49 protein-coding genes, 1 tRNA gene, 1 pseudogene and 1 riboswitch (1 of these 52 cut by a window edge) are annotated in these 55,878 nt (G+C 64.4%); of the genes and pseudogenes, 25 read left to right on the top strand and 26 right to left on the bottom strand.

Annotated features, from left to right (window positions below; genetic code table 11):
* Positions 1–225: 225 nt before the first annotated feature.
* From BJF92_RS06465 to BJF92_RS06460, 3 genes are all read right to left on the bottom strand, one after another.
* Positions 226–996: a cytochrome c biogenesis CcdA family protein gene (locus BJF92_RS06465; RefSeq protein ID WP_075633912.1), complete on the bottom strand. Its 771-nt coding sequence runs from the start codon at positions 994–996 to the stop codon at positions 226–228.
* A 402-nt stretch (positions 997–1,398) separates the two neighbouring features.
* On the bottom strand, positions 1,399–1,575 hold the full coding sequence (locus BJF92_RS25515) for a hypothetical protein (protein ID WP_158032204.1): 177 nt from the start codon (positions 1,573–1,575) through the stop codon (positions 1,399–1,401).
* 302 nt (positions 1,576–1,877) lie between these two features.
* Positions 1,878–2,930, bottom strand: coding sequence for a L,D-transpeptidase family protein (locus BJF92_RS06460; protein WP_075633911.1), 1,053 nt, complete (start codon positions 2,928–2,930; stop codon positions 1,878–1,880).
* A 259-nt stretch (positions 2,931–3,189) separates the two neighbouring features.
* On the opposite strand from BJF92_RS06460, the gene BJF92_RS06455 reads away from it, so the two are divergent.
* From BJF92_RS06455 to gcvP, 5 genes are all read left to right on the top strand, one after another.
* The gene (locus BJF92_RS06455; RefSeq protein ID WP_075633910.1) at positions 3,190–4,311 is read left to right on the top strand and encodes a mechanosensitive ion channel family protein; all 1,122 of its coding nucleotides are present in this window, start codon (positions 3,190–3,192) and stop codon (positions 4,309–4,311) included.
* 278 nt (positions 4,312–4,589) lie between these two features.
* Complete coding sequence (locus tag BJF92_RS06450; protein WP_075633909.1) at positions 4,590–4,955, top strand: hypothetical protein; 366 nt, start codon at positions 4,590–4,592, stop codon at positions 4,953–4,955.
* A 216-nt stretch (positions 4,956–5,171) separates the two neighbouring features.
* Positions 5,172–5,275: riboswitch (glycine riboswitch) on the top strand.
* A gap of 158 nt (positions 5,276–5,433) precedes the next feature.
* Positions 5,434–6,573: a glycine cleavage system aminomethyltransferase GcvT gene (gcvT, locus tag BJF92_RS06445; protein WP_075633908.1), complete on the top strand. Its 1,140-nt coding sequence runs from the start codon at positions 5,434–5,436 to the stop codon at positions 6,571–6,573.
* A 150-nt stretch (positions 6,574–6,723) separates the two neighbouring features.
* Positions 6,724–7,086 (top strand): glycine cleavage system protein GcvH, encoded by a 363-nt coding sequence (gcvH, locus tag BJF92_RS06440; protein WP_075633907.1) that lies wholly within the window; start codon positions 6,724–6,726, stop codon positions 7,084–7,086.
* Positions 7,086–9,953: an aminomethyl-transferring glycine dehydrogenase gene (gene gcvP, locus BJF92_RS06435; RefSeq protein WP_075633906.1), complete on the top strand. Its 2,868-nt coding sequence runs from the start codon at positions 7,086–7,088 to the stop codon at positions 9,951–9,953. Before gcvH ends, gcvP begins: the two co-directional genes overlap by 1 nt.
* A gap of 200 nt (positions 9,954–10,153) precedes the next feature.
* Here gcvP and BJF92_RS06430 read toward each other — a convergent pair whose 3' ends face one another.
* The 9 genes from BJF92_RS06430 to BJF92_RS06390 all read right to left on the bottom strand — a co-directional run bounded on the left by BJF92_RS06430 (position 10,154) and on the right by BJF92_RS06390 (position 20,238).
* The gene (locus BJF92_RS06430) at positions 10,154–11,995 is read right to left on the bottom strand and encodes an ATP-binding protein (RefSeq protein WP_158032203.1); all 1,842 of its coding nucleotides are present in this window, start codon (positions 11,993–11,995) and stop codon (positions 10,154–10,156) included.
* 292 nt (positions 11,996–12,287) lie between these two features.
* Positions 12,288–12,680, bottom strand: coding sequence for a Fe-S cluster assembly scaffold SufA (sufA, locus tag BJF92_RS06425; RefSeq protein WP_075633973.1), 393 nt, complete (start codon positions 12,678–12,680; stop codon positions 12,288–12,290).
* A gap of 168 nt (positions 12,681–12,848) precedes the next feature.
* Entirely contained in the window at positions 12,849–13,229 is a 381-nt protein-coding gene (locus BJF92_RS06420; protein ID WP_075633972.1) for an SUF system Fe-S cluster assembly protein, read from the bottom strand.
* Between the two features lie 22 nt (positions 13,230–13,251).
* Positions 13,252–14,499 carry a cysteine desulfurase gene (locus BJF92_RS06415; protein ID WP_075633904.1) on the bottom strand — a complete coding sequence of 416 codons (1,248 nt, stop codon included), beginning with the start codon at positions 14,497–14,499 and terminating at the stop codon, positions 13,252–13,254.
* Positions 14,500–14,724: 225 nt separating this feature from the next.
* The gene (gene sufD / locus BJF92_RS06410) at positions 14,725–15,999 is read right to left on the bottom strand and encodes a Fe-S cluster assembly protein SufD (RefSeq protein ID WP_075633903.1); all 1,275 of its coding nucleotides are present in this window, start codon (positions 15,997–15,999) and stop codon (positions 14,725–14,727) included.
* Positions 16,000–16,009: 10 nt separating this feature from the next.
* Entirely contained in the window at positions 16,010–16,765 is a 756-nt protein-coding gene (sufC, locus tag BJF92_RS06405; RefSeq protein WP_075633902.1) for a Fe-S cluster assembly ATPase SufC, read from the bottom strand.
* Positions 16,766–17,018: 253 nt separating this feature from the next.
* A complete protein-coding gene (locus BJF92_RS06400; RefSeq protein WP_075633901.1) occupies positions 17,019–17,360 on the bottom strand; it encodes a GIY-YIG nuclease family protein in 342 nt (113 codons plus the stop codon).
* A 77-nt stretch (positions 17,361–17,437) separates the two neighbouring features.
* Positions 17,438–18,907 (bottom strand): Fe-S cluster assembly protein SufB, encoded by a 1,470-nt coding sequence (sufB, locus tag BJF92_RS06395; protein ID WP_075633971.1) that lies wholly within the window; start codon positions 18,905–18,907, stop codon positions 17,438–17,440.
* Positions 18,908–19,071: 164 nt separating this feature from the next.
* Complete coding sequence (locus BJF92_RS06390) at positions 19,072–20,238, bottom strand: cysteine desulfurase family protein (RefSeq protein ID WP_075633900.1); 1,167 nt, start codon at positions 20,236–20,238, stop codon at positions 19,072–19,074.
* A gap of 234 nt (positions 20,239–20,472) precedes the next feature.
* On the opposite strand from BJF92_RS06390, the gene BJF92_RS06385 reads away from it, so the two are divergent.
* Both BJF92_RS06385 and BJF92_RS25055 read left to right on the top strand, forming a co-directional pair.
* Positions 20,473–21,150, top strand: a complete 678-nt coding sequence (locus BJF92_RS06385) for an alpha/beta hydrolase (RefSeq protein WP_075633970.1) — start codon at positions 20,473–20,475, stop codon at positions 21,148–21,150.
* Positions 21,151–21,547: 397 nt separating this feature from the next.
* Complete coding sequence (locus tag BJF92_RS25055) at positions 21,548–21,952, top strand: hypothetical protein (protein ID WP_143523935.1); 405 nt, start codon at positions 21,548–21,550, stop codon at positions 21,950–21,952.
* Here BJF92_RS25055 and BJF92_RS06375 read toward each other — a convergent pair.
* The gene (locus BJF92_RS06375; RefSeq protein WP_075633898.1) at positions 21,889–23,016 is read right to left on the bottom strand and encodes an anhydro-N-acetylmuramic acid kinase; all 1,128 of its coding nucleotides are present in this window, start codon (positions 23,014–23,016) and stop codon (positions 21,889–21,891) included. The two genes, BJF92_RS25055 and BJF92_RS06375, sit on opposite strands and share 64 nt — an antisense overlap.
* Positions 23,017–23,208: 192 nt before the next feature.
* Here BJF92_RS06375 and tyrS point away from each other — a divergent pair, with 192 nt between their 5' ends.
* Positions 23,209–24,462 (top strand): tyrosine--tRNA ligase, encoded by a 1,254-nt coding sequence (gene tyrS, locus BJF92_RS06370; RefSeq protein WP_075633897.1) that lies wholly within the window; start codon positions 23,209–23,211, stop codon positions 24,460–24,462.
* An 83-nt stretch (positions 24,463–24,545) separates the two neighbouring features.
* Here tyrS and BJF92_RS06365 read toward each other — a convergent pair whose 3' ends face one another.
* Positions 24,546–27,935: a YhdP family protein gene (locus tag BJF92_RS06365; protein ID WP_075633896.1), complete on the bottom strand. Its 3,390-nt coding sequence runs from the start codon at positions 27,933–27,935 to the stop codon at positions 24,546–24,548.
* On the opposite strand from BJF92_RS06365, the gene BJF92_RS25050 reads away from it, so the two are divergent.
* The 7 genes and pseudogenes from BJF92_RS25050 (at position 27,912) to BJF92_RS25970 (ending at position 34,113) form a co-directional block, all read left to right on the top strand.
* Complete coding sequence (locus BJF92_RS25050; protein ID WP_143523934.1) at positions 27,912–28,148, top strand: hypothetical protein; 237 nt, start codon at positions 27,912–27,914, stop codon at positions 28,146–28,148. The two genes, BJF92_RS06365 and BJF92_RS25050, sit on opposite strands and share 24 nt — an antisense overlap.
* 321 nt (positions 28,149–28,469) lie before the next feature.
* A complete protein-coding gene (locus BJF92_RS06360; protein WP_075633895.1) occupies positions 28,470–28,940 on the top strand; it encodes a peroxiredoxin in 471 nt (156 codons plus the stop codon).
* Positions 28,940–29,785 carry a ferritin-like domain-containing protein gene (locus tag BJF92_RS06355; RefSeq protein ID WP_075633894.1) on the top strand — a complete coding sequence of 282 codons (846 nt, stop codon included), beginning with the start codon at positions 28,940–28,942 and terminating at the stop codon, positions 29,783–29,785. The genes BJF92_RS06360 and BJF92_RS06355 overlap by 1 nt, the downstream gene beginning before the upstream one ends.
* Before the next feature lie 204 nt (positions 29,786–29,989).
* Positions 29,990–31,363, top strand: coding sequence for a M23 family metallopeptidase (locus BJF92_RS06350; protein ID WP_075633893.1), 1,374 nt, complete (start codon positions 29,990–29,992; stop codon positions 31,361–31,363).
* Between the two features lie 249 nt (positions 31,364–31,612).
* Positions 31,613–33,160, top strand: a complete 1,548-nt coding sequence (locus tag BJF92_RS06345) for a DEAD/DEAH box helicase (RefSeq protein ID WP_075633892.1) — start codon at positions 31,613–31,615, stop codon at positions 33,158–33,160.
* A gap of 143 nt (positions 33,161–33,303) precedes the next feature.
* Positions 33,304–33,708, top strand: a pseudogene (locus BJF92_RS25975) (NUDIX domain-containing protein); the annotation flags it as partial.
* Complete coding sequence (locus tag BJF92_RS25970; RefSeq protein WP_245294674.1) at positions 33,697–34,113, top strand: nuclear transport factor 2 family protein; 417 nt, start codon at positions 33,697–33,699, stop codon at positions 34,111–34,113. The pseudogene BJF92_RS25975 and the gene BJF92_RS25970, both read left to right, overlap by 12 nt.
* A 205-nt stretch (positions 34,114–34,318) precedes the next feature.
* On the opposite strand, the gene BJF92_RS06330 is transcribed toward BJF92_RS25970, so the two are convergent.
* The 4 genes from BJF92_RS06330 to BJF92_RS06315 all read right to left on the bottom strand — a co-directional run bounded on the left by BJF92_RS06330 (position 34,319) and on the right by BJF92_RS06315 (position 38,582).
* Positions 34,319–35,842: an ATP-binding protein gene (locus BJF92_RS06330; RefSeq protein ID WP_075633891.1), complete on the bottom strand. Its 1,524-nt coding sequence runs from the start codon at positions 35,840–35,842 to the stop codon at positions 34,319–34,321.
* Positions 35,843–36,100: 258 nt separating this feature from the next.
* Positions 36,101–36,931 carry a glutamate racemase gene (gene murI, locus BJF92_RS06325; RefSeq protein WP_143523932.1) on the bottom strand — a complete coding sequence of 277 codons (831 nt, stop codon included), beginning with the start codon at positions 36,929–36,931 and terminating at the stop codon, positions 36,101–36,103.
* Complete coding sequence (locus BJF92_RS06320; protein ID WP_075633889.1) at positions 36,924–37,787, bottom strand: RNA methyltransferase; 864 nt, start codon at positions 37,785–37,787, stop codon at positions 36,924–36,926. Before BJF92_RS06320 ends, murI begins: the two co-directional genes overlap by 8 nt.
* Before the next feature lie 156 nt (positions 37,788–37,943).
* On the bottom strand, positions 37,944–38,582 hold the full coding sequence (locus BJF92_RS06315) for a hypothetical protein (protein WP_143523931.1): 639 nt from the start codon (positions 38,580–38,582) through the stop codon (positions 37,944–37,946).
* Between the two features lie 212 nt (positions 38,583–38,794).
* On the opposite strand from BJF92_RS06315, the gene BJF92_RS06310 reads away from it, so the two are divergent.
* Positions 38,795–40,009 carry an NADP-dependent isocitrate dehydrogenase gene (locus BJF92_RS06310; RefSeq protein ID WP_075633887.1) on the top strand — a complete coding sequence of 405 codons (1,215 nt, stop codon included), beginning with the start codon at positions 38,795–38,797 and terminating at the stop codon, positions 40,007–40,009.
* Between the two features lie 133 nt (positions 40,010–40,142).
* Positions 40,143–40,763 carry a glutathione S-transferase family protein gene (locus BJF92_RS06305; protein ID WP_075633886.1) on the top strand — a complete coding sequence of 207 codons (621 nt, stop codon included), beginning with the start codon at positions 40,143–40,145 and terminating at the stop codon, positions 40,761–40,763.
* A 135-nt stretch (positions 40,764–40,898) separates the two neighbouring features.
* Here BJF92_RS06305 and BJF92_RS06300 read toward each other — a convergent pair whose 3' ends face one another.
* The 3 genes from BJF92_RS06300 to BJF92_RS06290 all read right to left on the bottom strand — a co-directional run bounded on the left by BJF92_RS06300 (position 40,899) and on the right by BJF92_RS06290 (position 42,830).
* Positions 40,899–41,615: an MgtC/SapB family protein gene (locus BJF92_RS06300; protein ID WP_075633885.1), complete on the bottom strand. Its 717-nt coding sequence runs from the start codon at positions 41,613–41,615 to the stop codon at positions 40,899–40,901.
* 253 nt (positions 41,616–41,868) lie between these two features.
* Entirely contained in the window at positions 41,869–42,627 is a 759-nt protein-coding gene (locus BJF92_RS06295; RefSeq protein ID WP_075633884.1) for a metallophosphoesterase family protein, read from the bottom strand.
* Positions 42,627–42,830, bottom strand: coding sequence for a DUF2842 domain-containing protein (locus BJF92_RS06290; protein WP_075633883.1), 204 nt, complete (start codon positions 42,828–42,830; stop codon positions 42,627–42,629). The genes BJF92_RS06295 and BJF92_RS06290 overlap by 1 nt, the downstream gene beginning before the upstream one ends.
* 325 nt (positions 42,831–43,155) lie before the next feature.
* On the opposite strand from BJF92_RS06290, the gene BJF92_RS06285 reads away from it, so the two are divergent.
* Entirely contained in the window at positions 43,156–44,265 is a 1,110-nt protein-coding gene (locus BJF92_RS06285) for a COX15/CtaA family protein (protein ID WP_078057866.1), read from the top strand.
* Positions 44,266–44,415: 150 nt separating this feature from the next.
* Here BJF92_RS06285 and argC read toward each other — a convergent pair whose 3' ends face one another.
* From argC to rplM, 3 genes are all read right to left on the bottom strand, one after another.
* A complete protein-coding gene (argC, locus tag BJF92_RS06280; protein ID WP_075633882.1) occupies positions 44,416–45,348 on the bottom strand; it encodes an N-acetyl-gamma-glutamyl-phosphate reductase in 933 nt (310 codons plus the stop codon).
* A gap of 244 nt (positions 45,349–45,592) precedes the next feature.
* Entirely contained in the window at positions 45,593–46,066 is a 474-nt protein-coding gene (gene rpsI, locus BJF92_RS06275) for a 30S ribosomal protein S9 (protein WP_075633881.1), read from the bottom strand.
* Between the two features lie 2 nt (positions 46,067–46,068).
* Positions 46,069–46,533, bottom strand: a complete 465-nt coding sequence (gene rplM / locus BJF92_RS06270) for a 50S ribosomal protein L13 (RefSeq protein ID WP_075633880.1) — start codon at positions 46,531–46,533, stop codon at positions 46,069–46,071.
* A gap of 384 nt (positions 46,534–46,917) precedes the next feature.
* Here rplM and BJF92_RS06265 point away from each other — a divergent pair, with 384 nt between their 5' ends.
* The 3 genes from BJF92_RS06265 (at position 46,918) to BJF92_RS06255 (ending at position 47,926) form a co-directional block, all read left to right on the top strand.
* Complete coding sequence (locus tag BJF92_RS06265; protein WP_075633879.1) at positions 46,918–47,355, top strand: VOC family protein; 438 nt, start codon at positions 46,918–46,920, stop codon at positions 47,353–47,355.
* Positions 47,356–47,503: 148 nt separating this feature from the next.
* Positions 47,504–47,809: an ETC complex I subunit gene (locus BJF92_RS06260; RefSeq protein WP_075633878.1), complete on the top strand. Its 306-nt coding sequence runs from the start codon at positions 47,504–47,506 to the stop codon at positions 47,807–47,809.
* Positions 47,810–47,849: 40 nt separating this feature from the next.
* Positions 47,850–47,926 (top strand) — tRNA-Arg (locus tag BJF92_RS06255).
* Between the two features lie 96 nt (positions 47,927–48,022).
* Here the strand turns inward: BJF92_RS06255 and BJF92_RS06250 are convergent.
* On the bottom strand, positions 48,023–49,510 hold the full coding sequence (locus BJF92_RS06250; protein ID WP_143523930.1) for an ImmA/IrrE family metallo-endopeptidase: 1,488 nt from the start codon (positions 49,508–49,510) through the stop codon (positions 48,023–48,025).
* Between the two features lie 70 nt (positions 49,511–49,580).
* Between BJF92_RS06250 and BJF92_RS06245 the strand changes: the two genes are divergently transcribed.
* On the top strand, positions 49,581–50,732 hold the full coding sequence (locus BJF92_RS06245; RefSeq protein WP_075633876.1) for a GNAT family N-acetyltransferase: 1,152 nt from the start codon (positions 49,581–49,583) through the stop codon (positions 50,730–50,732).
* 105 nt (positions 50,733–50,837) lie between these two features.
* On the opposite strand, the gene BJF92_RS06240 is transcribed toward BJF92_RS06245, so the two are convergent.
* Positions 50,838–53,192, bottom strand: a complete 2,355-nt coding sequence (locus BJF92_RS06240; protein ID WP_075633875.1) for an exopolysaccharide transport family protein — start codon at positions 53,190–53,192, stop codon at positions 50,838–50,840.
* A 185-nt stretch (positions 53,193–53,377) separates the two neighbouring features.
* On the opposite strand from BJF92_RS06240, the gene BJF92_RS06235 reads away from it, so the two are divergent.
* From BJF92_RS06235 to BJF92_RS06225, 3 genes are all read left to right on the top strand, one after another.
* Positions 53,378–53,968: a polysaccharide biosynthesis/export family protein gene (locus BJF92_RS06235; RefSeq protein ID WP_075633874.1), complete on the top strand. Its 591-nt coding sequence runs from the start codon at positions 53,378–53,380 to the stop codon at positions 53,966–53,968.
* A 4-nt stretch (positions 53,969–53,972) separates the two neighbouring features.
* Positions 53,973–55,115: a glycosyltransferase family 4 protein gene (locus BJF92_RS06230; protein WP_075633873.1), complete on the top strand. Its 1,143-nt coding sequence runs from the start codon at positions 53,973–53,975 to the stop codon at positions 55,113–55,115.
* 97 nt (positions 55,116–55,212) lie between these two features.
* Positions 55,213–55,878: the 5' end (the start) of an undecaprenyl-phosphate glucose phosphotransferase gene (locus tag BJF92_RS06225; RefSeq protein WP_078057882.1), read on the top strand. It continues 891 nt past the right edge of the window; only the first 666 of its 1,557 coding nucleotides appear in the window; the start codon lies at positions 55,213–55,215; its stop codon lies beyond the right edge, outside the window.

Raw genomic sequence — 55,878 nt, 5'->3', positions numbered from 1 at the left:
TGCGCGCATACCTTCTTCTCAAGCATATGCATCGCTGCAACCGTTATCTTTTGGTTGTGATTTATGAGTCCTGAGCCTAGGGCATCGGTCCGAAAAGTGGGAACCGGTTTTCGGATAAATCCGATGCGGAAACAAAGGCCTAGAGCAGCGAACTGCGTGCCATTTTCAGTCCGATGCTCTAGGTCTTGAAGCATCGGACGGCACGTCGTTTTCAGGCCCATGCCGTCAACCGATCCGCGTCAGGATGGGAAAGGTCTGCTGGAACCAGATCGCCGCAAGGCTGACCCAGCCGAAGACGAAGGCGAGGCCTGCCAGCACCAGCAGCGCGCCGATGACCTTCTCGACCAGGCCGAGATGGCGGCGGAAGCGGGTGAGAAAGCGCATGAAGGCGCCGGAGAAGGCCGCGGCGATCAGGAAGGGAATGGCGAGGCCGAGCGAATAGAAGGCGAGCAGCAACGCGCCGCTGCCGACCGTTTCGCGCACGGCGGCCACCGCCAGGATGGTGCCGAGCACGGGGCCGATGCAGGGTGTCCAGCCGAAGGCGAAGGCCAGCCCCATCAGATAGGCGCCCGACAGCGTCGCCGGCCGGCCGGCGCCCTGGAAGCGGGCCTCGCGCGCGAACAGGCCTATGCGCAGCACACCGAGAAAATTCAGCCCCATGGCGATGATCACCAGTCCGCCCAGCTGCGCCAGAAGGTCGATATGCTGGCGCAGCGCCATGCCGATCGAGGACGCGCCGGCGCCCAGCGCGACGAAGACGGTGGAAAAGCCGAGCGTGAAGCAGAGCGCCGCCAGAAGCACGGCCTTGCGCGCGCCGGCCGCAGGCGAACCGGAAGGGCCGCCCACCGCGACAGGCACAGCCCCCTGCCCGCGAAACTCGTCCACGGTGATGCCGGCCATATAGCAGAGATAGGGCGGCACCAGCGGCAGCACGCAGGGCGACAGGAAGGACAAGGCGCCCGCAACGATCGCGGTCCAGAGAGAGAAGTCGGCCATGGGAGCATGCTTTCAGGCAGTTGACGCAAGAGCGCCGCGGGTGGCGCACGGCGTGATCGCCCGCTTCGCGCCCACGCCGTGATCTCTTTGCCCTTGCAAATGTCCTGCCCGCAAGGCCGCAGATTGTCTCACGCCCCGGCGCGGTCGCGTCGCCTGAAGCAAAACCACGAGGTGAGGGTGCGCTGACGTCCTGTTTCACCCTCGGCGCGCAGCACCGGGTGAAAGCATCCAGAGCCTTGTTTTCCCGTCCGATTCACGGCGAAACACAGGCCCGATAGCTCGGGCCGGCGCTGTGACGTGCATCCCGCTTCACATCGGATCACATCTCGTTTCACCCAAGCCGTTTTCTCTTCGCCGGATCGACCGTCGCTCGCGTGACGGCGCCCCTGCCGAGCAAAGCCTTCAGCTGGCGCGCGTCGAGGCGTCACCGGCGAGGAAAAGCAGGATCATGGCGAAGATGCCGAAGAGAAACCCCAGAATGCCCCAGACGGACGAATCTCTCCCGCGCCGCCTTGCCATATTCGCCGTGAGGAAACCGAACAGCAACGCAAAGGCAAACCAAATAATGATAAGGATCAACTCTCACCCCCTGCTCCGTTTGACGGAGCGAACGACCGACCGAACCGCGTGCATCATCGAGTTCGCGACGCATGAAAGCGCGCACCGAACGCCGTCGACGGCCCCGGCCCCGGGGAAACTCAAAGATTGCAGGTGAGGATAATCATTTCCTATGGTTGTATGCAACCATTTTTAGAATGTTCGGATTCTCTATCGCATAACGCGATCTCGCCGAGATTCTGTCGCTCTTGCGCTTTGTGTTTGCATCGGATTTTCCGAAAATCCGGGTCCCGCTGTTCGCTCCCCGGCGCCAATGCGCCAAATCACTCGCCCGGAAAGGGATCGGCGAGCGCCGCTTCGGGCCGGCTGACCGGATATTTGGTGCCGGAGACCTTCGCGGCCATGGTCTTCGGCCCGGCCTGCTGCAGGATCGCGCGGAAGCTCTTGTGCATGCCGCCATCGACATAGGCGCTCATCGAGGAAGAGACCGGCAGGCCGCCGGCCAGCGCGGTATCGACCTTGCTTTCCTCCGCCTGCAGCCGCGCCGTCAGCGTGGCGTCGAGCAGATCGGTCGCGGGCGGGCAGGCGGCTACGGGGTTTTCCGGCTCACCGCCGGCAAAGTCCTTGTTGAACACATAGCGGCCGCCGCAGGCCGAGACCTTGGGCGGGCGGCGGGTGATGGAAAAGGCATCATAGCCCTCCTTCAGCGTGCGCCAGAAGGGCATGTTGGGATCGCCGCGATGAGCGGCCATGTTGGCGGCGGTCATGCGGAATGGATAGGCCTGAACCTGGAAACTCTTCTGCCCGCTTTCCAGCGCCTTGGCGACGATGGCGTAGATCTCGCCCACGCCCTTGTCGGTCATGGCATAGCAGCCGGAGGACGAGCAGGCGCCATGCACCATCAGCGCCTCGCCGGTATAGCCGAGCGCCTGTTCCAGCCGGTTCGGATAGCCGAGATTGAAGGAGACGTAATATTGCGACTTCGGATTGAGCTGTCCGGCCGACACCGAATAGAAGCCCTCCGGCGCCTGCCGGTCGCCGGCCTTCGTCTTCGGACCCAGTTTTCCTGACCAGCGGCACATCGGATAGGTCTTGAACAGGGCGAAATTGCCTGACCTGTCCGCCTTCCAGATTTCCAGCTCGCTCTCCTGCTTGAAGATGCGCACCAGGACAGGGCTTTCCGGCGTCGTGCCCTTTGCCGCCATCTGGGCCTTCACCTGGCTGGAGAGCTGCGGCGCCTGGGCGACATCCTCCAGCGCCAGACAGCCAGACAGGACGAGGCCGAGCGCAGCCACGGCCGTAAGCCGGCGCAGGGCAGGCAGCAAGGTGCCGGCAGCGGCGGCATGGGGCGAACGAAGCAGAGCGGATCGGAACATGCGGCCTCCTTGACGGCAGGATCGCGGCGAAGTTGTGTCGGCAAAGGCTGGGCGACAGGCGGACCATCCTGACGTTCTGATGCGCCGTTTTGCTGAATCTTTCCTTAACCAAAGGGCCGCCGGCTGTCGCCTCGCAAAGCTGTGATGTCGGCTGCAAAGCTTCTGGCGAGGCTCGTCCTTATGGTCAAGTCCGGCGGCAAGCAAAGCGCTTGCGCGCTACCCCCTTCCCATTATTGCATCGCACCCTAGCCTTTTGTGCATGCGCCAGATCCTGATCCAAATCGAGACGGAACTGAACTGGGTGCCCAGCTGGGTGTTCAGTCTCGTCATCCTCGCGGTCTTCTTCGCGTTCGGGCTCTTCGTCCACCGCGTGACCTATCGCATTCTCACCCGGCTGGTCGCCACGCGCGATCTGTTCTGGCGCTCGCTGGTGCAGCGCACGGAGCGGCCGGCGCGGCTGCTGATTCTCGTGATGGCGCTGGCCTTCGCCGTCACGCTTGCGCCCTTGAGCTATGACCAGGCGAGCGTGCTGCGCCATGGGCTGCTGATTGCTTTCATCGCCGTGGTCGCCTGGATCGCCAAGACGGCGCTGCACATCTGGACGATCGTCTATCTGCGCCGCTACAAGCTCGATGCCGAAGACAATCTGATGGCGCGCAAGCATGTGACGCAATCGCGCATCATGGAGCGGATCGCGTCCCTGATCATCGTCGTCGTCGGCTTCGCGGCCGCGCTGATGACCTTTCCCGCCGTCCAGCAATATGGCGTCAGCCTGCTGGCCTCGGCCGGCGTCGCGGGCATCGTGCTGGGTCTGGCGCTGCAGCCCGTGCTGAAGAACCTGCTCGCCGGCATCCAGCTCGCCATCACCCAGCCGATCCGCATCGACGATGCGCTGCTGGTCGAGGGCGAATGGGGCAAGGTGGAGGAGATAACCTCCACCTATGTCGTGGTGAAGCTGTGGGACTGGCGCCGTCTGGTTCTGCCGCTCAGCTATTTCATCGAGAAGCCCTTCCAGAACTGGACGCGCGAAACCGCCTCGCTGATCGGGACCGTGATGGTCTATCTCGACTATGACGTTCCCGTGGCGGCCATCCGCAGCAAGGCGGAGGAGATCGTCGCTGCCTCGCCGCTGTGGGATCGCGATGTCATCAATGTGGCGGTGACGGACCTGAAGGAGCAGACGATGGAGATCCGCATCCTCTGTTCTGCGCCGAATTCGGGCATGGCCTTCGACCTGCGCTGCGAAATGCGCGAGAAAATGATCGATTTCATCCGCACGCATTATCCGGGCGCCCTGCCCCGCATGCGCACGGAAATCGCGGCGACGGCCGCAGGTACAGGCGCCGGCATTCCCATGGCCGCGGCCGCGGCCGCTTCGTAAATCGCCATGAAAACAGCGCCTTATCCGCATTGTTTCGAATTGTCTTAAAAGCCTGCCCGTCTGACCCCGCCTGTTCGGATGGCGTTGCCGCCCGAGCCTCCCAAGACGGAAAGCCTGGCTATACTGGGCATCCGAGAGAAATTCCGTAAAATTTGCAGCAAATACGGCAGCTATTCTTGAGCCCTCGTTGACGTGCAGTCCGTACAGTCGATTCGTGACCGTGGATAACCCGATTTTTCTTCATCCGGTTCACGTTTCGAAAGGCAGGGCTCAATGTCATGACCCAAGTCGTCACCGTATCGGCGACCACGGCGGCTTACGCCGCCGAGGCGATTAAGCCGAAGGCACGCATGGCCGGCGATCAGCCGGCGGACGAGGCGATCACGCTTCTGCAGACCAGGCCGCCGGGCGAAACCGCCAAGCCGCGCATCGTCGAGCCGAGCGCCAGCAATACCGGCCTGTCCCTGATGCTGATGGAGCGCGGCTGGCAGCTGCAGCAGGAAACCTATGCCCGCGTGCTGCGCCACTATGCCGAGATGATGGAAGACGGCGAGCCCCAGCGCGACGACCAGCCGCCGGCCGAAGACCAACAGGCCGAGGAAGAAGAACAAGCCGCCTTCGATCCGCTCAGCGCCTTCGCCTGATGCTTTGACTGACAGCGCTCTGTCCGCATCGGCCTGCGCTGCCCGATATGCCGATCCTTTCCGTTTCCCTTCCCACTTCCAAAGTCTCATCCTCGCGCTTCTCGTTGCGCCGTCTGCGCCGCCACAGATCCGTCGCGCCTTGTGGGCTGCGACGAAATTTTGTCCAGCAACGACACGGCCCCCTTGCCAAGCGCCCGCGATCGTCTTTATTGGAGAACGACCGCGTTGGGAGAATCCGGTGCCTCGACATTGATCGGGACGCCGGTGCCGAAGGAGCAACCGCCCCGGAAACTCTCAGGCCCAAGGACCAGCGCCGGCCGGTACAATCTGGAGAGAAGCGACCTCACGTGTCGCTCGCCGAAGGGATAACAATCTCAGGCAGAAGGGACAGAGGGGGCTCGAACCAGACGGCGTCACGCGACGCCGCATCGTTGAGCCGGCGCGCGGCCTGTCCGTGCGCTTGACCTGGAGACCGGATGTGGACGATCACGCCAGCCTGAAACAGACCCCGCTTGCCGCGCTGCATCGCGCGCTCGGCGCCCGCATGGTGCCCTTCGCCGGATATGAGATGCCGGTGCAATATCCCGCCGGCGTTCTGAAAGAACATCTCCACACGCGCGCGGCCGCCGGCCTGTTCGACGTGTCGCATATGGGGCAGATCCGCATCCTGCCCGCGAGCGGCAAGGTCGAGGATGCGGCCGCCGCGCTGGAAACGTTGGTTCCGGCCGATATTCTGGGGCTGGGCGTCGGCCGCCAGCGCTATGCCCTGTTCACCAATGCCGCTGGCGGCATTCTGGACGACCTCATGGTCGTCAACCGCGGCGATCATCTCTTCCTCGTCGTCAACGCCGCCAACAAACACGCCGACTTCGCCCATCTCCAGGCAGCCCTGTCCGAGAGCTGTTCGGTGGAGATGCTCGAAGACCGCGCCCTGATCGCGCTGCAGGGCCCGCGCGCCGAGGCCGTGCTGGCCGAGCTCTGGGCCGATGTCACCGCCATGCGCTTCATGGATGTGGCCGAGGCCGCCCTGCACGATATCGACTGCCTGATTTCCCGTTCCGGCTATACCGGCGAGGACGGGTTCGAGATCTCCGTGCCGGCGGCAAGCGCCGAAGACCTCGCCAGGCGCCTGCTCGAACATCCCGACGTGCTGCCGATCGGCCTTGGCGCGCGCGATTCCCTGCGGCTGGAAGCCGGCCTCTGCCTGCATGGCAACGACATCGACCCGACGACCAATCCGGTCGAGGCGGCGCTGACCTGGGCAATCGGCAAGGCCCGCAAGCCGGCCGGCGCGCGCGCCGGCGGTTTCCCCGGCGCCGATGTCGTCTTCGCCGCGCTGGAAGCCGGCCCGAAGCGGCTGCGCGTCGGCCTGGCGCCGGAAGGCAAGGCCCCGGTGCGCGCCGGCGTCACGCTTTTTGCCAGCGAAGACGGGCAGGAGCCGGTCGGCTCCGTCAGCTCGGGCGGCTTCGGCCCCAGCGCCGAGCGGCCCGTGGCCATGGGCTATGTCGACAGCGCCCATGCCAAGCCCGGCACGGCCCTGTTTGCCGAGCTGCGCGGCAAGCGCCTGCCGGTTGCGGTCGCCGCCCTGCCCTTCGTCGCGCCGACCTTCAAGCGCTGAGGCCGTGCGCTTCTGACCTTCGCGGGAACAGACGCGCGGGCCACCCCTTCTTCCAGACCATCCATCCTCCGGCCATCCTCCGGACACACCACCTGGACGCCGCGCTTTTCCGCAATCACGCCGGCCTCCGCCGAACCAAGGAACCGATCCATGCTGAAATTTACCGAAGAGCACGAATGGCTGAAGATCGAAGGCGATGTCGCCACTGTCGGCATCACCCGCCATGCCGCCGACCAGCTCGGCGATCTCGTCTTCGTTGAACTGCCGGAAGAAGGTGCCAGCTTCGAGAAGGGCGCGAGCGCGGCTACGGTCGAATCGGTCAAGGCAGCCTCCGACGTCTATTGTCCGCTGGATGGCGAGATCGTCGGCATCAACCCCGCGATCGTCGAGGATCCGGCGCTGGTCAACAGCGATCCGGAAGGCGATGGCTGGTTCTTCAAGCTGAAGCTCGCCGATCCCTCCGCCGCCAATGCGCTGCTGGACGAGGCCGCCTATAAGGAGCTGATCGCCTGATGAGCGAGGATTTCCGCTTTACCGATTACGAGCCCTATGATTTCGCCAATCGCCGCCATATCGGCCCCTCGCCCGAGGAAATGGCCGAGATGCTGAAGGTGATCGGCTATCCCACGCTCGATGCTCTCATTGACGATACCGTGCCCTCGGGCATTCGCCAGAAGGTGCCGCTGTCCTTCGGCGCGCCGATGACCGAGCGCCAGGCGCTGGACAGACTGCGCGCCACGGCCAACCTCAACAAGCCGTTCGTCTCGCTGATCGGCCAGGGCTATTACGGCACGATCACGCCGCCGGTGATCCAGCGCACCATCCTGGAAAATCCGGCCTGGTACACGGCCTACACGCCCTACCAGCCCGAGATCAGCCAGGGCCGTCTGGAAGCCTTGCTGAACTACCAGACCATGGTCTGCGACCTCACGGGCCTCGACATCGCCAATGCCTCGCTGCTGGACGAGGCGACGGCGGCGGCCGAAGCCATGGCGCTGTGCCAGCGTGTGGCCAAGAACAAGGCCACGGCCTTCTTCGTGGACGCCAACTGCCATCCGCAGACAATCGCGCTTTTGATGACCCGGGCCGAGCCGCTCGGCTGGAGCCTCAAGATCGGCGATCCCTTCGCCGATCTTGACCCGACCGAGGTTTTCGGCGCGCTGGTGCAATATCCCGGCACGCATGGGCATGTGAGCGACTTTTCCGGCCTGGCCGCACGCCTGCGCCAGACCGGCGCGATCCTCGCCGTCGCCACCGATCTGCTGGCCCTTACCGTGCTAAAGTCGCCGGGCGAAATGGGTGCTGATATCGCCATCGGCTCGGCCCAACGCTTTGGCGTGCCGGTCGGCTATGGCGGGCCGCATGCGGCCTTCATGTCAGTCAAGGATGCGCATAAGCGCTCCATGCCCGGCCGCCTTGTCGGCGTCTCTGTCGATTCGCGCGGCAACCGCGCCTTCCGCCTGGCACTGCAGACGCGCGAGCAGCATATCCGCCGCGAAAAGGCGACCTCGAACATCTGCACCGCACAGGTGCTGCTGGCGGTCATGGCCTCGATGTATGCCGTCTTCCATGGGCCGAAGGGCCTGAAGGCGATCGCCCAGCGGGTGCATCTGAAGGCCGTCCAGCTTGCAAAGGGTCTCGAAGCGCTCGGCTATACCATTGCGCCGGACCGCTTCTTCGACACCTTCACGGTCGAGGTCGGCCGCTTCCAGGGCGTCATCCTCAAGGCCGCGCTCGCCGAGGGCATCAACCTGCGCAAGGTCGGTGAGGATCGAATCGGCATCAGCCTGGACGAGCGCTCGCGTCCCGCGACCATCGCATCCGTGCTGCGCGCCTTCGGCGGCGACGGCGCACTGATCGAGGTGGGCGAGAAGGACCATCGCCTGCCGGCCGATCTGCTGCGCACCAGCGATTATCTCACCCATCCGATCTTCCACATGAACCGGGCAGAAAGCGAGATGACCCGCTACATCCGCCGGCTCTCGGACCGCGACCTCGCGCTCGACCGGGCGATGATTCCGCTTGGCTCCTGCACGATGAAGCTCAACGCCACGGCGGAGATGCTGCCGATCACCTGGCCGGAATTTGCCGAGATCCACCCCTTCGCGCCGGCCGATCAGGCGGAAGGCTATCGGGTGATGATCGAGGACCTCTCGGCCAAGCTCTGCCAGATCACCGGCTATGACGCGATTTCCATGCAGCCGAATTCCGGCGCTCAAGGCGAATATGCCGGTCTTCTGACCATCCGCGCCTATCATCAGGCGCGCGGCGAGCATCATCGCGATGTCTGCCTGATCCCGACCTCGGCCCATGGCACCAATCCGGCTTCCGCCCAGATGGTCGGGATGAAGGTGGTCGTGGTCAAGGTGCGCGAGAATGGCGATATCGACATGGAGGACTTCCGCGCCAAGGCCGAGGCCCATGCCGCCAACCTCTCCTGCTGCATGATCACCTATCCCTCGACCCATGGGGTGTTCGAGGAGAATGTGCGCGAGGTCTGCGAGATCGTCCATGCCCATGGCGGGCAGGTCTATCTCGACGGCGCCAATATGAACGCCATGGTCGGCCTCTCCCGTCCCGGCGATATCGGCTCCGATGTCAGCCATCTCAACCTGCACAAGACCTTCTGCATCCCGCATGGCGGCGGCGGGCCGGGCATGGGGCCGATCGGCGTCAAGGCGCATCTGGCGCCCTATCTGCCGGGTCATCCCGAACAGGCCAATTCCACGACGGCCGGCGCCGTCTCGGCCGCGCCCTTCGGCTCGGCCTCGATCCTACCGATCTCCTGGGCCTATTGCCTGATGATGGGTGGCGAAGGCCTGACGCAGGCGACCAAGGTGGCGATCCTCAACGCCAACTACATCGCCGCCCGGCTGAAGGGCGCCTTTGAGACGCTCTATGCCTCGGCCAGGGGCCGCGTGGCGCATGAATGCATCCTCGACACCCGCCCGCTCGCCCAGAGCGCCGGCGTGAGTGTCGACGACATCGCCAAGCGCCTGATCGACTGCGGCTTCCACGCGCCGACCATGAGCTGGCCGGTGGCCGGCACGCTGATGGTGGAACCGACCGAATCGGAGACCAAGGCCGAGATCGACCGCTTCTGCACCGCCATGCTGGCGATCCGCGAGGAAGCGCGGGCGATCGAAGACGGGCGGATGGACAAGGCCAACAACCCGCTGAAGAACGCGCCGCATACGGTGGAGGATCTGGTCGGCGAATGGGACCGCCCCTATTCGCGCGAACAGGCCTGCTATCCGCCGGGCGCCTTCCGGGTGGACAAGTACTGGTCGCCGGTCAATCGCGTCGACAATGTCTATGGCGACCGCAACCTCGTCTGCACCTGCTTGCCGCTGGAAGCCTATGCCGAGGCGGCGGAGTAGACTGCCGAAAAAGATCAGAGGCCTCGCCTGTGGCGAGGCCTCTTGGCGCGCAAGCATCGGGCTGAAAATCGAAGGCGCAGCACGCGACACGACCGCCTGAGCGGGTTTACGCGTCGTTGTGCGACGTGCGCAGATGCCGTGCGAAGATCCTCCAAGCGACCGCGAAAAACGCCCCGGCCTCCCCGCGCAGCGAAGCGGTTCTATCGCCGAGCTGTGGACTTTATCGCCGGCAGGGTCAGGACGAAGCAGGTGCCGCCCTGATAGTCCGTATCGAGTTCGATGGTGCCGCGGTGGCTTTCGGCCACGCGCTGGGCGAGCGCCAGGCCGATGCCGGTTCCCGGATAGACGCTTTCGTCGCGATGGAGCCGCTGGAAAACCTCGAAGATCTTCTGGGCGTAACGCGGCTCGATGCCGATGCCATTGTCCTCGAAGAGGATCCGCACCGTATCCTTGGTCCCTGTCCCGCTGCGAATGCGGATATAGGGGGCCGCGTCCTGGCGGCGGTATTTGACGGCATTGCCGATGATGTTCTGGCAGAGCCGGGCAAGCAGCGCCTGGTCGCCTATCACATCCGGCAGCTCGCCGATCTCGATCACCGCCTCGGCATCGGCGATCGAGCTCGCCAGATTGATCAGCGCCTCCTCCACCGGCTGGCGCAGATTGAGCCGCTCCGGCGTGACGATGGCATCGGCCACGCGCGCATAATCCAGGAGGCTGTCGATCATCTTGCGCATGCGCCGCACCGCCTGGCGCAGGTGATCGGCATAGACCGGCGCCGAGGCATATTCGCCGCGCTGGATGTCCTCGCACATCATTTCCGAAAACATCGACACATGCCGGAGCGGCGCCTTGAGATCGTGCGAGACCGTGCCGGTGAACTGGTTCAACGCATCGTTCTTGCGCTTGAGCTCGCGTGCCTGCTCCTCGATTCGCTGCTGCTGCTCCTTGAGCATGCTGATATCGCGTCCGATCGCGACATATTCCAGCAGGTGGTCGTCCTCGAATGCGGCGATAGAGGACCAGAAGATCCAGATTTCCTCGCCATTGATGCTCTTCATCCGGTCTTCGTAACGGGTGATGGGCTGTGTCGGCGTCAGCGCGGTCAGCGCCAGCCACAAGGGATCGTCCTCGCCCCCCTTCAGAAACTCCTGAACCCTGTGCCCGAGATAAGCCTCCGCGCTGCTGCCTCGGAACCGCGTGAAATTCTCGTTGACGAACGTGATGGTGCCATCGGGCGCGAAGCGCAGGAGGAAATCCGGAATATGCTCGATCAGCGTCTTGCACTCGAAGCGCTGCCGTTCCAGAGCGATCTCCGCCTCGCGCAGCTCCGTCACATCGGCGCGGATGCCAACCACCGCGCCGCTTGGCGTGCGGATGTTTTCGACCCGCATCCAGCGCCCATCGCCGAACGGCATGATGCGGGTGCGCAGGGTCGGCTCGCGAAATTCCTGCATGTACCGGTCGATGATGATTTCGATCATCGCCTCATCCACACCTGCCGGCGCGCCGCCCAGATGAAGCCAGTCGCCGATCAGCTCGCGCACCGACAGGCCCGGCCTTGGCGTCAGGCCGGCGATCTCGCAGAGACGCTCATAGGCCTCGTTGAAAGCGAGCAGCTTTTCCTGCTCGTCATAGATTGCCACGCCCTCCGTGATGGCCTGCAACGCCGCCCACACAATATGCGCGCTGCGCAGATCGAAGGGCGAAGTGCCCGACTCGACATCGCGGAATACGTACAGGCTGGCTCCATCGGCAAGGGCATGCCGACGATGACGGCACACGGCCGAGCTGCCATCCGGGCGCAGCAGCCGGACACTGTCGCTTTTTTCGTCCGGCGAGATGACGAAATGTTCCAGGGGGCGAGCGGTGAGGCTTTCAGTCGCAAACAGGCAGCGGGCAGCGGCATTGGCGGATCGTACGCGTCCATCCGCGCCGACGATCAGAATAGGGTCGGGATTATCGGCATAGAGCGCCTGCATGAGATCCGACGGATCGATCGCATCCGCGAGCCTGCCTGCCCTCGGTTCTCCTGCGCCCGCCACGATCATTCCCTCCTGCACCGACACACCAGTCCAGCCGTGCCCCTGGCGGCAGCCCGACAGATCCTCCCAGCACCATCCAGAGCGGGGCGCTGTCATTCCATGCCGTTCAGCCTCCCCGCTCAGGCGGCATCGGGCCATAGCAGTTACGCCTCACCTGCACCCCCCTCGCCAAGGCGCCAGGGCTGACGATCGCGGCGGTCGTTCGAAAGCGGCGTGAGTGCTCATCTTGATCTGCCATCGCAGCCGATGGCTCGCCCGACCCGCGAGACAAGTCAATCAGCCGGAGACAAGGTCAGGAAGCGCGCACCACCGCTTCGCCGCGCGCGGCCAAAGCCGCGAGATCCGCCGGTTTCAACTCGACCGACTCGCCGCAGCCGCAGGCCGAGGTCTGGTTGGGATTGCTGAAGGTGAAGCCGGAACGCAGCGTCGTCGTTTCGAAATCCATGCGCGTGCCCAGCAGGTAGAGCACCGCCTCCGGCGCCACATAGACGCGCGCGCCCTGATGCTCGATCAGATCGTCCTTCGGCTGCACCTCGGTCACCAGATCGATCGCATATTCCATGCCGGCGCAACCACCCTTGCGGATCGACACGCGAATGCCTTTCGCCGGCTCGCCCGAATTATCCACGATCTTACGAACGCGCGCTGCCGCCGCATCCGTCATGCTCATGACTGCAAAAGCCATTTTCATCATCCCTGCTCGCCGCCGAGGTCAAGTTTCGGCGCCTGCTATACAAATAGATGTAAATCGCGCGCGGGCGCTAATCAAGGCGCATCACCAGACTTGGCGATGTGCGCCCGGCCGCGCGTCTCCTGGCGGACAATCGATGAAGCGGTCCCCGTGAGGGCGGGCTCAATACCAGCCGATCGCCACCTGGGCCTCTTCCGACATGCGGTCCGGCGTCCATGGCGGATCGAAGGTCATGGTGACCTCGACGCCCGAGACACCTTCGACCGCTCCGACGGCATTCTCGACCCATCCCGGCATTTCGCCAGCGACAGGGCAGCCAGGCGCCGTCAGCGTCATGGCGATCTTGACCGTGCGGTCGTCCTCGATGTCGATCTTGTAGATCAGGCCGAGTTCGAAGATGTCGGCCGGGATCTCCGGGTCATAGACGGTCTTCAGCGCCGCCACGATGTCGTCCGACAGGCGCGCCAGTTCGTCGGCGGGAATGGCGGAATGCACCAGATTGGCGCGCACATCCGGCTTTTCGTCGGGCTTGTCGTCGGTCATCTCGAGAGCCATCGAAATCTCCTCAGGAAAAGAAGCGGCGCGCCATGTCGAGCGCATCGGCGAGCGCGTCCACTTCCGCGCGGGTATTGTAGAGCCCGAACGATGCCCGGCATGTGGACGTGACACCGAAGCGTGTCAAGAGCGGCTGGGCACAATGGGTGCCAGCGCGCACGGCCACACCGGCCCGGTCGATAACAGTCGAAATGTCATGGGCATGCACGCCGTCGATCGCCAGCGAGAAGATCGCGCCCTTGCCCGGCGCCTGGCCGATGATGCGCAGCGCATTGATCGCCGAGAGCCGCTCGCTGGCATAGGCGGTCAGGTCCGCCTCATGCGCGGCGATGGCCGCGCGGCCGAGGCTTTCCATATAGTTCAGCGCCACCCCAAGGCCGATCGCCTGCACGATCGGCGGCGTGCCGGCCTCGAACCGGTGCGGCGGATCGTTGTAGGTGACATTGTCGAGCGTGACGTCGAGGATCATGTCGCCGCCGCCGAGGAAGGGGCGCATGGCCATCAGCCGGTCGCGCTTGCCATAGAGCACGCCGATGCCGGAGGGGCCGTAAAGCTTGTGGCCGGTCATCACATACCAGTCGCAATCAATGTCGCGCACATCGACCGGCATGTGAACGGCGCCCTGGCTGCCATCGACCAGCACAGGGATGCCGCGCTCGCGGGCGATGCGGCAGATCTCCTTGACCGGAACCACCGTGCCCAGTGCATTCGACATATGGGTGATGGCAATCAGCTTGGTGCGCTCGGTGAGGCACGCCTCGAAATCGGCAAGATGGAAAGCGCCGTCGTCATCGACAGGTGCCCAGACCAGCTTGGCGCCCTGCCGCTCGCGCAGGAAATGCCAGGGCACGATGTTGGAGTGATGCTCCAGGATCGACAGGACGATCTCGTCGCCCTCGCCGATATTGGGCATCGCCCAGCCATAGGCGACCGTGTTGATCGCCTCGGTGGAGGACTTGGTGAAGATCACCTCGTCCAGCGAGCCAGCATTGAGGAAGCGTCGCACGGTTTCGCGCGCGCCCTCATAGGCTTCGGTCGCGGCATTGGAGAGGAAATGCAGGCCGCGATGCACGTTGGCATATTCGTTGGAATAGGCGTGGGTGACCGCGTCGATCACCGCCTGCGGCTTCTGTGCGGAGGCGCCATTGTCCAGATAGACCAGCGGCTTGCCATGGACGGTGCGCGACAGGATCGGAAAATCGCGCCTGACGGCCTCGACATCGTAGGCCGGAGCAAGCTTCTGCGAAGAAATCGTCATAGTGGATGAACTCCCTGAGCGATGGCGCAGGCCCTGCGCGGCGCCTGTCCGGCCTCGCCCGTCTCCGGGCGGATATTGTTGCTGGCGGGCGGCGCCCTCTCAACTGGCTCAAGATCCGCCAGCCCCGTCAGCCACGTTGCCGGGCAAGACAGACCGGCAAATCCCAGGCCTTTGACCGTCGGCGCCATGGCAGGGTCAAACGTGACCATGCCATGGCGAGAACCGTCAGGCGTGGCTGTCCAGCCAGCCTTCGATGATACCCTCGAGCGCGGCGACGAGCGCTTCGTCCTCCAGCTCCTCGACCACCTCGTCGACGAAGGCGTTGATCAGCATCTGGCGTGCGCGCTTTTCCGGAATGCCACGGGCCTGAAGATAGTAGAGATGCGTCGGGTTGAGGTCGATCACCGTCGCGCCATGGCCGCACTGCACGTCGTCGGCGAAGATTTCCAGCTCCGGCTTGGCCGAGAAATCGGCCTCGTCGGACAGAAGCAGCGTGTTGCACGCCATCTTCGCATCGGTCTTCTGCGCGTCCTGCGCCACGCGGATCTGGCCCTGGAACACGCCGCGCGCCCGGTCGAACACCACGTTGCGGATGATCTCCGTCGAGGTCGTGTTCGGCACGTCATGGCCGAGCGTAAAGGTCAGGTCCGTATGGCTCTCGCCGCCCATCAGATTGACGGCCCGCAGCTTGAAATCCGAGCCCTCACCATTGACGACGCCATGCACTTCCTGGCGCACCAGCTTGCCGCCGGCATTGATAACGAACAGGCGGAACTGTGCATCCGCGCCCAGCTCGAAATTCAGCTGGCCGAGATGGGTATCGGCGGCGCCCTGTTCCTGCACCAGGATCCAGGTGACATCGGCGCCATCCTCGATAATCAGGTCGCTGACGCTGCTGACCAGCGCACCCGTCTCGCTTTGCGACAGATGGCGCTCGATCACGGTGGCCCTGGAGCGCATGCCGAAGGTGACCGGGAAGCGCAGATGGCTCTGGCCGGCGCCCTGGACGATCTGCAGCTCCAGCGGCTGGGCGAGAGCGCTGTCGTCGGCAAGCGAAATCTCCAGCCCGTCGCGCACGAAGCTGCCGTTCAGCTGACCGATGGCATCGTCATTGCCGCGCGCGGCGAGATCCCCGGCGGCCGTGCCGCTGAGCAGCGACTGTGCATAGGTCGTGACCGTCAGTCCCTCGGGCGCATTCGATCCATCGGCATGACCGCCGACCACGCGCAGGACGGCGGAGCCGGCCACCAGCGGCTCGACGCCGCGGGCAAAGGCCGTCGCGTCGAAGGCGGGAATGCTGCGCAGGAGCGCGCGCAGGTCGGTGTAATGCCAGGCCTCGACGCGGCGCGTCGGCAGGCCCGAAGCCTTCAGCTCGGAGATCAGCGTGTCGCGCGCCGAGAGCACGGCACCATCGCCCGGCAGATCACCGAGCTGCTGGGTATAGGCGTCCATCAGCGCGGTCTCGGCCGCTGTCATGGGGGAAGCGGTGTGAGCGGTCATGCGTCGCTCCTCAGGCCGCTGCGCCGATGATGTCGGCATAGCCATTGGCTTCCAGTTCATGCGCCAGTTCCTTCGGACCGGACTTGATCACCTGGCCCTTGTAAAGAACATGGACGGTATCCGGCACGATATAGTCGAGCAGGCGCTGGTAGTGGGTGATGACGATCACGGCGCGATCGGGCGAGCGCAGCGCATTGACGCCATCGGCAACGATCTTCAGCGCGTCGATGTCGAGGCCGGAATCGGTCTCATCCAGCACGCAGAGCTTGGGCTGGAGCAGCGCCATCTGCAGCACTTCCGCACGCTTCTTCTCACCACCGGAGAAGCCAACGTTCAGCGGACGCTTCAGCATGTCGGGCGCGATCTTCAGCTCGGCGGCGGCTTCCTTCACGCGGCGCATGAAGTCAGGCGTGGAAAGCTCTTCCTCGCCACGATATTTCCGCTGCTCGTTCATGGCCACCTTGAGGAACTGCATGGTGGCGACGCCGGGAATTTCGACCGGATACTGGAAGGCCAGGAAGATCCCCTTGGCGGCGCGCTCCGAAGCGTCCAGCTCAAGAATGCTCTCGCCATTGTAAAGGATGTCGCCCTCGGTGACCTCGTAATCCTCGCGGCCCGACAGGATGTAGGACAGGGTCGACTTGCCCGACCCGTTCGGCCCCATGATCGCGGCCACTTCCCCGGCCTTCACGGTGAGGTTCAGGCCACGAATGATCTCGGTGCCATCCTCGGCGATGCGGGCGTGCAGGTTCTTGATCTCAAGCATGTTCAGTTCCTGTTCATAGGGCGGGTCAAGGCCGCCGGCGGTCGTTTGTGCACCGGGTCCGGTGCTGTCATTTGTCCGGGCAAGACGCTGACTGTCGGATGCATCCCCACAGCCACCGTGCCCTTTGCGGTTCGGCAGTAGATCCTCGGGACAAGCCCGAGGATGACGAAGCTAACTCTGACGCCTCTGCCAATTTCGCGAAGTGCTTTCCCATTCCGTCATCCTCGGGCTTGTCCCGAGGATCTGCTGCGGTTCAATTATAATCGTTCCAGCGCGTCGTATTCCGATGCGGCATGTAGGGGTTGTCGATCCTGTCGATCTCTTCATAGAGATCAAGCCAAGTCGGATTAAGCTCCTCGATCAGTCTGATCTTCCATTCCCGGCGATATCGCTTGAGCGACTTCTCGCATTGTATGGCAAGAACGATGTTGGGGTGGCGCTCAAACCAGATGAGGTTCTTTGCTTGGTACTTCGACGTAAACCCCTCACGCACTTCATTACGATGTTCCCAAATGCGTCCCTGCAGATCGCTGGTCACACCGGTGTAGATGACGCCGCGCGGCTTGTCTGACATCATGTAGACAAAGCCGCACATTGTCCTGCCTTTGGCTCAGCAGATCCTCGGGACAAGCCCGAGGATGACGGCGTGAGACTTGGCAGTCGGAGCTCCCATCAGCCCACAGACCCCTCAAGCGAGATCCCGATCAGCTTCTGCGCTTCCACCGCAAATTCCATCGGCAGTTCCTGGATCACTTCCTTGACGAAGCCGTTGACGATCAGGGCGATCGCCGCTTCCTCGGGAATGCCGCGCTGCAGGCAGTAGAACAGCTGATCCTCGGAGATCTTCGAGGTGGTCGCCTCGTGCTCGAACTGAGCGGTGGCGTTCTTGGCCTCGATATAGGGCACGGTGTGCGCGCCGCAGCGGTCGCCAATCAGGAGCGAGTCGCACTGGGTGAAGTTGCGCGCATTGGTGGCCTTGCGGTGGGCCGAGACCTGGCCGCGATAGGTGTTCTGCGAGACGCCGGCGGCGATGCCCTTGGAGATGATGCGGCTCGATGTGTTTTTGCCGAGATGGATCATCTTGGTGCCCGAGTCGATCTGCTGATGGCCGTTGGAGACGGCGATCGAGTAGAACTCGCCGCGGCTGTCGTCGCCGCGCAGGATGCAGCTCGGATATTTCCAGGTGATGGCGGAGCCGGTTTCGACCTGAGTCCAGGAGATCTTCGAGCGGTGGCCGCGGCAATCGCCGCGCTTTGTTACGAAGTTGTAGATGCCGCCCTTGCCTTCCTTGTCGCCCGGATACCAGTTCTGGACGGTGGAATATTTGATCTCGGCATCGTCAAGCGCCACCAGCTCGACCACGGCGGCATGCAGCTGGTTCTCGTCGCGCTGCGGCGCGGTGCAGCCTTCGAGATAGGAGACATAGGCCCCTTCCTCGGCGATGATCAGCGTGCGCTCGAACTGCCCGGTGTTCTTCTCGTTGATACGGAAATAGGTCGACAGCTCCATCGGGCAGCGGACGCCCTTGGGCACGAAGACGAAGGACCCGTCGGTGAAGACGGCCGAGTTCAGTGTGGCGTAATAATTGTCGGTCGTGGGCACGACCGAGCCCAGATATTGGCGCACGAGATCGGGATATTCGCGAATGGCTTCCGAGATCGACATGAAGATCACGCCGGCCTTCTTCAGCTCTTCCTTGAAGGTGGTGACGACCGAGACCGAGTCGAACACGGCGTCCACCGCGATCTTCGAGGTCTTCACGCCGGCCAGGATCTCTTGCTCGCGCAGCGGAATGCCGAGCTTCTCATAGATCTTGAGGATCTCCGGATCGACCTCGTCGATCGACTTCGGACCGCTCTGGCTCTTCGGCGCGGCATAATAATGCAGGTCGTTGAAGTCGATCTTCGGATAGTCCACGCGGGCCCAGCTGGGCTCCTCCATGGTCAACCAGCGCTTGTAGGCGTCCAGCCGCCATTCCAGCATCCAGTCCGGCTCCTGCTTCTTGGCGGAGATGAAACGGATGATCTCTTCGGACAGGCCCTTGGGCGCCTTGTCCATCTCGATGGCGGATTCGAAACCGTATTTGTACTGGTCGACGTCGATCAGGCGCACCTGGTCGATCGTTTCCTGCACAGCAGCCATGGCTTTCTCCATCTGCCGGCGCTTTTTGCCGGGCTTGCTTTATCAATCGTCTGTCGTCTGTTGGCGCCTATGTAAGGGGCGCCGTGTCGATTTTCATCCGCCTGCCCGGCATTTCCCGGGCTTTTCCGACGCTTTTGCGCGGCTGCGAAGGGTTCGAGCAAGGCTCAGGCTGCCACGCCGGCCTCCCGCTTGCGCGCGGCGATCCGCCCGATGGCCGCCACCACGCGCTCCACCTCGTCCTCATTCGTCTGTGGCCCGAGCGAGAGGCGCAGCGCGCCTTCTTCCCCCTTGACGCCCATGGCGTCGAGCACGGGGCTGCGACCGACCTTGCCGGACGAGCAGGCCGAACCCGAGGAGACGGCAATGCCTTCGAGGTCGAGCGCGATCTGCAGCGTCTCGGATTTAAGCCCCGGGATCGTCACGAGGCTGGTATTGCCGATCCGGGCCGCAGCTGCGCCATGAATCACCAGGCCGGGCACGGCCGCCCGCATCCCGCTCTCCAGCCGGTCGCGCAAGGCCGTCACCTGCGCCATGCGCGGTTCGAGATCGCGGGTTGCAACATGCGCCGCCGCGCCGAACCCGGCCACGCCCGCGGGGTTTTCCGTGCCGGAGCGATGCCCCTTTTCCTGCCCGCCGCCGCGCATCAGCGGCGCCGGCATCAGCATCTCGCCGCGCGATACCAGCGCGCCGACGCCCTTCGGGCCACCCAGCTTGTGGGCCGAGAGAATCAGGAAATCCGCCCCAAGCGCCTCGATCGACAGGGCAAGACGCCCGGCTGCCTGCACCGCATCCACCACCAGGACCCCGCCGGCGCAGCGAACTGAGCCCGCAACCTCGGCCACGGGCTGGATCACGCCGCTCTCATTGTTGGCGAGCATCACGGCCACCATCGGCAGGCCGGACGTCGCATCATGTGCCTGCAGCGCCTCGTCCAGCTGGCCAAGATCGATGACGCCATCGCCATTCACCGGCAGAACCGTGATCCGGTCGGGGCTGAAGCGCCCGCCGGCCATCACGGCCGGATGCTCGACCGCCGAAACATACAGGCGGCCGATCGCAAGCGGCGTGCGGCCCATGCGGAAATCCGGCGTCAGCACCTGATTGGCGGCCTCGGTGGCGCCGCTGGTGAAGGTCACATGGGCGGGAAGCGTGCCACACAGGCTGGCCACCGACCGGCGCGCGGCCTCCACCATCTGGCGCGCCCGCCGGCCTTCGGCATGCACGGAGGAGGGGTTGCCCGGGCAATCGAGCGCGGACAGGATGGCCGCGCGCGCTTCGTCGAGAAGCGGCGCCGTCGCATTCCAGTCCATATAGATGCGCGCCCGGCTCATCGGTTCCGTTCCGTCTTGTGCCCCGCCCGGCCGCGTCCTCATCAAGGAAAGCGCTGTCACCGCATTTTCCTTGATATCGTCAGGCCGCTTGCCGTAAGAGACGACACCCGCGCGGCACCGGCCGCGCCAGAGTTTTTGAATGGTTCTAAACTGCGTTCTAGAAAAGCTGACTGCTTTCGTCAAGACAGCATGGGCAGGACGCGGCATGGCCGCCCCATTTTTTCCGGAGATGCAATGCCTGAAGTGATTTTCAACGGTCCCGCAGGGCGACTGGAGGGTCGTTACCAGCCGTCCAAGCAGAAGAATGCGCCGATCGCGATCGTGCTGCATCCGCATCCGCAGTTCGGCGGGACGATGAACAATCAGATCGTCTACCAGCTGTTCTACATGTTCCAGAAGCGGGGCTTCACCACGCTGCGTTTCAATTTCCGCTCGATCGGCCGCAGCCAGGGCGAATTCGACCATGGCGCCGGCGAACTGTCGGACGCAGCCTCCGCGCTCGACTGGGTGCAGAGCATGCATCCCGATTCGAAGAGCTGCTGGGTGGCCGGCTATTCCTTCGGCGCCTGGATCGGCATGCAGCTCCTGATGCGCCGGCCGGAAATCGAAGGCTTCATCTCGGTGGCGCCGCAGCCCAACACCTATGACTTCTCCTTCCTGGCGCCCTGCCCCTCCTCCGGCCTGATCATCAATGGCGAGCTGGATAAGGTCGCGCCGGAAAAGGACGTCAACAATCTGGTCGAGAAGCTGAAGGCGCAGAAGGGCATCCTGATCACCCATCGCACCGTGCCGGAGGCCAACCATTTCTTCAACGGCCAGGTCGAAACGCTGATGGCGGAATGCGAGGACTATCTCGATCGCCGCCTGATGGGCGAGCTGACGCCGGAACCCGCTGCCAAACGGCTTCGCTAACAGTCTATCCAATAATCGCCGTTGGCCGCCTGCAAATGGCAATTTCTGTGCTTCCGGTGCTCACGTACGAAAATACGCTGTGCTCCGGTTCTCGAAATCACTATTTTCGTCAGGCCAACGGCAATTCTTGAACAGACTGTAAGATCGGCCGCCGCAGCGGCGGAGCCGATCCGTGAACGGTCCAATCATGAGCGGAGGTCCTCGTCCCGAGGGCCTCCGTTTTTTTATGCGCCATCAAGCCGCATAAGCGCGCTCCATTTCGAAACAGGCTCTGCCAAGCCGGGATATCGCGAGGCACCATAAGCTAACCAAACTTTTGGCTGTCATATTGCGGCGTCTCTACACGTCAGGCGGGATGTGTTATAGAAGAGGCCGTCGGGATGTCGACGGGCTGAACATGATGCCCGTGTCCCACGCTCCCGACCTTGTCCTTGCGATGATATCGGAGGCCCGACATGATTTTGAGGCAGGTCGAAGGATTGATGGCGTTCTTGCGCGTTTTGTCGAACGCCTGCGCTGTGGCCTTTGTCAGAAAAGGCGGATGCGCATGACCCGGCTGAGCTTTCCCGCATCGAGCGACCTTGCCGAGCGGATCAAACGGGTCGCCGCGCTCCAGAACGTGACGGTCGCGAGCCTGCTTTGCGAGATGAGCGAACGGATGGTCGAGGAATTCGAGGCCTTCGAAAAATTTCGCCAGAGCGCGCAGCGCGGCCTCGTCGATGCCGGCGATGATCGCTCTCAGTCCGGCTCCGCCACCACGCCGCCCGTCACGGGCGCGCTCACCCCAGTGGTGCCCGGATAGGTCAGCGGCAGGCCTTTCAGCGCGCGCACCGCCAGGAACGCCCAGGCCTCGGCCTCCATCGCATCGCCATCGAACCCTGCATCCTCGGCCGTGATCACCTGGGCGCCCTCTTGCCCCGCGAGATCGCGTAGATCCTGCAAGATCACCGGATTGTGCCGTCCCCCGCCGCAGATGACATAGGTGCCGACCCGTTCCGGCAGGTGCCGGGCGGAGGCGAGAATCGCGGCGGCGGTCACGCGCGCCAGACTGCGCGCGCCCGCCTCCAGCGGCAGGCTGCCCTTTTCCGGCGGGGCGAAGTCGTTGCGGTCGAGCGCGCGGCGATGATTGCCGGTGAAGAAGGGATGGGCGAGGTAGCGCTCGATCAGGCCGGCATCGAGCTTTCCCGCCGCCGCCAGCCGTCCGTCGATATCGCAGGCCGCACCCGTATGCGCCTCCACCCATTGGTCGATCAGCGTGTTGCCCGGGCCGCTGTCGAAGGCGATCAGCTGGCCCGGATCCCGGCCGAGAAAGGTCAGGTTCGAGATGCCGCCAATATTGACGAAGACGACGGGCCGCGAAAGCTGCGCAGGCAGCGCCTCGGCAAGGGCGGCGTGATAGGCGGGGATGAGCGGCGCGCCCTGCCCGCCGTCCTCCATGTCGCGCGCGCGCATGTCGTAGACCGTGCGGATTCCGGTGGCGCGCGCCAGAGCGCCGCCGTCGCCGATCTGGACCGTCAGCCCCTCCTGCGGTCGGTGGAGCACGGTCTGGCCGTGAAAGCCGATCACGTCGATCTCGCCAGGCGTCAGGCTGTTGGCATGCAGGAAATCCTGCACCGCAACCGCATGCAGGGCGGTGAGATCCTGCTCCAGCCGCGCCAGCATGCCTGGCCTGTCAAAGCGCAGCCGGATCTGCCTGGCGACCTCCAGCCCATCCAGCAGCCGGCGGCGGAAGCTTGGGGGATAGGGCACGGCAAGCGAAGGTCCCCGCGCTTCGACACGCAGGCCGTCCGTGCGCAGGAGCGCGACATCGATCCCGTCGAGGCTGGTGCCGCTCATCAGGCCGATCGCGGTCAGGCTTGCGGTCATCGCCGTTCTCCTCTGCTGGCGCGGGCCTATTCAACAAACGGGTGCACAGTCAACTTTTTGATGATAATGGCGCCCGTGACCTTGCGCGTCCGCCAGAGCGCGCAGATGCATGACGGCGCGTCCGGGCGCAAGCCCCTCGCCGCCAGACCAGGACGAAGCGCTGGCCGATCCAGACGAAGAAGAGACGGGACCATGTCCGAATTCAAATCCGATTTCCTGCGCACGCTCAAGGAGCGCGGCTTCATTCACCAGATTTCCGACGAGACGGGTCTGGACGATCTTCTGTCGAAGGAAATGGTCACTGCTTATATCGGCTATGATCCCACGGCCTCCAGCCTGCATGTCGGCCACCTCACCCAGATCATGATGCTGCACTGGTTCCAGGCGACCGGCCACCGGCCGATCTCGCTGATGGGCGGCGGCACCGGCATGGTCGGCGATCCCTCCTTCAAGGAGGAGGCGCGCAAGCTGATGACTGTCGAGATGATCGAGGAGAACATCGCCTCGATCAAGCGGGTGTTCTCCAGCTATCTGGATTACGAGCGGCCCGGCAATGGCGCCCTGATGATCAACAATGCCGAATGGCTGCGCTCGCTGAACTATCTCGAATTCCTGCGCGATGTCGGCCGGCACTTCTCGGTCAACCGTATGCTGTCCTTCGACAGCGTCAAGACGCGTCTGGACCGGGAGCAGTCGCTCTCCTTCCTGGAATTCAACTACATGATCCTCCAGGCCTATGACTTCGTCGAGCTCGCCCGGCGCTACGAGTGCCGCCTGCAGATGGGCGGTTCGGATCAGTGGGGCAACATCATCAACGGCATCGATCTCGGCCATCGCATGGGCACGCCGCAGCTCTACGCCCTGACGTCGCCGCTGCTGACCACGGCATCCGGCGCCAAGATGGGCAAGTCTGCCTCGGGCGCCGTCTGGCTCAATGCCGATCTCCTGCCGGTCTATGACTTCTGGCAATACTGGCGCAACACCGAGGATGCCGATGTCGAGCGCTTCCTCAAGCTGTTCACCACACTGCCGATGGATGAGATCGCCAGGCTGGCGGCGCTGGGCGGTGCGGAGATCAACGAGGCGAAGAAGATCCTCGCCACGGAAGTGACCGCGGTCCTCCACGGCCGGGCGGCCGCCGAAGAAGCGGCCGAGACCGCACGCAAGACCTTCGAGGAAGGCGCGCTGGCCGACAGCCTGCCCTCGATCGAGGTGCCCCGGAGCGAGCTGGACGCGGGCGTCGGCCTGCTGTCGCTCGTGGTGCGCGCAGGGCTCGCCGCATCGAACGGCGAAGCACGTCGCCATGTTCAGGGCGGCGCCGTGCGCATCAACGACGCCGCCGTCTCCGACGAGCGCGCGATGATCGGCACAAGCGAAGTCACGGCCGACGGCGTGATCAAGCTCTCGCTCGGCAAGAAGAAGCATATCCTCGTCCGCCCCGCCTGAACGGGCGCGCAACGAGCGTGAAAAAAGGCCCGCCGCGTCAAGGACACCGGCGGGCCTTTCTTTTATGGGGTTCGGCTCACGCTTTACTGGAACTCGAAGATCGAGCGGAACACGCCCGGTGCGATGATCGACAGCGGATTGATGGTCAGATCGGGCTTGTCGAAGCGCCCTGAGAGCTTGAAGGTGATGCCGAGCAGGCCGCGGTCGCGGCCATTGCCGAGCAGGTCGCCGATGATCGGCACGGCGCCGAATAGCCGGTTCAGCCCATAGGCCGGCATGAAGGTGCCGGTCATGTCCATCATGCCATTGGCGTCGCGCACCGTGCCCTGGAAGGTGGCGCCGACATCGACACCGCGCACCACGCCATTGCCCACGGAGATCGCGCCGCCGTCGAGCGCCAGATTGGCGAAGGCGCGCTCGAAGCGGGCCGTCTTCACGTCGATATCCTTCTTGGCCGCATCGCCCAGGCTGCGCCCGTCAGGCGCGGGGCTCGAGACCATCGACTGCAGCCGCGCCTCGTCCACGATCGAGAATTTGCGGATGTCTACCGTACCGCGCCAGGAGCCGGCGCCGCGCGCGCGCAGTTTCAGGTTCAGAAGGCCGCCGCGCATATTGCTGTAGATGTCGGCGAAACGGGCCACGGCGCCGGCATCGCCGCTGGTCAGCTCCACCGTATCGCCATCCGCCGCCATGCGCGCGACCACGGCCTGGCTGCTGCCGGTGACGGCCGAGAGCGTCAGGCCGCTGATCTCGCGGCCCTTGGCGGCATAGCTCAGATTGACGTTGGAAAGCTGCTCGCCATGGAAGCCCCGCATCGCGTTGAGATTGCCCGTCACGCTGATGCGCTGGGGATCGCCGACGCCGGTGGGCTTGCCCCCGGGCTCCTTCATGCCGGCGATCACCGTGCGCGCATCGAGCGAATCGCCCGAGACGTTGATCGCATAGCCGCCTTTCTGCCGCTTCAGGCCGAGGGCGAAATCGTCCTCGGTGCTGAGCCGGATCGTGCCGAACTGGGCGCTGACGAGGCCGGCCTTGTCCAGCACCATATCGCCGGCAATGCCGAAGCTGTCGCCGGTGAGCTTGAGCCCCCTGACGGAGGTCGTGCCGTTCTTGTCCGTGACGGTCAGGGCCGCCTTGGCCGGCACGCCGGGGCCCTTGCTCCAGCCGATATAGGGGAAAGTCACCGTCGCCTTGGCGAGGTCGAGATTGATCACCTGCCGTCCGCCATCCTCGAGCGACATGTCGAGGCCCATCGGCCCGGTGACGATGCTGGACAGCTCGGGCGCCAGCTTGGTGAGCGCGCCGGATGGCAGTGTGCCGGAGATGGTGCGCAGCCGCTTCACCTTCGCATTGTCGCCGATCGGCTCCACCATGGTCAGGTCGAGCGGGAAGCTGTCGACTTTGCCCGTCGCGTCGAGCTGCGCCTGCTGCGGATCGATCCGCAGAGCACCTTCGACATCGGTAATGGTGCGGCCGGAGAAGGGCCGCGTCAGCGACACGCCGTCGAGCTGCAGCTCGGCCTGCCATTGCGGCGGCGGCGGATGCTGATCGTTGATCAGCCCGATGCGCGCGCCCACATGGGCAGAGATCTGGCCCCTGAAGTCATCTGGCTTGAACGGCGTGCGCCGCAGCGCGTCGATCGGCTTGAACGTCGTCAGCTCGGCCACGGCATCCGCCTGCCCGCTGATCGCCAGGCGCATCTCCGCCATCAGGGGCTTGGTATGCACATCCGGCATGATCAGCGTTCCCTCGTCCAGCATCACCTTGCGCCCGGAGGGGAAATAGGATGCGGCCTTGTCGAACTGGATCTCGACACGCTTGCCGCGCAGTTTCAGGCTGCCATCGGCGTCGCGCAGCGGCGGAATGTCGCCGGCAATGTTGACGCGGGCGTCAGCGATGGAGAAATCGAGCTTGAGTTCGTTCTCGTCCAGATCGACCGGACCGGGCGTTGCCGCCAGCCGGCCCTCGGCGATCGACACCTCGATCTTGCCATTCTTCACCGTGCCGCCGAAGATGTTGGCCACCACCCAGTTGCGTGCATTCTTGCCCATCCACCAGGGCCAGAGCTGCTTGACGGCGGACGAGGCCATATCGGTGGTCAAGGCGGCGAAGGTGATCCCCGGCGAGGTCGTGCCGAACTGGACCGACAGCGAGCCGACCAATGAACCCAACGCGCTGTGAATCGCCATCTCGTTGAGAACGAGATTGCGCGTCTGGGTCAGGAACTGGCCCTTGATCGTCGCATTGAACGGCAGCGGCGCCTCGTTGACATCGGTGGCCGCCGCCAGCCCTTCGATAACGCCGAGGTCGATGGCGAAGCCCTTGGCCTGCGGATCGGCTGGGTCGGCAAGATCGGCCAGCGTGCCCGCCAGCGGATAGACGGCATCGCCGAAGCGCAGCATCGAGGGCTGCAGCACGATCACGCGGCGATCGAAATCATAGGACGCCGTGAGATCGCTCGGCAGCACGTCGGACTGCAGGTCGCCGGCATGGAAGGTGCCGGGCGCGACATGGGCCGAAAGCGTCAGGCCGGGGGCACCACCCTGCCCGCGAATGGCCTCGATAGACAGGCCGCCCTCGGCCTGGATGCCGAAGGCCGGTTCGGTGTCCGTCTCGGGGCGATAGAGCAGGGCTTGCAGCGGCAGGCCGCTCAACGCGCCGCTCAAGCGTTCGATGCGGCCCGCGCCCCGCTCCGCTTTCAGATGCAGCTCGGCTTCATGTCCGTCTATGGAAAAGGCGCCGTCGATCGCCATGGAGCCATCGGGTGCGCGGGCAAAGTCCAGCCGCTCGACATCCACCGAGACCACGCGGTTGCGCGGGCCCGCAAGCGCCAGCTTCACATCCGAGAGACGCACGACATTGGTCTGGCTGCGGCTGATCAGCGTCTCGATCGCATCCATCTGCTTGAAGACGGCGTCGAGCCCCTGGGGAACGCTGGCAATGCGCAGCGTGGTCAGGTCGAGCGGGCCGCCGGACGGCAGGAGGGCGGAATCGAACGTCGCGCCATCAGCCTCGATGCGCGTCACCGCCAGGCGTCCTGACAGGAGCGCGCGCATATCGACTTCGATCGACACTGCATCCGCGCTCATCAACTGCGCATTGCTGGCATTGTCGATCAGCGCCACGCCGCGCGCGCGCAGCGCGAGGCCGCCATCGGGCGAAAGGCGCAGAACGGTGGAGCGCACCTCCGCACGAAAATTCTCGCCGACGGCGGCGTCGAGCGCCGCCGTGGCGCGCTCGTTCAGCACGCTGTCGAAGGCTCCGTTCTCCATGGCGGCGACGAGGCCCGCGGCGCCCAGGATCACGATCACGATCAGGCCGAGGCAGCCGTTGAACAGCCTGGCCGGCCAGCCGCGCCGACGGCGCGTTCGGCCTTTGCCCGCGCCGGTCTCACCTGGCGCGCCGGGGGTCGTCGCCGGCGGCGTGGCTGCGGGAGGAGGCGGGGCCTCATGCTCATTGCGGATGTCGCTCATCGGCAGGCTCAGCTTTCGGGTCTGTCGTTGAAAGGCATCAGCGCGGCTTCTTCCTCTTCTGGCGCATTGGTGTGCCGGCGCAGGCGCAGCACGCACATCGTCGTCAATCTGATCGGCGCGGAGGCCGCGTTAATGCCGGCCCCCTTGCGTCATGGTCCCGCCGCCTGCAATCAGCGAGATGGGTCCCGTCATCGGAAAGACAAGGCTCCGTGACCCTGTGTGCGATCCGACCGGGATGGCATGGGCTAGCCCTTAAACCAGCCTTCAAACAGGACCGCCGCCCCGCCCTTCCGCACAGATCCCGAAGCATCGGACCGCCAATCACAAGCAGCGTCATGCCCGAGATCTCTTCGCCCGAGATCTCTTGGGTTGCATCGGGCTGATCTGAAAATCTCTCACCCCGTTGCAGCGCGATGCCCCAGACCGCGCCACCATCCTGTCGAAAACCTCGGCCTCACGCGAATCCCAGGTGGTCCATCGGGCCGCAAGGACCATATAAGTGCGGCGAGAAATGGTCGATAAGGAGAATTCAATATGACCCTGCCCGCTGTTGGCTCCCCCGCTCCCGACTTCACGCTGCCGCGCGATGGCGGCGGCACGATTTCGCTGGCCGATCATCGCGGCCGGCATGTCGTTCTCTACTTCTACCCGAAGGATGACACCTCCGGCTGCACGGTCGAGGCGATCGACTTCACCGCGCGCGCGCCTGATTTCGAAGCCGCCGGCGCCACCATCATCGGCATGTCGCCCGATCCGGTCAAAGCGCATGACAAGTTCATCAAGAAGCACAATCTCGGCATCGCGCTCGCCTCCGACGAGGAGAAGACCACGCTCGAAGCCTATGGCGTCTGGGTGGAAAAGAGCATGTATGGCCGGCGCTACATGGGCGTCGAGCGCACGACGATCCTGATCGCGCCGGATGGCACCGTGGCGCGCGTCTGGGAGAAGGTGAAAGTGCCGGGCCATGTCGAGGAGGTGCTGCAGGCTGTGAAGGCGGCAGGCTGATGCTGCCCTCGGCCGGCCCGATCGCGCTGCCGCCGATCCGCAGCCTGCGCGATGGCGCGGCACAGGCGATTGCGGCGGCCGATCTCGACCTGAAGACCGAACTGGCCCAGGAGACGGCGCGCCGCTGGACGGCGCGGCGCCTCTCGCTGCGCTCGCCGCTCGACGCGCCGGTGCCCGAGCGGCCGGGCCGGCCGGAGCGCCCGGAGCTCATCCCGCCCCGCAATGTGCCGCGCCGCTCGCTGCACACGCCGCAGGGGCGCGTGGCGCTTCTGCATGCCATCGCCCATATCGAGCTCAATGCCGTCGATCTGGCGCTCGATATCGTGGCGCGCTTTGCCGACCAGCCGGTGCCGCTCTCCTTCTTTGAAGGATGGATGCGGGTGGCCTTCGAGGAGGCCAAGCATTTCCGGCTGGTGCGGGCACGCCTGCGCGCGATGGAGGCCGACTATGGCGATCTGCCGGCGCATGACGGTCTGTGGCAGGCGGCGCACGATACCCGCAACGACCTGACCGCCCGGCTCGCCGTCGTGCCGCTGATTCTCGAGGCGCGCGGGCTCGACGTGACGCCGGCCCTGCAGGCCAAGATGCGCGAGACGGGAGATACAGAGAGCGCCGCCGTTCTCGACGTGATCTACGAAGATGAGAAAGGCCATGTGGCCGTGGGCGCCAAATGGTTCCGCTTCCTCTGCCAGCGCGAGCGGCGCGATCCGGTGCGCGCCTTCCAGGATCTGGTGCGCGCCAATTTCCGCGGACCGCTCAAGGCGCCCTTCAACGACATCGCCCGCGCCGAAGCCGGCCTGACCCCGGCCTTCTACCGGTCGATGACAACCTCCGCCAATATCTAGCGCAGGTCGATTTCATTAAAGCTTCATCTCCTCAAGGAATACGACGTTTCACAAACAGCGTCAGATATTTGCAGAATTTCTCTCATCAATTTGTTTCGAAGCGGAACCGGGAGAGCGGAAGGGCGCGTTAAGGAAATCTTAACCTTAATAAAGCCCAATGTCCTCATATGCGCGGCCGGTCGTCCCGCGCCCCAGAGGTCGCCCGTGACAGACACTTCCTCATCCCGGGTCTTCGGACAGCGAAAGGAGCCCTGGCTCCTCATCCTGGCGCGTGGCGAAAAGGTGCGTCACGTCACGCTGAAACCGTGGATGACGGCGACGGCGATCGGACTTTCCATGCTCACCTGCGTCGGCTTTCTCGGCGCCACGGCCTATCTGATGCTGCGCGACGACCTGATCGGCGGCACCATGGCCCGCCAGGCGCGCATGCAGCATGATTACGAGGACCGAATCGCCGCGTTGCGCGCCCAGGTGGACCGCGTGGCCAGCCGGCAGCTGCTCGACCAGCAGGTGGTGGAGCAGAAGGTGGAAAAGCTGTTGGAGCAGCAGTCGGCCATTTCCTCGCGCAATGGCCGGATCGGCTCCCTGGTCGAGCGGGCCGAGGATTCCGGCCTGGATGTTCGCGCCGACGAAGCGCCGGCGCTCGACGGGCAGGAGGAGCCGGCGATGCCGGCTTATGCCCCGCGTGACAAGCACGCCAGTGCGCAAGGCATCCGCGCGATCGAGGCGATGATCGGCCTTAAGACCCCGGCGGACAAGACGCTGGCGGACAGGCCGGCCGAGCCCCCGCGCGACGAGCCCTCGCGGACCGGCCCGCTCCGAGCCTTTGCCCGCCTCGCCGCCCCGGCCGAAAGCCTTTCCGATCGCGCCGACCGGCTGTTTTCCAAGGTGACGATTTCCCTGAAACAGATCGAACGCCAGCAGCGCGCGCAGATCGACACACTGACGGCGGACGCGGTCAAGACGGCGGATGCGATCCAGTCGATCGCCACGCGGGTCGGCGTGCCGCTCGACATGGCGAACAGCCCGACAGCGGGCGACGAGGATGCGGTTGGCGGCCCCTATATCGAGCCGCAGGCCCCTGATGGCTTCGACCGCTCGCTCGTGGCCCTCGACGGCGCTCTTTCCCGGCTCGAATCGGCGCGGATGCAGGCGCGGCGCCTGCCGGTCAGCAACCCCGCACCCGGCAGCCAGATCACCAGCCCGTTCGGCAACCGCCCCGATCCCTTCCTCGGCCGCCTCGCCCTGCATTCCGGCATCGATTTCCGCATCGGTGTGGGAACGGCCGTGCATGCGACCGCGCCCGGCACGGTGATCACCGCCGGCTTCAACGGTTCCTATGGCTATCTCGTGGAAATCGACCATGGCAATGGCGTGGCCACGCGCTACGCCCATATGTCTGAGATCGCGGTGCATAACGGCCAGAAAGTGACGGCCGGAACGACGCTCGGCTTCTCCGGCAATACCGGCCGTTCCACCGGACCCCACCTGCATTACGAGGTGCGGCTGGATGGCCGCCCCGTTGATCCCATGCGCTTTCTGATGGCAGGGCGAACGCTGGCTCCCTATCTCAATTAGGCGGCTGCTCGCACCGCTGCCGATCGCCTCTTTTAGCCGGGATCCGACTCGCCTGAGAGGCCTTCTTGCTTCGCGGATGCAAAATAGCGCGCTGGAAACCATTTTCGCGGTCGAAACGCTGCCTGCGGCCCGGCAAAAGGCTGCTTTCCTTGACTTTGCGCAGCTTTAAGCCTATGAGGCCCGCGACAATGCTGCTGCAGCCGCAAAAACCCAGGGTTCGGACGAACCGGAACGGAAACAGTTTTCCCTTTGACCACCTTTGCTGACCTTGGCCTGAGCCAAAAAGTCCTTTCCGCCGTCACCGACGCCGGCTACACGATCCCGACGCCGATCCAGGCGGGGGCCATTCCGCCCGCGCTGAAGCATCGCGACATTCTCGGCATCGCCCAGACGGGCACCGGCAAGACGGCCTCCTTCGTTCTGCCGATGCTGACGCTTCTCGAAAAGGGCCGCGCCCGGGCGCGCATGCCGCGCACGCTGATCCTGGAACCGACGCGCGAACTGGCGGCGCAGGTGGCCGAAAACTTCGAGAAATACGGCAAGAATCACAAGCTCAACATCGCTCTGCTGATCGGCGGCGTGTCCTTCGACGAGCAGGACCGCAAGCTGGAGCGTGGCGCCGACGTGCTGATCTGCACCCCCGGCCGCCTGCTTGACCATTGCGAGCGCGGCAAGCTGCTGATGACCGGCGTCGAGATCCTGGTGATCGACGAAGCCGACCGCATGCTCGACATGGGCTTCATTCCCGATATCGAGCGGATCGCCAAGCTGATCCCCTTCACCCGCCAGACCCTGTTCTTCTCGGCCACCATGCCGCCGGAGATTCAGAAGCTGGCAGATCGCTTCCTGCAGAATCCCGAGCGGATCGAGGTGGCGCCGCCCTCCTCCACCGCCAAGACCGTGACCCAGCGCATCGTCGCGACTCACGACAAGGATTACGAGAAGCGCGCCGTTCTGCGCGACCTCATCCGCGAGCAGACAGATCTGAAGAACGCGATCATCTTCTGCAATCGCAAGCTCGACGTGGCCGATCTCTACCGTTCGCTGAGCCGTCACGGCTTCTCCGTCGGCGCGCTCCATGGCGACATGGACCAGAGCTCGCGCACGAAGATGCTGGCAGGCTTCAAGGACAATCAGATCACCCTGCTGGTGGCCTCGGACGTGGCCGCTCGCGGCCTCGACATTCCCGATGTCAGCCATGTGTTCAATTTCGACGTGCCGATCCATGCCGAGGATTACGTCCACCGAATCGGCCGGACCGGCCGTGCTGGGCGCTCCGGCGCTGCCTTCACGCTGGTCAGCCGCCGCGACACCAAGTATCTCGACGCGATCGAGAAGCTGATCGACCAGAAAATCGAGTGGCTGAACGGCGATCTGACTGAACTTCCGCCGCCGGCCGAGAGTTATGAGAGCGCCAAGCCGAAGCGCGAGCGCGGCGGCCGGCGTGAGCGGGATCGTGATCGTGATCGCGGCCGTCGTTCCGAGACGCCCCGCGCAGAGGCAAAAGCGGAAGCGCGTGCAGCCGACAGTCATCGCCCCGACATGAAGTCAGGGGAAACTCCCGTTCTCGAAGAGACCAATGCGAAGGCGGATACCGTGAAAGCAGAACGCAAGGCCCAGCCCAAGGGACAGACTTCCGCTCGCCAGGCCAATCGCCCGGCCCCGGCGCCGGCTCCGGCCAATGACGACAACCGCGATCGGCGCAACCGCTATCGCCGCGATCAGGATGACGGCCCGACCCCCGTCGGCTTCGGCGACGATATCCCGGCCTTCATGCTGATCGCCGGCAAGGCCTGAGCATGATGGGCGCGCAGCCGCTTGAGGCGGACGCGCAGGGCAAACAAGACGAAAAGGCGGACGCAGCGATGCGTGCGCCTTTTGTCGTTGAGGATGCCACCGGCGCTGATAGGACTGCAGGTGATCTTTTGGAACCGATCGACATGGTCGCCAAACCGGGCCTGACCTTTCCCGGCGTCGGCTGTGGCCTGGCGATCCTGCGCGAGGGTCGCCTGCTGATGGCCAGGCGCATGAAGGCGCCTGAGGCCCACCACTGGACGATCGTCGGCGGTAAGGTCGACCATGGCGAGACAGCGGCCGAGGCCGCGCGGCGCGAGGCGGAAGAGGAGAGCGGGCTGACGATCGGCGCCTTGCGCTTTCTCTGCCTCAGCGAGCAGATCATCCCGGCCGACCGCCAGCACTGGGTATCGCTCATCTATGTGACGGACGAGACCACAGGCGAGCCCTGGCTGACCGAGCCGGACAAGATCGCAGAGATCGGCTGGTTCCCGCTCGACGCCCTGCCCGCTCCGATGTCGGTCTTCGCCCGCGATGCCGTGGTGGCGTTGCGCGCTGCTTCCGCTGCTCCCGTCCAGGATCTCGATCACCTGCGTCTGCTGGAAGAACGCCTGCATCAGCCCGCCATTCGCGCCAATGCCGAGGCGGTCGCGGCGCTGCTGGCGGAGGATTTTGTCGAGATCGGCAGTTCGGGACGCGTCTACCAGCGCGACGAGATCATCGCCGCCATGGCGGACGAGGCGACGATGCGCCCGCGCGCGCCGGTCGAAGCCTGGGATTACCAGCTTCGCGCGCTTGCCCCCGGTGAGGCACAGCTGCTCTATCGCACGGGCGAGCGCATCGACGGCGCATTGAGCAAGATCAGGCTGCGCAGCTCTCTGTGGGGCTGGATAGACGGCCGATGGCAGATGCGGTTCCACCAGGGGACGCCCGAGGCTTGTCACGGCGAGCGCTGACAAGCAGGGACGCGATAGGCCTGATCCGAAGTTCTGACGATCACGCGCGACGTCATCCTCGGGCTTGTCTCGAGGATCTGCCATGGTCAGTGATTCGTAGAGACATCAGGCGTTTGCAGATATCAGGGGCAACCCCGATCATGACGAAGCCGTTGATCCGGCGTATATGCAAAGGCACGGCATAACGCACCTTCCGTGTGCCATCTTACTCCGCAGCGGCGCGCGTTTCCTCCGGCGGCGCGTCGGCGGCACCGGGCGCGGTCTCGGCCTGCAGGTCGGGGAAGGCGACGATGCGGCGCCCGAACGGGTCGCTGTGCAGCACCACCAGCCCCTGCTCCTCGAAGTAGCCGAGCAGGCGGCGGGCGCGGCGGGCGGAATGGGTGCCATAGGCGCGCGCGATCATCGCATCCGAGGGGCATGGCAGCGCACGCAGCGCCGCCTGGGCCACCAGCAGGAACACGCCCTGCAGATCCTCCGTCACCTGCCTTGAGAGATCGAGCGCGGTGCGCCATCCCTCGCTGTCCGCCGTCTGCGCATCGACGCCCGAACGGGCGATCGCCATCTTGCGGCGGAAGGCGGAAAGCGACAGGGCTGCGCCGGGCACGCGGCGAATGCGGCAGCGCACGAGAAAGTCCTGAAACAGCTCGCCATCGGGGCGGTAGGCTGCATTCGGATTGTCGAGGATCTCTTCCAGAATCTGATCCATCAGCGATTCGCGCTCTTCCGGCGTCATGTCCGGCTGGGCTGGGCGCGGGTTGGCGCTTTGCGGCGCGGGCGCCGGCGTCAGTTCCGGGCGCGGCTTCGACAGCTCGGCGAGGATCTCCGTGGTGGGACGCGCGCTGGCAACCGGGCGGCGCGGCAGCGGCCGGGTCAGTTCATCGGCATCCGGCGTGAAGATCAGATCCTCGACATTGCCGCCCACTTCCGGCAGGGGCGTCAGTTTCGGGCTGGTGGAGCGGGCGGAGGTTTCGACCGGGCCGATCGACACTTTCAGCGGACGGCGCGACACTGCCGGACCGAGCGCCACGAAAGTGCCGCGCTTCAGGTCGCGGAACATCTCCGCCGTACGCCGGTCCATGCCCAGCAGATCGGCCGCGCGCGCCATGTCGATGTCGAGGAAGGTGCGCCCCATCAGGAAGTTCGAGGCTTCGGCGGCGACATTCTTGGCGAGCTTGGCCAGGCGCTGCGTGGCGATGACGCCGGCGAGGCCGCGCTTGCGGCCGCGGCACATCAGATTGGTCATGGCGCCCAGCGAGAGCTTGCGCGCCTCTTCCGATACGTCGCCGCTCACCGAAGGCGCGAACAGCTGTGCCTCGTCCACCACCACCAGCATCGAATACCAATAGTCGCGGTCGGCATCGAACAGGGCGTTCAGGAAGATGCCGGCGGTGCGCATCTGCTGCTCGATATCCAACCCCTCGAGCGAGAGCACGCAGGAAACACGGTGCTGGCGAATGCGCGTGGCGATGCCCACCAGCTCGCCATCCGTACGCTCGCCCTCGATGACGACATGGCCATACCGGTCCGCCAGCGTGACGAAATCGCCCTCGGGGTCAATCACGCATTGCTGGACCCAGGGTGCGGACTGCTCCAGCAGGCGGCGCAGGAGATAGGACTTGCCGGAGCCGGAATTTCCCTGAACCAGGAGACGGGTGGCCAGGAGTTCCTCGATATCCATGGGAACCGGCGCGCCTTCGGGGCCGGTGCCCATATCGATGCCGACGTTCATGGGGATCCTCGTTTCATGCGGGGCAGATGCTGACCGGGAGGACATCGCGTACCCCGGGCAAAGATCAAGTCTAGCATGGCGACCCCCGCCTGCCGAGCATCGGGGGTGCTTAACCCACAGGCTTCTCCCTGGATGTCGCCGATTTCTATTGATCTCACGACAAAATCGGAAAACGCTTTTCCTGATTATAGATAGCGAGGAAAACTCAAAAAGAGATTTAGGAAAAAGGGCGTAGATCCGGCGGAGGAACGCTTAACATCAGGCAAAGGGTGGCGGCGGGGCGAGCCGCAAGCCGAACCCATGCAGAAGGCGGCGAGTGGCGAAATCCGGATCGCCCGAGGTAAAGACTGCCCGGTCCTCGTTCTCGTCGTTCCAGCCCTCCTCCGTCAGCGGCACCAGCCGCCGCGCCTGCCGGGCAATGGCCTCGGCGGGGTCCAGCCAGTCGACCGGCCAGGGCGCCAGCCGACGGAAGAGATTGGCGAGGAAGGGATAGTGGGTGCAGGCCAGCACGACGATATCGGTGCGCGCGCCCTCCGTCTCCACGAAGCACGGCGCGATTTCCGCCAGCACCGCCGCCTCGTCCAGCGGCTCGCCGCGAATGGCGCGCTCGGCCATGCGCGCGAGATGGGCCGAGCCGACAAGATTGACCGTGCAGCGGCTGGCGAAGGACTGGATGAGATCGCGGGTATAGGCGCGCCGCACCGTGCCGGGCGTTGCCAGCACGGAGACCAGGCCGGAGCGGGTGCGCTCGGCCGCCGGCTTGATCGCCGGCACCGTCCCGACGAAGCGCATGGCCGGATAGGCGGCGCGCAGCGCGGCCCCGGCCAGCGTGAAGGCCGTATTGCAGGCCACCACGCAGATCTCGGGCCGGTAAGTCTCGATCAACTGCCCGAACAGCGTGACCAGCCGCGCGTTCAGCGCCTCCTCCGGCCAGTCGCCATAGGGAAAGCCGGCATCGTCGGCCACATAGAGGAAGGAGCGTTCCGGCATCAGCACCCGCGCTTCGCGCAGCACGGTCAAGCCGCCAATGCCGCTGTCGAACAGGAGCACGGGCGAAGCGCTGGTCGGGGCAAGCGACCCCTCAGCCATCCGCATCCTCGGCACCGGAAGCCGCCTCGTGCGCCTCGGCCCGCACCGCCTTGCGCGAGACGAGACCGGCCGCACGGGACGAGCCGCGCGGCGCTTCGCGGGTGAAGCGGTCGAGCGAGGAGATCACGCCGCGGATCACCTGGATCTCGGTCAGGCTGAAGCCCGGGCGGGTCAGCACCGCGCGCAGGTTTTCCACCAGCTTTGGCTTCTTCTCCGGCGGACGGAAGTAACCGCGCGCGTCCAGCGCCTCCTCGATATGGTCGAACAGGCCATGCAGATGGGTCTTGGTGGCCGGGGGCTGTTCGGGCGCCTGGAAGGGAACGGATTCAAGCGATTCCAGCCCCGATTTCATCCACTCATAGGACATGAGCAGGACGGCCTGCGCCAGGTTGAGCGAGGCGAAGGCGGGATTGACCGGGAAGGTGACGATCTCGTCGGCGAGCGCGATCTCGTCATTGGTGAGCCCCGTGCGCTCGCGGCCGAACAGGATGCCGACCGGCTGGCCAGCGCGAAAGCGGGCGCGCAGCGTCTCGGCGGCCACGCCCGGCGCGCGCACCTCCTTGAAGCCATCGCGGTCGCGCGCGGTGGTCGCATAGACGAATTCGAGATCGGCCACTGCCTCGCGCGTCGTCTCGAACACCTTCACGCCGTCGATCACGTGATCGGCACGGCTGGCCGCGGCCCGCGCCTTTTCGCTCGGCCAGCCATCGCGCGGGGAAACGAGCCGCAGCTCCGCCAGGCCGAAATTGGCCATGGCACGCGCCACCATGCCGATATTCTCGCCGAGCTGCGGGTGGACGAGAATGATCGCCGGCCCCTCGGCCAGAAGCGGTTTCTCGCTGTTCGTTCCTGCCATGTCGTCCTGATCCTGTTGCGGTTCGCCCCGGCCGGGCGCGCAAGCGCGCGACCAGGCCGGGAAAGACCGCTCCTCTACCGCATCCGGGCGGCAAGCGCGTAGCAGTTTTTTCCCCTCAGCAGGGTAAAACGGCCGTCGGCGCGGAGAATCCGGAGTTCAGTTGCCGTCCTTGCCGTCCTTGCCGTCCTTGCCGTCCTTGCCGGCCTCGTCCGCCGCCAGCTTGGCCATCTCGTCCAGTTCGCCCTTCAGCGAGCCGGCGGCATCGGGGCGGATGATGTCATCGATGACGACATGGCCGTTCTCCTCGATCATGCGGAAGGTCAGATGGCTCTGGTCTGGCGGCGGCGCGCCCTCCTCCGCCAGGCAATGCTTGTTGTCGAAGCTCACCTCGACCGGCGTTGCGCCGCCGGCCGCGGGCTTTTCCTCGATGTGGATATCCTTCAGCGTGCAGCTGTCCTGGCCGCTGACGATCACGTCATAGTCGAAGGGCGAGCCGCCATCCTCATAGGCCGGAAATTTCGCCGCCGCCGCATAGGCGCGGTTGAAATCGGCACTGTAGATCCGCTTCAGCCGCTCCGCGTCGAAATAGTCGCGCGGCTCGCCGCTCGGCGTCTCCGACCAGCCCCGCTCGGCCTCCGTCATGATTTCGCGCACCGGCGCGGTCATGTCTGCGGCCCGTGCCGGCGAAAGGGCCGGTTGCATCAGCATCATCGCCGAGACGGCCGCCATCATCATCGGCCGCCGAATGTCCGGCCGGTTCCCGCCGCTCCTGCGCATCGTTCTGTCCCCTGTCATTCTCACGCCTCTTGAGCCCCTGGCGACCATGATGCCCTGCCCTCCCCATGGATGCCGGACCGGCCACGCCACGATGATGCTCTTGCCTGGCAATCATGTCGGAAAATGGAAGGGCGAACGCGCTTTGCCTTGTCGTCTGGCAATGCTATAGCGCAGACACTCACGCTTTCACCCACGGGGCCTACCCCACTTCCAAGCACAGAGGCACTTTCATGATCAAGATCAAGGTGGAAAATCCGGTCGTCGAGCTCGACGGCGATGAGATGACCCGCATCATCTGGCAGTTCATCAAGGACAAGCTGATCCATCCTTATCTCGATATCGATCTCGAATATTACGATCTCGGCATGGAACACCGCGACGCCACCGACGATCAGGTGACGATCGACGCCGCCAACGCCATCAAGAAGCACGGCGTCGGCGTCAAGTGCGCCACCATCACGCCCGACGAAGCCCGCGTGAAGGAATTCAACCTCAAGAAGATGTGGAAGTCGCCCAACGGCACGATCCGCAACATTCTGGGCGGCGTGATCTTCCGCGAGCCGATCATCTGCGAAAACGTGCCGCGCCTCGTTCCAGGCTGGACCAAGCCGATCATCGTCGGCCGCCATGCCTTCGGCGACCAGTATCGCGCCACCGACTTCAAGTTCCCTGGCAAGGGCAAGCTGTCGATCAAGTTCGTCGGCGACGACGGCCAGACGATCGAGCACGATGTCTATGACGCGCCGGGCGCCGGCGTGGCCATGGCCATGTACAACCTGGACGAATCGATCACCGAATTCGCCCGCGCCTCGCTGAATTACGGCCTGCAGCGCAACGTTCCGGTTTACCTCTCCACGAAGAACACCATTCTCAAGGCCTATGACGGCCGCTTCAAGGACATCTTCCAGGAAGTCTACGAGAAGGAATTCGCCGAGAAGTTCAAGGAAGCCAAGCTCTGGTACGAGCATCGCCTGATCGACGACATGGTCGCCTCGGCGCTCAAGTGGTCCGGCGGCTATGTCTGGGCCTGCAAGAACTATGACGGCGACGTGCAGTCCGACATCGTGGCCCAGGGCTTCGGCTCGCTTGGCCTGATGACCTCGGTTCTGATGACCCCGGATGGCCAGACCGTGGAAGCCGAAGCCGCCCACGGCACCGTGACCCGCCACTACCGCCAGCATCAGAAGGGCGAGGAAACCTCGACCAACTCGATCGCCTCGATCTTCGCCTGGACCCGTGGCCTCGCCCACCGCGCCAAGCTGGACAACAATACGGAACTCGCCAAGTTCTCTGAAACGCTCGAGCGCGTCTGCGTCGAAACCGTCGAAGCCGGCTTCATGACCAAGGACCTGGCGCTGCTGATCGGCCCCGACCAGCCCTGGCTCTCGACCACCGGCTTCCTCGACAAGATCGACGAGAACCTGCGCAAGGCCATGGCTGCCTGAGGCTTTTGCCTTCGATCCGAACAGGAAATGGCGGGGGCTTCCCCGCCATTTTTCGTTTCCGGCGGCCCCGGCTGCGCATTGCCACGGCCGGCTCCGGCGGCTAGCCTACCGGCCAAAGCCTGGAGGAAACGCGATGACTGAAGACCTCGTGCTCTACACCAATCCCATGTCGCGCGGGCGCATCGCCCGCTGGATGCTGGAGGAAACCGAGATCCCCTATCAGGTCGAGTTCATCGGCTTTGGCGAGCGGATGAAATCGGCGGATTATCTCGCGCTCAATCCCATGGGCAAGGTGCCGGCGCTGCGCCACGGGCGTGCGCTGGTAACGGAAACGGCGGCCATCTGCGCCTATCTCGCCGAGACCTTTCCCGAAGCCGGGCTGCTGCCGCGCACGGATGTGGAGCGGGCATCCTATTATCGCTGGCTGTTCTTCGTGGCCGGCCCGCTCGAGTCGGCCGTGACGAACCGCGCCTTCCAGTGCGAGCCGCCGGCCGACAAGGCGCGCTCGGTCGGATACGGCACCTATGACGATGTGGTCAGCACGCTGGAGAAAGCCGTCTCCGCCCATGATTATATCGCCGGCGAGCATTTCACCGCGGCCGATGTCTATGTCGGCGCGCAGGTCGCCTGGGGGCTGCGCTTCAAGACGCTGGAAGAGCGGCCGGCCTTTGTCGCCTATGCCGCCCGTGTTGCCAACCGCCCGGCCGCACGGCGCGCGGCGGAGCTGGATGATGCGGCTCTCCCGAAAGGCTAAGGTGTCAGACCGAAACCTGGAAACCGGTTTTCGGAAAAATCCGACTCGGAAACAGAGGCCAGAAGCATCGGACTGCGGACGATCTCCCCTCCGCTGCTCCCGGCGCATGGGAACGGTCTGACAGCCCTGCGCGGTTCAGGTCTTGGTGCTGCCGTCCCAGCTGGCATTGATGACGGTCGCTTGCTGTTCGAGCACGGTGATGACCGCCTCGATCTCGTGGGGATGGACGGCGGTGCTGACGAGCGTGGCGACGATTTCGACCGTCTCGTCGCTGCGGTCGATGATGGTGACATCGCTGACGGGATATTTCGCCGCCTCGAGGCGCTCCACCAGGAGATCGCGCAGCTGCGGCATGGCCTCGCGGCTGGAGATGATGCTCACCTCATAGGTCGCTTCCGTGGTCCGGTCGTCGATCGGAATGCGGTTGATGCGGTTGACCAGGGGCCGCAGCAGCGTGTTGCCCGCCAGCACGAAGGCTGTGAGCAGCACTGCTTCGGCGATCTGCCCCGTGCCGGCGCAGCAGCCGACGGCGGCCGAGCACCAGAGCGTGGCGGCGGTGTTGAGGCCGCGCACATTCATCCCCTCCTTCATGATAACGCCGGCGCCGAGAAAGCCGATGCCGGAGACGACATAGGAGATGACCCTGACCGCCTCGGTCGCGCCCGCCACGCGCATGCCGAGATCCACGAAGGCAGCCGCGCCGACGGCGACCAGCACATTGGTGCGCAGGCCAGCCGTGCGCTGGCGATACTGGCGCTCCGCGCCGATCAGCGTTCCTAGCACGAAAGCGGTGAGAAAAGCGAGCGTGGTATCGAGAAGCGGAACGAGCTCAAAGGATTGGGCGAATCGCATGACGCTGTGAAAGTCCTCGCGCGCGCGGCGGCTGGAGTGGCGGCACCTGTCGCATGCCGGCCGAGGCAAGCGCGCGACGGGATGCGGCAGATGGAGAAAAGGGGCGCTCGCGCGCAGGTCGCGGGACGCAGCCATGGGGAAGGGCCTTGCCATGTCCGCGTGACAGTGAGGCGACAGGGCGCCTTGCGTTACAGGTTATCCACAGCAGGCTGACGAAGGCGTGGACGCCCTTGAAAGAAGGGATTATCCCGCCTCACCCGCGGCCGATCCGCCCGGTCCGCAAGGCCTCGGCCCAGTCCGGCCGGCCATGGCGGGCGGCGTGCGCGCTGGCCGCCAGGTGGTCATAGGCGACATGGCGGAACGCGACATCGAGATCGCGCCCCGCCGTCCAGTCGATCACAGCATAGCTTGCCAGCGGATGGCCCGTCTCCATCCGGTGCGGATAGGGCGTGTCGTCCTGATAGGCGGGGCAGCCGACGCTGCCGGGATTGAGCACGAATCGGCTATCATCGAGCCGCAGAAGGCGCGGACAGTGGGAATGGGCCGAGAGGACCACCCGTGCTGTAATGCCCTCCAGCGACGCTGCCACCTCGGGCAGCGAGCGCGGCTGGACCGTGCCGTCTTCCTGCACCTCTTCCAGCAGGTAGCTGTCATCCTTCTGCGGGCGTGCATGGCAGGCGAAGAGATCGCCGAGATCGAGCGTGGCCGGCAGGCCGGCGAGCCAGGCGCGGTGCCCATCCGTGAGCCGCGCCGCGGCGAAGCGGTCCGAAGGACCCATCTCGTCCGGCGGAATGGTCAGAAGGTGGCGGTCGTGATTGCCTCGGATCGCCATCATCGGCCGCTGCATCAGCCGCTCGGCCGTGCCGAAAGGGTCGAGCGGCCCGCTCAGGTGATCGCCGAGATTGATGATGCCGTCGATGCCCTGCCGGTCTATATCGGCGAGCACGGCGTCGAGCGCCAGCAGGTTTCCGTGAATGTCGGCAATGACGGCAAAGGTCTTTTCGCTCGCCATCAGACCGGTTTCTCCATCCATTTGATCACCAGCATCGCCGGCAGGATCCACAAAAGGCCGGAGAAGAAGAAATAGAGCAGATGCACCCACCAGGGCGACGCACCCAGGATGGCGGAGGCCACCGTGGTGGCGACGAGCGCATAGGTCACGACCAGGACGATAATCAGGATCGTGCCGACAAATTTTCGCAGACGCACAGGCAACGCGGTCTTCTCCCCTCTTTGCCATCAGTCTGACGGGGAAACGCCGTGAGGTCGAGAGGGGCAAGCGTCGATGCCCGGCTTTTGTCACGGCGGGCGCGACCGCATGCCGCAAAGACCTGCCTCTTGTCTTCATTGGCCGGCTGTTGCACATCAGCAGCATGCGATCGAAACCGGCCGTGGACAGAGGTGCAACCGCCTTTGACGTGCCATGGCCGTGCCATGTTGAGCCCGCCTGTTGCGCGACATGCCGCCTCCGTCTGGCGCGCAGGCGCGTCTGGTGGTCGGCGAAAGCAGGGCACAACAGCAGGCAGGATTGGAAAGAGCGATGAGCGATATCACCCTGGCCGGCGTGGCAGCGGGGCATCACGGCCCCCTGGCGACGCAGGCGCGCGACAGACGGCAGCTGCGCATCTGGCTCGGCGTCGTCATCCTGACGCTGTTTGCCCTCGTGCTGGTGGGCGGGGCGACGCGGCTCACCGAATCGGGCCTCTCCATCACCGAGTGGAAGCCGATCCATGGCGTGGTTCCGCCCTTGAGCCAGGCGGAATGGGAGCAGGAATTCGACCTTTACAAGCGCATCCCGCAATATAGCCAGCTGAACAGCGGCATGGATCTGGACGGATTCAAGACGATCTTCTGGTGGGAATGGGCGCATCGCCTGCTGGCCCGCTCGATCGGCCTGATCTTTGCGCTGCCTCTGCTGGCCTTCTGGCTCAAGCGCAAGGTGGAGCCCCGGCTGAAGGCGCCGCTCCTCGGCATTCTGGCGCTGGGTGGCTTTCAGGGCTTCGTCGGCTGGTGGATGGTCTCTTCCGGTCTCGTCAACCGCACGGAGGTCAGCCAGTATCGCCTCGCCACCCATCTGACGATCGCCTGCCTGATCTTCGCCGCCTGCGTATGGATCTTCCGGTCGCTGAAGGTGGAACGCCGCCGCGACCGTCCGCCGACGCGCTATTCGGTGCATGTCGCGGCGCTGATTACCGTGCTGGCGCTTGTGCAGATCTATCTCGGCGCGCTTGTGGCGGGGCTGGATGCCGGCCTGTCCTACAACACCTGGCCGCTGATGGACGGAGCGCTCATTCCCGGCGACCTGTTCCTGCGTGAACCGGCCTGGATCAACCTGTTCGAGAACCCCAAGACCGTGCAGTTCGTGCACCGCTGCGGCGCCTATCTGCTCCTGATTGTCACCTTCGGTCATATGATCGCCAGCCAGGCGCTCGCGCCAGGATCGACCCATGCGCGCGGCGCCACGCATTTGGCGATGGCGGTGCTGCTGCAGGCGAGCATCGGCGTTGCGACGCTTCTGTTCGCAGTGCCGATCGGGCTCGGCGTGCTGCATCAGGCCGGCGCGCTCATGGTGCTCGCCGCAGCCGTCATGCATTGGCGCGGTTTCCTCGGCAGCCTTGCGCTGCCGGGGGCCGTCCCGGCAAAGGGATGAGCATCGTGCCCGCCTCGCCTGTCACCCCCGCCTCATCCATCACCCCCGACTCATCCACCACCCAATGAAAAAGCCCGTCCGCAGGAACCGCGTGACGGGCTTTTTATTAGGCTTTTCTCGCGGCGGACGAACCGGCGATCCGTGAAACCGTCAGGCCGACAGCATCAGGTCCATGTTCTGCACGGCCGCGCCGGAGGCGCCCTTGCCGAGATTGTCGAGCAGGGCAACCAGATTGACCTGCGCGCCGCCGGGCGTGCCGAAGACGAAGAGTTTCATCGTGTCCTGGCCTGCCAGCTCCACCGCGTCCACGCGCGCCATCTTGGCGCTCTCTTCCAGCGGCACGACGGTGACGATCGACTGGCCGGCATAATGGGCCGTAAGCGCCGCATGCAGGCTTTCCAGCGTGGCGCCAGTGCCGAGGTCCTCCAGGAAGAGCGGGATCTGGACGATCATGCCCTGCGGGAAACGGCCGACGGAGGGCGCGAAGATCGGCGCGCGGGCGAGCAGGCCATGGGTCTGCATTTCCGGCACATGCTTGTGCTTCAGCGTCAGGCCGTAGAGGAAGTTCGGCGAGCTGATCGCGTCGGGATGGTTCGCATCCTCCATCTGCGCGATCATCTGCTTGCCGCCGCCGGTATAGCCCGAGACCGCATTGACGCTGACCGGATAGCTGTACGGCAGCAGGCCGGCCTGGCGCAGCGGCCGTAAGAGGCCAATGGCGCCGGTGGGATAGCAGCCGGGATTGGCGACGAAGCGCGCGGCGCGGATCTTGTCAGCCTGGCCCTTGTCCATCTCGGCAAAGCCGTAGGCCCAGTCGGGTGCGACACGATGGGCGGTCGAGGTGTCGATGATCCTGACCGTCTCATTGCCCTTGACCATTGCGACGGCCTCGCGCGAGGCATCGTCCGGCAGGCAGAGAATGGCGATATCGGCGCTGTTCAGCAGCTCCTCGCGCAGCTGCGCATTGCGCCGCTCGGCCTCGGGAATGGAGAGAAGCTCGACATCGTCGCGGCCTGCCATGCGGGTGCGGATCTGCAGCCCGGTGGTGCCGTGCTCGCCATCGATGAAGATCTTCGGTTTCATGTGTATCGTCCTTTTCCGTCAGAGGCTTGCCGTCGTTTACGGAATCAATGTGACAGGCGGTTGATGCGGCCCGCCAAAGGCGGCCCCCGCCCGCGGCGGTCCATCGGCTTCAGCGCGAGCCTATACAGCCCGCAAAGGCCCTCGGCAATGGCATCGACGGGCCGCGGAGCGGGCACACCACAAACGAAAAAAGCGGAGCCGAGGCCCCGCTTTTCCGAAGGATCCGTTTCCGGTCCCGAAGCGATTAACGCTTGGAGAACTGGAACGAACGGCGGGCCTTGGCCTTGCCGTACTTCTTACGCTCGACGACGCGGGCGTCGCGGGTCAGGAAGCCGCCCTTCTTCAGAACGCCGCGCAGGCCGGGTTCGAAGTAGGTGAGCGCCTTGGAGATGCCGTGACGAACGGCACCGGCCTGGCCGGACAGACCGCCGCCGGCGACGGTGGCGTCGATGTCGAACTGGCCGTCACGGGCAGCAGCGACGATCGGCTGACGCAGGATCATCTGCAGAACCGGGCGGGCAAAGTAGCCGGTGAAGGGCTTGCCGTTGACGGTGATCTTGCCGGAGCCCGGCTTGACCCAGACGCGGGCGACGGCGTTCTTGCGCTTGCCGGTCGCATAGGAGCGGCCCTGGGCGTCGACCTTCTTGACGTGAACCGGAGCGGACGTTTCGGTCTGCTGGGTCGCGGCGAGGTCTTTCAGAGAGGAGAGGTCGGCCACGATCAGGCGCTCCTTACGTTCTTGCTGTTCAGCTTGGCGACGTCGAGGACGGTCGGCTGCTGGGCTTCATGCGGATGGTTGGTGCCGGCATAGACGCGCAGATTCTTCATCTGGCGACGGCCGAGCGGGCCGCGCGGAACCATGCGCTCGACAGCCTTCTCGATGACGCGCTCCGGGAAGCGGCCTTCGATGATCTGGCGCGCGGTGCGCTCCTTGATGCCGCCGGGATAGCCGGTGTGCCAGTAGTACTTCTTGTCGGTGTACTTCTTGCCGGTCAGAACGGCCTTTTCGGCATTGATGACGATGACGTTGTCGCCGTCGTCGACATGCGGGGTGAAGGTCGGCTTATGCTTGCCGCGCAGGCGGTTTGCGATGATGGAGGCGAGACGACCGACAACGAGGCCTTCGGCATCGATGACGATCCACTTCTTCTCCACCTCGGCGGGCTTCTGAACGAAGGTCGACATGATTTTGCTTCTTTCGTTTAAGACCCGGATGGCCTTGCGACCCCGGGCGTTTCTTGTTGCTTGGTTTCACCTGAGCGGATGCACCGGGTGAAAAACGAACGGCCGTGAGCGCCTCGCAAGAGGGTTCCGGCCGGACAGGCGCGCTTATAGGCAAAGGCAGCCTGCCCGTCAAGCAGACGGGACAATCGCGCTTGAATTCGCATTAAGCAAAATCAATGGGTTAGTCATGTGGTATTATGCTGCCACACAAAACTTCGGGCGGAATCGGCGAGGTGCCTTCCCTTTCCCCGCCCGAAAGCCGCAGCACTACCGGCATCTTTGCGCTTGCGGGTACAATTCGGATAGAACATAAGATGAACACCCTTCACCCAAGGAGCCGATCCCATGTTCGACCGCCGCATCTCCCTCATTACATTGGGCGTCGAGGACGTGGCGCGCGCCACGTCCTTCTATGAGTCCCTTGGCTGGCAGCGGGCCAGGGCGTCCAATCCCTCGATCACCTTCATCGCGCTGAAGGGTATCGTGCTGGCCTTGTTCTCGCGCGCGCAGCTGGCGGCCGATGCGGACCTGGCCGATCCCTCGCCGGAGGCGCGCGTCTTCTCCGGCGTCACGCTGGCGCATAATCTCGACAGCGAGGCGGCGGTGGACGCCGCCTACGCCTTTGCCCTCGAAAAGGGCGCCCGGCCCGTCAAGCGGCCGGAAAAGGTGTTCTGGGGCGGCTATTCCGGCTATTTCGCCGATCCCGACGGACATCTCTGGGAAATCGCCTATAATCCCTTCGCCCCGCTCGATGCCGAGGGGCATATGCAGCTTGGCGACTGATCCGGCCTCGCCACGATTTCTTCATGAAAAGAACAGGCTGAGCGCGAGAGGCAGTTCCGTTTGCGGCGGTTTTGCGTTATGGATTGCGCAAACGCCAAGGGCCGGACGGATTGTCCGGTCGTTCAATCATGCCTGGAGCTTGTGGTCCATGTCCGCCAAGATCTACCGCCCCGCCAAGACCGCGATGCAAAGCGGAAAGGCGAAGACGCATCTCTGGATCCTCGAATTCGATCAGGATGTGCCGCGCACGATCGACCCGATGATGGGCTATACCAGCTCGGCCGACACCCGCCAGCAGGTCAAGCTGACCTTCGACAGCGCCGAACAAGCCGTTGCCTATGCCGAGCGCAATGGCATCGACTACCGCGTCATCGCCCCGAAGGACGCCACCCGCAAGGCCGTCTCCTACAGCGACAATTTCCGCTACAACCGCCTCCAGCCCTGGACGCACTGACCCCTTCCGCGCCGTCCGCTATCAAGCCGGCGGCGCCCGCGGCCCCTTAGCTCAGCTGGATAGAGCACCTGCCTTCTAAGCAGGTTGTCGCAGGTTCGAGCCCTGCAGGGGTCGCCATTTTGATCGCGGTTTGAAAGAGGCGGCGATGTCAGCCTTTGGCTTGGCCTGTCTGATTATTCACTTCAAGGATAGAATGCGTTTTTTGTGAAGTGACTACTGATTGATCTTCGTCACGTGACCTAAAGTGAAAAAATTCTCAATTAAATTGCTGGCATGCCTGTTGGCTTCTGCACCAACACCAAACGTTCGTTGATCCGTTACAAGGCCTAATGACTTAAGTCTGATTTCGACAGCTTCCTTCGATGCGAGGAAAAGCTCAGACAGGTAGCAGATAATTTCGTTATACGGAACGTAGTTTACTGGTTGATCATCAACGAAAATGTAACCGAAACCTCTGTCGCGTATGCCTTTCATTTTACGCGCAGCCGACGTAGCCAACTTAAAGGCAAATTCTGGGAGAAGAAGTTCGGAAGCGAACAAATTAGCTTGAACTTCCATGCGGGCGTAATCAAAGTCTCCGGGTGAATCCGACATTACGAGCAGGTCATGTTCAATAACCGTGTCAGATAACAGATAGGTGCCGTGGCCTAAACGAAAATGACCTATCTCGTGAGCAAGAGTAAAACGCTCCCGAAATGGGTGGTTGTGAGCACGAATTAAGATCTTTCGCTCAATAAAGTTTGCCTCGCCTAGCACAGGCGTAAGCTCTGCATCTATTGCGCTGTATTCGATTGTATTAACGCTAACCGATATTTCTTTGCAGATTTCGAATAGATTAACGTGCCCCTGACGATAGCCAACACTATGCAACAATTGCTCTACATTGCTTCGGATCGCTTTAATTGGCACAAAGGGTATGCGTGTCGCGCGCCTATCAAAATTTGATCGATCAGCTTCCTCTTCCTGCAATGTCTCGAGCAGGTTTATCAACCCGCTGAGGAATTTGCCGTCGATATAGGCGGAGAATTTTAGAGACTTAATGCATTGCTTCTCTTCTAAAAGTTGCCGCTTGACGAAAGCGTGCTCAACCATCCAATTTTTGCGCTCAGCGATGACCTCAATGCCGGCCTCATCAAATTTAGCGACTCCGATTTTGCGATTTTCAGCAACCTTCATAGCACCAGACTGTAAGCGTGACGCAACAACGATAACGCCCTTTGCCGAATGGCCAAATGCTGATGTTAGTTTGTCTGAGAACTCTCGCACCCAATCTTCTGATACACCCGAAGCGTAATTCTTGCACTCGAACACATAATAGCAGCTGGGTTTCTTACCGCCACGTCGATATATCTCGATAACAATATCGAATTCGACGTCGCCCTCCCTATCCTTGCAATAATATTTGGCCTTATGCCGAATGTTGCAGCGGTCCGGCCGGCAGAAGTCGTAGATATCTTCGCCTCTTTCTCTTTGGCTGGTGAAATAATTGTAGAGCGCGTTTTCAAGACGGTTGCCCTTCGACACAGAACTCACTGACATCTTCTGAGAACCTTCGCTTCGATAAAGCCATAGTTGCAGGCACAGCAAGCAGTTTACAAGTGCACTTGGCGAGGCGAAGGCGTGAATAGGCAAGCTTTCACAAGAGATAGATTTCACGGAACGACGAGCTAACGAAACATCATCGACCGAAACCACCACCACAATCTTAAGCCCTTCCCGCTAAAACAGACGCGAACATCCATTCCGGCAGCAGCCAGAAGGCAGGCCGTGCGTGTCCGAGCTTCAGCTTCGCATCGATACCCGTCTCGACCATCTGGAAGCCGCGTGGCGGGCGCTGGAAGGTGGGGATCATGTTTCCCTGCATCAGGGCTTCGACTGGTGCGCCGCCTGGGTGGCGTGTTTTTCGCCGGAGCTTGCGCTGGTCAGCGGCCGGCTGGAGGGGCGCCTCCTGTTCATCCTGCCGCTGGAGATCGTGTCCGGCCGGTTCTTCCGCATCGCCCGTTTCATTGGCACGCCGCACAGCAATGGCAATACCGGGCTCTTTGCTGCCGACTGGACCCAGCACCTGCCGGATCTCGGTCTGCGGCTCGCGAAAGCGCTGCCGGATGCGCTGAAGGGGCGTGCGGATCTGATCCTGCTCGACAAGGTGCCAGCGCTTTGGGGCGGGCAGGCGCAGCCGCTCGCCGCCCTCTCCACCACCCGCCATCAGAATGATTCCTACCAGCTCAGCCTGTGCGCACGCTTTGACGAGACGCTGCGCCAGCTCAATGCCGGCAATCGCCGCCGCAAGTTCCGCGTGTCCGACCGCAAGCTGCAGGCACTCGGAGGCTATCGTCATCTGATCGCGCGGGATCAGCACGAAAAAGCGCGGCTGCTCGAGATCTTCTTTGCCCAGAAAGCCGCCCGCTTCGCCCGGCAGAACCTGCCCGATGTCTTTGCCGAGCCCGGCATCCGCGCCTTCTTCCATGCGCTCGCCGCCGCTCCGGCTCGGGAGACGGGGGAAGCGCTGCGGCTCGATGCTCTCATTGTCACCAGGGCGGAAGGGGACGAGATCGCCGCCGTTGCCGGCCTGTCGCAAAAGGGGAGCCACCTTCTCTGCCAGTTCAGCGCGATCGACGAGGCGATTGCGCTGGAGGCGAGCCCGGGCGAGATGCTGTTTCACCTGATCATCGAACGGGCCCATAGCGAGGGTCTTACGCTGTTCGATTTCGGCGTCGGCGACCAGCTCTACAAGCGCTCCTGGTGCAACAGGGAGACGGCGCTGTTCGACGTGACCTTGCCCGTCAGCCGACGCGGCCGGGCGGCCATGGCGCACCACCGCCTGTCGGTGGCGCTGAAGACCCGGATCAAGCAGAATCCGAGGCTTTATGGCCTGCTGCAGGCCGCCCGCCGGCGCATGGGTGCCAGCGCGACGAAGGATTGAGGGCAGCAGTCTTCGCAACGATGATCGCGATGACAGCGAAAGCAGCATTCGAGCCGCATCTGAGCCGCCCTGCCCGCCTCGCCTGAAAAAGCGCGATGCGCCCGCTCAGCCGGCCTGGTGCCGGCGTGGCGAAAGCGCGCTCGGCGCGCCGCGTTCGACATTGGCCAGCAGCGCGACATCGTGATGGCCTGCTTTTTCAAGCGCCTCCAGCGTGCCGATGAGTTCGGCCTCATCCATCTCGGCCACGGCCAGCAGGATGCGCGTGCGCTCGGCCCGGCTCAGCCGCGCCAGCCCGTCGATGCGGGCATGGCCGCAATCCACCACGACAAGCTGATAGGCATCGGCCAGGGCGTCGATGATCATCGGCAACCGCTCGGCGCCCTTCAGCGCCATGTCCGGATCGGCATTCCCCTGGGGAATGACATGGGCATCGGAGAGCTGGTCGGGATGAATGGTCTCGCCAAAGGCGACCTTGGCCGAGAGAAGCTCGGTGATTCCAGCCGGCGCGCCGGGTGTCATGATGCGCGAGGCCAGCGCCGTGCCGCTGAGATCGATCAGAACCGTTCGGCATCCGAGATCGGCCAGATGGCGCGCAAGCGCTACGGCCGTGGCCGATCCGGCCTCGCCGCCGGGTGAGAGGCAGAGCGCAACCTTGATTTCGTCCAGAGTCAGTCGTGCCGCGACATCGTCGAGCCGCTCGGACAGCGGATCGGCATTCCTGCCGGCCGCGGGCTCGATCGCAGGCGCAGCCGGTGTCGAGTCGGGCTCGGCTGTCGTCGGAGCGGCGCTCGTCTGCGCCTTGGCGCCGGCGTCATCGGCAAGATCGAGCGCGGCGATTTCGGCCAGCGTCTCCGGGCTCAGCCGGGCTTCCAGGGAAGCAGGCTCCGTCGGCATTGGAAAATCAGGAACGTGAACTGCCGTTTCCAGCGCGCGCGCCGCCGGGTCACGGCCGAATACCGCGGGCTCGGGCCGGTGCACGGGTTGGCGCGACGGCATCCGCGCTTCGGAAGCCAGGGGAATCGCCACGCGGCGTCGCGGGCGGCCGGGCCCGAAGCCGTTGCTCGGCCGCAGTGCCCGCCCGCTGAACAGCTCCGACAAGAGCACGAACAGCGTGGACAGCAGCAGGCTGCCGAGCCCGGCAACGACCGTGATGGGAATGACCTTGGGGAAGATCGGCTCGCCCGGTTCGACCGCGCTGGAAATCACCCGGGCATCGGCCGGCGTGGCGCTGGAGGAGACGCGCGAGGCCGCCTCGCGATAGCGCGCCAGATAGGTTTCGAGAAGCTGGCGCTGGGCGGCGGCCTCGCGCTCCAGCGCGCGCAGATCCACCTCGTCCTCGCCCGCCTTGGCGGAGCTGGCCTTCAGCGTGTTCATCTGCCGCATCAGATCCTGCTCGCGCAGGCTGGCGACATCGACGTCATTGTCGAGCCCCTGCAGAATGCGCCGGGTCTCCTCGCGGATCTGGGCGCGCACGCCCTGGAGCTGGGCCTTCAAGCCTTTGAGCCGGGGATGACCATCGAGAAGCGTAATCGAAAGGTCGGCGATCTGGCGCTGCAGCTGCGATTCGGTGTCGCTCAGGCGCTGCATGGCCGGCGAGGCCACCACCTCGTTGAGCGTGGAGGCATCACGCCCGGACTTGATGGCTGCGCGCACGCCATCGGCGCGCGATTGGGCGTTGGCGCGCTCGGCGCGCACGCGCGCCAGTTCCGCCGAGAGATCGGTGAGCTGACGCGTGGCCAGTGTCCCGTTTTCGCCTGTCGGCAACAGGTCGCTCTTGGCGCGGTAGTCGGCAACCTTCTGCTCGGCCGCGCGCACCTTCTCCCGCAGATTGGCGATCTCCGGCTCCAGCCAGCGGCTGGCTTCGGTGTTGGAATCCAGCTTCGCCCCGCTCTGCAGCGAGAGATAAACCCGCGCCATCTCATTGGGGATCGCTGCCGCGAGCCTGCGGTCTTTCGAGGTGAACTGCACGCCGATCACGCGCGACTTTTCCACCTGATAGACCTGCAGCTTCTCCTGAAACGCCTTGAGCACACGCTCCTCGGGCGGCGTATCCAGCGGGTTCTTCTTGAGCCGAAGCATGACCAAGAGGTCGGACAGGGCGGACGGCTCGGCCGCCGGATCGAATTCCTTCAGCTGGTAGAGCCGCATGTCGCGCGCCACCTGCTTGATCAGGTCCACCGATTGCAGAACCTGTACCTGGCTCACGATCGCCGGATCATCGAAGGCAAGTCCGTTCACGCTGGCGGCGGGCTGGGCGGAGAAATCCGGCTCTCGCGATTCGATCAACAGCCGGGTTTCGCCCTGGAAAGAGGGCGTGATCATGCTGGCGCCGGCGAAGGCCAGCGCGGAGACGAGGGCGGTCGTTGCCAGAATGCGCCAGCGGCGGCGCCACAGCGCGGAGGACAGCGCCCGCAGGTCGATATCGACATCTGCGGCGCTGCGGTCGGCAGGCAAGCTCATTTCGGTCTCCCTTCCAAACAGAAGGTAAAGGAACAGGGTAACCCGAAGCTTAACGCGCAGCCACAAACCGGCTGAAAATGCGACGGACCCATATTGGAATGTCGCGTCCTTAATCGGCCATTAACCCTATTCGCGGAAAACAGGCTTGCCGAAACCGGATATCACGAGAAGCGAAGAGGCGGAGAATGGCCAACAGGTTCGTCAAGCATCGCGCGTCAGCGCGGTCCGCGGCTGCCGCGCTGGCACTCACCTGCCTGGCGCTCAGCAGCTGCGCCAGCTATTCGCCGCCGCCGGCTGCCTTTCACGAGGCGACCATTCAGGCCTATCGCGTCGACAGCGGCGATCGCCTGCGCATTACCGTCTTTGAGCAGGCCGGGCTGACAGGCTCCTACGCAATCGACCAGGCAGGCTATCTCGCCTTCCCGCTGGTCGGCTCGATCCCCGCGCGGGGAAAGACCTTGCCGGAGCTGGAAAAGGCCATTGCCGCCAAGCTGCGCGGCGGCTATCTGCGCGATCCGGACGTGACGATCGAGGTGGATCGCTACAGATCGGTTTTTATCATGGGTGAGGTTGGACAAGCCGGGCAATATTCCTATGTCCCTGGCATGACCGTTCAAAACGCCATCGCCGTCGCCGGCGGCTTTACCCCGCGCGCCAACCAGTCGATGATCGACGTGACCCGCAAGGTCAACGGCAAGATCATCACCGGCAGCGTGCCGATCACCGATCCGGTCATCGCCGGTGACACGATCTATGTGCGCGAGCGACTTTTCTGAGGCGATGGCCCGCTCAGACCCCCTCAGGATCATCCATTGCTTCCGTTCGCCGGTCGGTGGAATTTTTCGCCATGTGCGCGATCTCGTCGAGGCCCATGCGGATGCTGGGCATCAGGTCGGGCTGCTGTGCGACTCCACCACAGGCGGTGACTTCGAGGCAGCCCTGTTCGAGGCGCTGAAGCCGAAGCTGGCGCTGGGGCTCGTGCGCCTGCCGATCCAGCGCGCCATCAGCCTTTCCGACATTGCCGCGCTCTGGCGCAGCCTGCGCGAGATCGGCGCGCTGAAGCCCGATATTCTCCACGGCCACGGCGCCAAGGGCGGCGTGGTCGCCCGCACCGTCGGCACGCTGCTTCGCCTGCGCGGGCAGAAGATCGTGCGGCTCTATGCGCCGCATGGCGGCAGCCTGCATTACGATCCGGCAAAACCCGGCGGCAGGGCCGTTTTCGCCCTGGAGCGGCTGCAGGAATGGGCGACAGATGCGCTCGTCTTCGTCTGCGATTATGAACGCCGGACCTATGAGCGGAAGGTCGGCGTGCCACGCACACGCTTCGCCCGTATCTATAACGGCATTGCCGATCAGGAATTCACGCCTGTTCCGCCCTGGCCCGGGGCGGCGGATTTTCTCTTCATCGGCATGCTCAGGGATCTGAAAGGTCCCGACCTGTTCGTCGAGGCCTTCGCCCGGACCGAGCGACGGCTCGGCGAGCCGATGAGCGGTCTGATGATCGGCGATGGTCCGCAGCGCGACGCCTATGAGCGGATGATCCTCGAACGCGGCCTCAGTGAGCGCATCCGGATGCTGCCGGCCATGGCCGCGCGCGATGCCTTCGCGCTGACCCATGCCGTGGTCCTGCCCTCGCGCGCCGAATCCATGCCCTATGTGGCGCTGGAGGCGCTGGCCGCGGGCAAGCCCGTGATCGCTGCCAATGTCGGCGGGCTGCCGGAGATCCTGGGAGAGCAAAGCCCTGCTCTGGCGCCGCCCGATGATGCGCAGGCACTGAGCGACATCATGACATCGGCCATCACCGAGCCCGGCTGGGCCGGCCGCGCCATGCCCTCCGCCGACAGCTTCCGCCAGCGCTTTTCCGCGTCCACCATGGCGGAGCAGATGCTGGAACTCTATCAGCAACTGCGCGCCGCGCGTTGATGGCATGTTCCTCAGGACAAGCGCAAAAAGGTAAACGTTTCTTAGCCTTCCTTCGCTAGTGTTGCGGAGCCCCTTGACCCAGACTGCGCGCGAAACGATGACCCAAGCTTCCTTTCCCGGGAACCCCGACGCAGAGGGATCGCGGCCTGCAACGCAATCCGTTGCGGCCGGCCATCCCGCCCCTGCGGCCACAGGCACGTCCACGCTGAACCCTTTCGCCCTGCGGATCGCCGAGCAGTTTCGCAGCGAAACCTATCGGCCGACCCTGGTTCCCGGCCTTGCGCGGCTGATGGATTTTCTGCTGCTGGTGGCTGTGGGCAGCGGCGCCACCATGGTTCTGGAGGGCGACAGCCTTGCCGCCTGGTTGCGCTTTGCTCCCGTCTTCACCGGCGGCGCGCTGCTGGCGGTCCTGTTCCTGCAGCTGGCGGATGCCTATCAGCGCCCTGCGCTGAAGGGCGTGCGGCGCACTCTCATGCGGCTGCTGCTGGCCTGGGTGCTGGCCTTTGCGCTGGCAACGCCGACGCTTATTCTCCTGCCCTCCGAACAGGGGCCACCCTTGCGCTGGCTCGCAGCCTGGCTCTGTGGCGGGGTGCTCATGCTCTGCTTTGGCCGCGTGGCGCTCTCCGCCGCCATATCGCGCTGGGCACGCAAGGGGCAGATGGAACGCCGCGTCGTCATCATCGGCGGTGGTGAGCCGGCAAAAGGTCTCATCCGGGCGCTGGAGGCGCAGCGGGACGGCGACATCCGCATCTGCGGCATTTTC

The organism is Xaviernesmea rhizosphaerae (assembly GCF_001938945.1).
Classification (GTDB): domain Bacteria; phylum Pseudomonadota; class Alphaproteobacteria; order Rhizobiales; family Rhizobiaceae; genus Xaviernesmea; species Xaviernesmea rhizosphaerae.
Note: the sequence above shows the minus strand (reverse complement) of the source record. Positions and strands in the feature narration are given on the sequence as shown.

Bases quoted from the DNA above. Each gene is read 5' to 3' on its own strand.
- BJF92_RS06385 (WP_075633970.1), top strand. From the start codon at position 20,473: ATGCCTGAAGTGATTTTCAACGGTCCCGCAGGGCGACTGGAGGGTCGT.
- BJF92_RS06305 (WP_075633886.1), top strand. From the start codon at position 40,143: ATGACTGAAGACCTCGTGCTCTACACCAATCCCATGTCGCGCGGGCGC.
- BJF92_RS06260 (WP_075633878.1), top strand. From the start codon at position 47,504: ATGTCCGCCAAGATCTACCGCCCCGCCAAGACCGCGATGCAAAGCGGA.
- BJF92_RS06265 (WP_075633879.1), top strand. From the start codon at position 46,918: ATGTTCGACCGCCGCATCTCCCTCATTACATTGGGCGTCGAGGACGTG.
- sufC (WP_075633902.1), bottom strand. From the start codon at position 16,765: ATGCTTGAGATCAAGAACCTGCACGCCCGCATCGCCGAGGATGGCACC.
- BJF92_RS06375 (WP_075633898.1), bottom strand. From the start codon at position 23,016: ATGACCGCAAGCCTGACCGCGATCGGCCTGATGAGCGGCACCAGCCTC.
- BJF92_RS06240 (WP_075633875.1), bottom strand. From the start codon at position 53,192: ATGAGCTTGCCTGCCGACCGCAGCGCCGCAGATGTCGATATCGACCTG.
- tyrS (WP_075633897.1), top strand. From the start codon at position 23,209: ATGTCCGAATTCAAATCCGATTTCCTGCGCACGCTCAAGGAGCGCGGC.
- argC (WP_075633882.1), bottom strand. From the start codon at position 45,348: ATGAAACCGAAGATCTTCATCGATGGCGAGCACGGCACCACCGGGCTG.
- BJF92_RS06235 (WP_075633874.1), top strand. From the start codon at position 53,378: ATGGCCAACAGGTTCGTCAAGCATCGCGCGTCAGCGCGGTCCGCGGCT.
- BJF92_RS06285 (WP_078057866.1), top strand. From the start codon at position 43,156: ATGAGCGATATCACCCTGGCCGGCGTGGCAGCGGGGCATCACGGCCCC.
- BJF92_RS06365 (WP_075633896.1), bottom strand. From the start codon at position 27,935: ATGAGCGACATCCGCAATGAGCATGAGGCCCCGCCTCCTCCCGCAGCC.
- BJF92_RS06355 (WP_075633894.1), top strand. From the start codon at position 28,940: ATGCTGCCCTCGGCCGGCCCGATCGCGCTGCCGCCGATCCGCAGCCTG.
- sufA (WP_075633973.1), bottom strand. From the start codon at position 12,680: ATGGCTTTTGCAGTCATGAGCATGACGGATGCGGCGGCAGCGCGCGTT.
- BJF92_RS06360 (WP_075633895.1), top strand. From the start codon at position 28,470: ATGACCCTGCCCGCTGTTGGCTCCCCCGCTCCCGACTTCACGCTGCCG.
- BJF92_RS25050 (WP_143523934.1), top strand. From the start codon at position 27,912: ATGCTCATTGCGGATGTCGCTCATCGGCAGGCTCAGCTTTCGGGTCTG.
- BJF92_RS06400 (WP_075633901.1), bottom strand. From the start codon at position 17,360: ATGTGCGGCTTTGTCTACATGATGTCAGACAAGCCGCGCGGCGTCATC.
- gcvH (WP_075633907.1), top strand. From the start codon at position 6,724: ATGCTGAAATTTACCGAAGAGCACGAATGGCTGAAGATCGAAGGCGAT.
- BJF92_RS06295 (WP_075633884.1), bottom strand. From the start codon at position 42,627: ATGGCGAGCGAAAAGACCTTTGCCGTCATTGCCGACATTCACGGAAAC.
- BJF92_RS06420 (WP_075633972.1), bottom strand. From the start codon at position 13,229: ATGACCGACGACAAGCCCGACGAAAAGCCGGATGTGCGCGCCAATCTG.
- BJF92_RS06310 (WP_075633887.1), top strand. From the start codon at position 38,795: ATGATCAAGATCAAGGTGGAAAATCCGGTCGTCGAGCTCGACGGCGAT.
- BJF92_RS06455 (WP_075633910.1), top strand. From the start codon at position 3,190: ATGCGCCAGATCCTGATCCAAATCGAGACGGAACTGAACTGGGTGCCC.
- BJF92_RS06460 (WP_075633911.1), bottom strand. From the start codon at position 2,930: ATGTTCCGATCCGCTCTGCTTCGTTCGCCCCATGCCGCCGCTGCCGGC.
- BJF92_RS06300 (WP_075633885.1), bottom strand. From the start codon at position 41,615: ATGCGATTCGCCCAATCCTTTGAGCTCGTTCCGCTTCTCGATACCACG.
- BJF92_RS06320 (WP_075633889.1), bottom strand. From the start codon at position 37,787: ATGGCAGGAACGAACAGCGAGAAACCGCTTCTGGCCGAGGGGCCGGCG.
- BJF92_RS06450 (WP_075633909.1), top strand. From the start codon at position 4,590: ATGACCCAAGTCGTCACCGTATCGGCGACCACGGCGGCTTACGCCGCC.
- sufD (WP_075633903.1), bottom strand. From the start codon at position 15,999: ATGACCGCTCACACCGCTTCCCCCATGACAGCGGCCGAGACCGCGCTG.
- BJF92_RS25055 (WP_143523935.1), top strand. From the start codon at position 21,548: ATGATGCCCGTGTCCCACGCTCCCGACCTTGTCCTTGCGATGATATCG.
- BJF92_RS06390 (WP_075633900.1), bottom strand. From the start codon at position 20,238: ATGAGCCGGGCGCGCATCTATATGGACTGGAATGCGACGGCGCCGCTT.
- BJF92_RS06315 (WP_143523931.1), bottom strand. From the start codon at position 38,582: ATGACAGGGGACAGAACGATGCGCAGGAGCGGCGGGAACCGGCCGGAC.
- BJF92_RS06465 (WP_075633912.1), bottom strand. From the start codon at position 996: ATGGCCGACTTCTCTCTCTGGACCGCGATCGTTGCGGGCGCCTTGTCC.
- BJF92_RS06330 (WP_075633891.1), bottom strand. From the start codon at position 35,842: ATGAACGTCGGCATCGATATGGGCACCGGCCCCGAAGGCGCGCCGGTT.
- gcvP (WP_075633906.1), top strand. From the start codon at position 7,086: ATGAGCGAGGATTTCCGCTTTACCGATTACGAGCCCTATGATTTCGCC.
- murI (WP_143523932.1), bottom strand. From the start codon at position 36,931: ATGGCTGAGGGGTCGCTTGCCCCGACCAGCGCTTCGCCCGTGCTCCTG.
- sufB (WP_075633971.1), bottom strand. From the start codon at position 18,907: ATGGCTGCTGTGCAGGAAACGATCGACCAGGTGCGCCTGATCGACGTC.
- BJF92_RS06415 (WP_075633904.1), bottom strand. From the start codon at position 14,499: ATGACGATTTCTTCGCAGAAGCTTGCTCCGGCCTACGATGTCGAGGCC.
- BJF92_RS06230 (WP_075633873.1), top strand. From the start codon at position 53,973: ATGGCCCGCTCAGACCCCCTCAGGATCATCCATTGCTTCCGTTCGCCG.
- rplM (WP_075633880.1), bottom strand. From the start codon at position 46,533: ATGTCGACCTTCGTTCAGAAGCCCGCCGAGGTGGAGAAGAAGTGGATC.